This is a genomic window from Streptomyces sp. NPDC002845, assembly GCF_053591955.1.
In genome coordinates, this window is record NZ_JBSFUU010000019.1 from 1 (window position 1) to 57,671 (window position 57,671).

Sequence of the window (57,671 nt, forward strand, 5' to 3'; positions counted from 1 at the left end):
ACACCGCACTGTCCGGCCCACCCCCGGACACCGCACTGTCCGGCCCACCCCCGGACACCGCACTGTCCGGCCCACCCCCGGACACCGCACTGTCCCGCCCACCCCCGGAACACTCCCACTCGGGGGGTCTGGGGGCGCAGCCCCCAGCGGGGGTCCGGGGCGGAGCCCCGGGGATGGGACGGGTAGGGGCGGCGGGGGCGACACCAATGCGTACTGGTGCGCAAACCGTCACCTTTACGCTCCACGAACGGTGGCGACGCGAGGGTGTACGGCACAATGACCAGTGCCCCACGACCCCTTCGAAGCTACGGAAAAGACGTGATGAGCAAGACGACGGTCAGGGACGTCTCCACCGAGCCGGAACAGCCGGAGCAGCCGGAACACGCCGACACCCCACGCACGGTGGGCGGCAGCCGCGCCTTCGCGATCATGCTGCTGATCACCGGCGCGGCCGGCCTGCTGGCGTCCTGGGTCATCACGATCGACAAGTTCAAGCTGCTCGAAGACCCGGACTTCACCCCGGGCTGCAGCCTCAACCCGGTCGTGTCCTGCGGCAACATCATGAAGAGCGACCAGGCCTCCGTCTTCGGGTTCCCCAACCCGATGCTCGGCCTCGTCGCCTACGGCATCGTCATCTGCGTCGGCATGAGCCTGCTCGCCCGGGCCACGTTCCCGCGCTGGTACTGGCTCACCCTCAACGCGGGCATGCTCTTCGGCGTCGGATTCGTGACCTGGCTCCAGTACCAGTCGCTGTACAACATCAACTCGCTGTGCCTGTGGTGCTGCCTGGCCTGGGTCGCCACGATCATCATGTTCTGGTATGTGACGTCGTCCAACATCCGCAACGGCCTGCTGCCCGCGCCGGGCTGGCTGAAGGGCTTCTTCGGCGAGTTCACCTGGGTCCTGCCGGTCCTGCACATCGGCATCATCGGCATGCTGATCCTGACCCGCTGGTGGGACTTCTGGACCAGCTGACGGCCCCGCCGTCCCGGGCCACCCCCCAGGGCTGACGGCGTTGTCAGTGGGGTGACATAGGGTTTCGTACGTGGAGCCCGACCTGTTCACCGCAGCCGCAGAAGAACGCCAGGAGAAGGACCCCGCCGGCAGTCCCCTGGCGGTGCGCATGCGCCCGCGCACCCTCGACGAGGTCGTGGGCCAGCAGCATCTGCTGAAGCCCGGCTCACCCCTGCGCAGACTGGTCGGCGAGGGCTCCGGCGGTCCGGCCGGTCCCTCCTCGGTGATCCTCTGGGGCCCGCCGGGCACGGGCAAGACGACCCTGGCGTACGTCGTCTCCAAGGCCACCAACAAGCGCTTCGTGGAGCTCTCCGCGATCACCGCCGGCGTCAAGGAGGTCCGCGCGGTCATCGACGGCGCCCGCCGCGCCACCGGCGGCTTCGGCAAGGAGACCGTCCTCTTCCTCGACGAGATCCACCGCTTCAGCAAGGCCCAGCAGGACTCCCTGCTCCCGGCGGTCGAGAACCGCTGGGTGACGCTGATCGCGGCGACCACGGAGAACCCGTACTTCTCGGTGATCTCGCCCCTGCTGTCCCGCTCCCTGCTCCTCACCCTCGAACCGCTCACGGACGACGACCTGCGCGGCCTCCTGCGCCGCGCCCTGACCGACGAGCGCGGCCTCAAGGGCGCCGTCACCCTCCCCGAGGACACCGAGGAACACCTGCTGCGCATCGCCGGCGGCGACGCCCGCCGGGCCCTCACCGCCCTGGAGGCCGCGGCCGGGGCCGCCCTCGACAAGGGCGGGACGGAGGTCGGCCTGACGACGCTGGAGGAGACCGTCGACCGCGCCGCCGTCAAATACGACCGCGACGGCGACCAGCACTACGACGTGGCCAGCGCCCTGATCAAGTCCATCCGCGGCTCCGACGTCGACGCGGCGCTGCACTACCTGGCCCGGATGATCGAGGCCGGCGAGGACCCCCGCTTCATCGCCCGCCGCCTCATGATCTCCGCCAGCGAGGACATCGGCCTCGCCGATCCGAACGCGCTGCCGATAGCCGTCGCCGCCGCCCAGGCCGTCGCCATGATCGGTTTCCCCGAGGCAGCCCTCACTCTCAGCCACGCCACCATCGCCCTGGCCCTCGCCCCCAAGTCCAATGCCGCGACGACCGCGATCGGCGCCGCCATGGAAGACGTACGCAAGGGCCACGCGGGACCCGTACCGATGCACCTGCGCGACGGCCACTACAAGGGCGCGGCCAAGCTCGGCCACGCGCAGGGGTATGTCTACCCGCACGACCTGCCCGAGGGCATCGCCACCCAGCAGTACGCCCCGGACGCCCTCAAGGACCGGGAGTACTACACGCCGACCCGCCACGGCGCCGAGGCACGCTACGCGGACGCGGTGGAGTGGACCAGGAAGCACCTCGGTCGAGGGCGGTCCTGACCACCCTGTAGACTTCCTGCAGCGCTGCGTCCCGTGTCCGGCACCTCCGAGAAGGTGGAGCCGGCACCACCAGAACGGGACATCCAGCCGGAGCCCCCGCCCTCCAGCGGGGATTCCAGGAGCGTCGCGCACCGTCGAAGGTGTCGCGGGCAGCCCACCACCCTCCCGGCCTCCGGGACACGGTCGGTGGGCCACTCGCGTGCTGCACGTATGTGCCCAGACCAGGGAGCGGCTGCCCAGCAGGTCCGACCGACCGGACCCGCGGGGTTTCCCAGGCTGCGGATGCGACCTCCCCTAACCCTGGTGAAGCCGTATTCACATCAGAAACACGAGGTGTTTGGTTCATGGCGAACCAGTCCCGCCCCAAGGTCAAGAAGTCGCGTGCCCTCGGCATCGCGCTGACCCCGAAGGCCGTCAAGTACTTCGAGGCCCGCCCCTACCCGCCGGGTGAGCACGGCCGCGGCCGCAAGCAGAACTCGGACTACAAGGTCCGTCTGCTGGAGAAGCAGCGTCTGCGCGCGCAGTACGACGTGTCCGAGCGCCAGCTCGTCCGCGCCTACGAGCGTGCCTCCAAGGTCCAGGGCAAGACCGGTGAGGCCCTGATCATCGAGCTGGAGCGTCGTCTCGACGCCCTGGTCCTGCGTTCGGGCATCGCCCGCACGATCTACCAGGCCCGCCAGATGGTCGTCCACGGCCACATCGAGGTCAACGGCCACAAGGTCGACAAGCCCTCCTTCCGCGTCAAGCCCGACGACGTCGTGATGGTCCGCGAGCGCAGCCGCCAGAAGCCGCTGTTCGAGGTCTCCCGCGAGGGTGGCTTCGCCGCCGACGGCGAGACCCCGCGCTACCTCCAGGTGAACCTCAAGGCCCTGGCGTTCCGCCTGGACCGTGAGCCGAACCGCAAGGAGATCCCGGTGATCTGCGACGAGCAGCTCGTCGTCGAGTACTACGCCCGTTGATCCTTTAGTCACCGGGCGCGGTACTTCCCGCGCAGCAGCCCGTCGTCCCTCCCGTCCCTCGTGGCGGGCGGGACGGCGGGCTCTCGCGTTCCTGAGCGGCGCTGAGCAGCGCTGAGCGGGATCGGACGGGGAGCCGGTAATGCGGTACGGAGTGGCACCCCCGGCGCGATAGGCTCGGGGACACTGACTTTCCGGGTTTCCGAAGTCGCAGGCATGTTCCAGAGAGCGGGTGCACACAGTGTCCGGTGGAGAGGTGGCCGGGATCCTGGTGGCCGTCTTCTGGGCGATCCTGGTCTCCTTCCTCGCCGTGGCGCTGGCGAGGTTGGCCCAGACGCTCAGGGCGACCACCAAGCTCGTCGCGGACGTGACCGACCAGGCCGTCCCGCTCCTCGCCGACGCCTCCGCGGCCGTACGCTCCGCACAGAACCAGATCGACCGCGTGGACGCCATCGCATCCGACGTCCAGGAGGTCACCTCGAACGCGTCGGCGCTCTCCACGACTGTCGCGTCCACCTTCGGCGGCCCGCTGGTGAAGGTGGCGGCGTTCGGCTACGGCGTCCGCCGGGCCCTCGGCGGCCGCCGAGAGGACGTGCCCGCCAGGACGCCCCGACGTACCGTGATCGTGGGCCGCACCGTTCCGGCCAAGCGGCGCGAGAAGCGGAACAACCGGAACAAGAAGGACTGACGCAGCGATGTTCCGCCGTACCTTCTGGTTCACCACGGGCGTCGCCGCCGGTGTGTGGGCCACCACCAAGGTCAACCGCAAGCTCAGGCAGCTGACCCCCGAGCACCTCGCCACGCAGGCCGCGAACAAGACGATCGAGGCCGGCCACCGGTTCAAGGACCGCGCGGTGGGCTTCGCACTCGACGTCCGCGACGGCATGGCCCAGCGGGAATCCGAACTGGGGGAGGCGCTGGGCATCAACGAGAACCCCGAACTCCCCGCACCCCGGCGGTACGCCGCCATCGAGAACCGCAGCAACCCGAAGTACGTCGACAGGACGACGTACTCGTACAACCGGAATGAGGACCACTGATGGAGTCGGCTGAAATCCGCCGCCGCTGGCTGAGCTTCTTCGAGGAGCGCGGTCACACCGTCGTCCCTTCGGCGTCGCTCATCGCGGACGACCCGACTCTGCTGCTGGTCAACGCGGGCATGGTGCCGTTCAAGCCGTACTTCCTCGGTGAGGTCACGCCGCCCGCCCCGCGCGCCACCAGTGTGCAGAAGTGCGTCCGTACGCCCGACATCGAAGAGGTCGGCAAGACCACTCGGCACGGCACGTTCTTCCAGATGTGCGGCAATTTCTCCTTCGGCGACTACTTCAAGGAAGGCGCCATCAAGCTCGCCTGGGAGCTGCTCACCTCGCCCCAGGACAAGGGCGGTTACGGCCTGGAGCCGGAGAAGCTCTGGGTCACCGTGTACCTGGAGGACGACGAGGCCGAGCGCATCTGGCACGAGGTCGTCGGCGTGCCCAAGGAGCGCATCCAGCGCCTCGGCAAGGCGGACAACTACTGGTCGATGGGCGTCCCGGGCCCCTGCGGCCCGTGTTCCGAGATCAACTACGACCGGGGCCCGGAGTTCGGCGTAGAGGGCGGCCCTGCCGTCAACGACGAGCGGTACGTGGAGATCTGGAACCTGGTCTTCATGCAGTACGAGCGGGGCGAGGGCACCTCGAAGGAGGACTTCGAGATCCTCGGTGACCTGCCGAGCAAGAACATCGACACGGGCCTGGGCCTGGAGCGGCTTGCCATGATTCTGCAGGGCGTGCAGAACATGTACGAGATCGACACCTCCATGGCCGTCATCAACAAGGCCACCGAGCTCACCGGTGTCCGCTACGGCCAGGCCAAGGCCTCCGACGTCTCCCTTCGCGTCGTCACCGACCACATCCGCACCGCCGTGATGCTCATCGGTGACGGCGTCACCCCCGGCAACGAGGGCCGCGGCTATGTGCTGCGCCGCATCATGCGCCGCGCCATCCGCAACATGCGCCTCCTCGGCGCCACCGGCCCCGTCGTCAAGGACCTCATCGACGTCGTCATCGGGATGATGGGCCAGCAGTACCCCGAGCTCATCACCGACCGCGAGCGCATCGAGAAGGTCGCCCTCGCCGAGGAGAACGCCTTCCTCAAGACGCTGAAGGCCGGCACGAACATCCTCGACACCGCCGTGACCGAGACCAAGGCCGGCGGTGGCGCGGTCCTCGCCGGTGACAAGGCCTTCCTGCTCCACGACACCTGGGGCTTCCCGATCGACCTCACCCTCGAAATGGCCGCCGAGCAGGGCCTTTCGGTGGACGAGGACGGCTTCCGGCGCCTGATGAAGGAGCAGCGGGAGCGCGCCAAGGCCGATGCCCGGGCCAAGAAGACCGGCCACGCCGACCTCGGCGCCTACCGCGAGATCGCCGACAGCTCCGGCGAGACCGACTTCATCGGCTACTCGGACACCGAGGGCGAGTCCAGGGTCGTCGGCATCCTCGTCGACGGCGTCTCCTCCCCGGCCGCCACCGAGGGCGACGAGGTCGAGATCGTCCTCGACCGCACCCCGTTCTACGCCGAGGGCGGCGGCCAGATCGGCGACACCGGCCGGATCAAGGTCGACTCCGGTGCCGTCATCGAGGTCCGCGACTGCCAGAAGCCGGTTCCGGGCGTGTACGTCCACAAGGGCGTCGTCCAGGTCGGCGAGGTGACCGTGGGTGCCACGGCCCACGCCTCGATCGACTCCCGCCGCCGCACGGCCATCGCCCGCGCCCACTCGGCCACGCACCTCACCCACCAGGCCCTGCGCGACGCCCTCGGCCCCACGGCCGCCCAGGCCGGTTCCGAGAACCAGCCCGGCCGCTTCCGCTTCGACTTCGGCTCCCCGTCCGCCGTCCCGACGGCCGTGATGACCGACGTCGAACAGAAGATCAACGAGGTGCTCGCCCGCGATCTCGACGTCCGCGCCGACGTCATGGGCATCGACGAGGCCAAGAAGCAGGGCGCCATCGCCGAGTTCGGCGAGAAGTACGGCGAGCGCGTCCGCGTCGTCACCATCGGCGACTTCTCCAAGGAGCTGTGCGGCGGCACGCACGTCCACAACACCGCCCAGCTCGGCCTGGTCAAGCTGCTCGGAGAGTCGTCCATCGGCTCCGGCGTACGCCGGATCGAGGCCCTGGTAGGCGTCGACGCCTACAACTTCCTCGCCCGTGAGCACACGGTCGTCGCCCAGCTCCAGGAGCTGATCAAGGGACGCCCGGAGGAGCTCCCGGAGAAGGTCTCCGCCATGCTCGGCAAGCTGAAGGACGCCGAGAAGGAGATCGAGAAGTTCCGCGCCGAGAAGGTGCTCCAGGCCGCCGCCGGTCTCGCCGAGTCCGCCAAGGACGTGCGCGGCGTCGCTCTCGTGACCGGCCAGGTCCCGGACGGCACCACCGCCGACGACCTGCGCAAGCTGGTCCTCGACGTGCGCGGCCGCATCCAGGGCGGACGGGCCGCCGTGGTCGCCCTGTTCACCGTGGCGAACGGCAAGCCGCTGACGGTCATCGCCACCAACGAGGCCGCTCGCGAGCGCGGCCTCAAGGCCGGCGACCTGGTCCGCACCGCCGCCAAGACTCTCGGCGGCGGCGGTGGCGGCAAGCCGGACGTCGCCCAGGGCGGAGGCCAGAACCCGGCCGCCGTCGGCGATGCCGTGGACGCCGTCGAGCGGCTCGTGGCGGACACGGCCAAGTGAGCGCGGACAGTCGGGCGAACGACGACGGTCCGGTCATGCGCCGAGGCCGCCGGCTGGCGATCGACGTCGGGGACGCCCGTATCGGGGTCGCCTCGTGCGACCCCGACGGGATCCTCGCCACTCCCGTCGAGACGGTCCCGGGCCGCGACATCCCGGCGGCTCAGCGCCGGTTGAAGCAACTCGTCGAGGAGTACGAACCGATCGAGGTCGTGGTTGGCCTCCCTCGCTCCCTCAAGGGGGGCGAGGGCCCGGCCGCGGCCAAGGTTCGCGGCTTCGCCCAGCAACTGGCCCGCATGATCGCGCCCGTTCCGGTGAGACTCGTCGACGAGAGGATGACCACGGTGACGGCCAGTCAGGGCCTGCGTGCCTCGGGCGTGAAGTCCAAGAAGGGACGGTCCGTCATCGACCAGGCGGCCGCGGTCGTGATCCTGCAACAGGCCCTGGAATCCGAACGGGTGTCAGGTAAAGCTCCGGGCGAGGGCGTCGAAGTGGTCATCTGATCGCGATACGGTAACGTTCCGCGCGATTGCGGCGCTGTTCGAACAGCAGCCGCACAACAAGAGGCGGAACGGTAGCGGTGCTGTGAGCATCGCGTGGTTGGCCGCCTCGCGGCTCTAGGGGATCGATGACTGAGTATGGCCGGGGCCAGGGCTCCGAACCGTGGCATCCCGAGGACCCGTTGTACGGGGACGACGGATGGGGAGGACAGCAGGCCCACGCAGGCCGGCAGTCCCCCTACGGCGGCCAGCCGCAGCACTATCCAGAGCAGTCGCAGCAACAGTACGGCGACTGGGGCACCGGCCAGCAGGCCGGATACGGACAGGCGCAGCAGCAGTACCAGCAGTACCCCGAACAGGCCCAGCAGTACCCCGAACAGACTCAGCAGTACCCTGAACAGGTCCAGCAGTACCCCGAGCAGGCCCAGCAGCCGTACCACCACGGCGGCTGGGACACCGGCACACACACCCACGTCCCGTACGGCGCCGACCCGGCCGACCCCTACGCAGGCCAGAACGCCGCGTACGGAGGTGGACAGCACGACTACTACGGCACGCCCGACGCGTATCCGCCGCCGGAGCCCCCGGCGCGCCGCCGCGCCGCGCCGGAGCCGGAGCCGGAGCCGGAGCAGACCGACTGGGATCCCGGGCCCGACCAGGGCGAGCACGCGTTCTTCGCGGGTGGCGCCGACGACGAGGACGACCCCCGCGACCGCGGCGGACGCGGTGACCGGCGGGGCCGGGGCGGCAAGACCGGCAAGAAGCGCCGCAACGGCTGCGCCTGCCTGGTGGTGGCCCTCGTCTTCACCGGTGGCCTCGGCGGGGCCACCTATTTCGGCTACCAGTTCTACCAGGACCGTTTCGGCGAAGCCCCCGATTACGTGGGGGACGGCACGAGCGAGAAGGTGACCGTCACCATCGCCAAGGGCGCGGGCGGTTATGTGATCGGGCAGGAACTGAAGAAGGCCGGTGTGGTCAAGAGCGTCGACGCGTTCGTGGCCGCGCAGGCGCAGCACCCGGAGGGGGAGACGATCCAGGCGGGCGTCTACGTCCTCAGCATGGAAATGTCCGCCGAGAGCGCCCTCGCCCTCATGCTCGATCCCAAGAGCCGTAACAACATGATCGTCGCCGAGGGCCTGCGCAATTCCAAGATCTACGCGGAGATCGACAAGCGCCTCGACCTGAAGGCGGGCACGACCGCGGGGGTTGCCAAGAAGGAATGGCCGACCCTCGGCCTGCCGGAGTGGGCGAACGACAACGAGGACATCAAGGACCCGCTGGAAGGATTCCTCTACCCTTCCAGCTATCCCGTGTCCAAGGACATGAAGCCCAAGGAAGTCCTGCAGGAAATGGTCGACTTCTCCAAGCAGAAGTACGAGGAATTCGGCCTGGAGGAGAAGGCGAAGGAGCTGGACCTGGACACGCCGCTTCAGGTTCTCACCGTGGCGAGCCTGGTCCAGGCCGAGGGCAAGTACCAGAAGGACTTCGAAAAGGTAGCGAGGGTCGTCTACAACCGGCTGAAGACGGACAACACCGAGACGTACGGCCTGCTCGACTTCGACTCGACGGTGAACTACCTGAAGGGCGAGTCCAAGCTCGCCACGGGTTCGGTCGACGAATTGCGGCAGATCGACGACCCGTACAACACGTACAAGATCAAGGGGCTGCCGCCCGGACCGATCAACAACCCGGGCGAGCTGGCGATCGAGGCCTCCCTCGAGCCCGCCGAGGGAAACTGGTACTACTTCGTCTCGGTCAACGAGGACGAGACCCTCTTCGCCGAGACCAACGAAGAACACAACCGCAACCGCCAGAAGTACCTCGAAGAGCAGAACGGACAATGAGCGCCACGCACACCAAGCGCCGAGCCGCCGTCCTCGGTTCCCCCATCGCCCACTCCCTCTCCCCGGTGCTGCACCGGGCCGCCTACGCGGAACTGGGGCTCGGCGACTGGTCGTACGACCGTTTCGAGGTCGACGAGGGGACGCTGCCCGGGTTCGTCGAGCAGCTCGGCCCCGAGTGGGCGGGGCTGTCGCTGACCATGCCGCTCAAGCGGGCCGTCATCCCGCTGCTGGACGGGATCAGCGAGACGGCGACCTCGGTCGAGGCCGTCAACACGGTCGTGTTCACCGAGGACGGACGGCGCGTCGGCGACAACACCGACATCCCCGGGATGGTCGCCGCCCTCCGGGAGCGCGGCATCGAGCAGGTGGACTCCGCGGCGATCCTCGGCGCGGGCGCCACCGCGTCCTCCGCACTGGCCGCGCTCGCCCGGATCTGCACCGGCGAGGTCGTCGTGTACGTACGCAGCGAGGCGCGCGCCGCCGAGATGCGGCAGTGGGGCGAGCGGCTGGACGTCGAGGTGCGTACGGCGGACTGGGCGGACGCCGGGCGGGCCCTGCACGCGCCGCTCGTGATCGCCACGACCCCGGCGGGCGCCACGGACGCCCTGGCACCGGCCGTACCGGAGCGGCCCGCGACCCTCTTCGACGTGCTGTACGACCCGTGGCCGACCGACCTCGCGGCGCGCTGGTCGGCGTACGGCGGTGCCGTCGTCAGTGGCCTCGACCTGCTCGTGCACCAGGCTGTGCTGCAGGTCGAGCAGATGACGGGGCGCACGCCGGCACCGGTGGACGCCATGCGGAAGGCGGGGGAGCAGGCGCTGGCGGCCCGCCACGTCTGACGGGCCGCGCCCGACCTGACCCACCCGACCTGACCGAGTCGCGTCCGTCTGATGGACCTGCGACCGGCCCGGGGGCCCGGACGTGGGAGGATCGGAGGAGGCGGGCCAGGGCCGCGCACCCGGTCGCGCCGTCGCCGTACGCGAGGACGTGCGTACGCAGGGCAGTACCAGGGCGCGAGCATGAGGAGCACCGTTGAGCAGGTTGCGCTGGCTGACCGCGGGGGAGTCCCACGGTCCCGCACTTGTCGCGACGCTGGAGGGACTTCCCGCCGGCGTGCCGATCACCACGGACATGGTGGCGGACCATCTGGCCCGACGGCGTCTCGGCTACGGACGCGGTGCGCGGATGAAGTTCGAGCGCGACGAGGTCACCTTCCTCGGCGGCGTGCGCCACGGCCTCACCCTCGGCTCCCCGGTCGCCATCATGGTGGGCAACACCGAGTGGCCCAAGTGGGAGCAGGTCATGGCGGCCGACCCGGTCGACCCGGAGATCCTCGCCGGCCTCGCCCGCAACGCGCCGCTGACCCGTCCGCGTCCCGGCCACGCCGATCTGGCGGGCATGCAGAAGTACGGCTTCGACGAGGCCCGGCCGATCCTGGAGCGCGCCTCCGCCCGGGAGACGGCGGCCCGCGTGGCACTGGGCGCGGTGGCCCGGTCGTACCTGAAGGAGACGGCCGGTATCGAGGTCGTCAGCCACGTCGTCGAGCTGGCCGCCGCCAAGGCGCCGTACGGCGTCTACCCCAAGCCCTCGGACGTCGAGAAGCTGGACGCCGACCCGGTGCGCTGCCTGGACGCGGACGTGTCGAAGGCGATGGTCGCGGAGATCGACCAGGCCCACAAGGACGGCGACACCCTCGGCGGAGTGGTCGAGGTCCTGGCGTACGGCGTGCCGGTCGGCCTCGGCTCGCACGTGCACTGGGACCGGCGCCTCGACGCCCGGCTGGCGGCGGCGCTCATGGGCATCCAGGCCATCAAGGGCGTCGAGGTCGGCGACGGGTTCGACCTCGCGCGGGTGCCGGGCTCGAAGGCGCACGACGAGATCCTCACCACCGACGAGGGCATCAAGCGGGCGACCGGGCGCTCCGGCGGCACCGAGGGCGGCCTGACCACCGGTGAGCTGCTGCGGGTGCGGGCCGCGATGAAGCCGATCGCGACCGTGCCGCGCGCGCTGAGGACCGTCGACGTGGTCACGGGCGATCCCACACAGGCCCACCACCAGCGCTCCGACGTGTGCGCGGTCCCGGCGGCCGGCATCGTCGCCGAGGCGATGGTGGCGCTGGTGCTGGCCGACGCGGTGGCGGAGAAGTTCGGCGGCGACTCGGTGCCCGAGACCCGCCGCAACGTACGGTCGTACCTCGACAGCCTGGCGATCCGGTGAGCGCTGTGCCCCTGGTCGTCCTGGTCGGTCCGATGGGCGTCGGCAAGTCCACCGTCGGGCGGCTGCTCGCCGAGCGGCTCGGCGTCGGCTTCCGGGACACCGACGACGACATCGTGGCCGCCGAGGGCCGGACCATCGCCGAGATCTTCGTGGACGAGGGCGAGGGCGCCTTCCGCGCGATCGAGAAGCGGACGGTGCGCGAGGCACTCGCCGAGCACGACGGAGTGCTCGCCCTCGGCGGCGGCGCGGTCCTCGACGAGGACACGCGCGCGCTGCTCGCCGGCCGGAGTGTCGTCTACCTCTCGATGGACGTCGAGGAGGCGGTCAGGCGCACCGGCCTGAACGTGGCCCGGCCGCTGCTCGCCATCAACCCGCGCAAGCAGTGGCGCGAGCTGATGGAGGCCCGCCGGCACCTGTACACCGAGGTCGCCGACGCGGTCGTGGCCACCGACGGCCGTACGCCCGAAGAGGTCGCCCAAGCCGTCCTGGACGCACTGGAGTTGGCTGCATCTCCCGGGGGACGACCCCCGGACCCCCGGCAGGAGAACGCGATGGCGAACCAGGTGACAAGAATTCAGGTCGGCGGCACGGCGGGCACCGAGCCGTACGAGGTCCTGGTGGGCCGTCAGCTCCTGGGTGAGCTGGGCGGGTTGATCGGCGACCGGGTGAAGCGGGTCGCCGTGATCCACCCCGAGGCGCTCGCCGAGACCGGTGAGGCGCTCCGGGCCGACCTGGCGGAGCAGGGCTACGAGGCCGTCGCCATCCAGGTGCCCAACGCGGAGGAGGCCAAGACCGCCGAGGTCGCCGCCTACTGCTGGAAGGCGCTCGGACAGTCCGGGTTCACGCGTACCGACGTGATCGTCGGCGTCGGCGGCGGGGCCACCACGGACCTCGCCGGGTTCGTGGCCGCGACCTGGCTGCGCGGAGTGCGCTGGATCGCCGTCCCCACCACCGTGCTGGCCATGGTCGACGCGGCCGTGGGCGGCAAGACCGGCATCAACACCGCCGAGGGCAAGAACCTCGTGGGCGCCTTCCACCCGCCGGCGGGTGTGCTGTGCGACCTGGCCGCGCTGGACTCCCTCCCGGTCAACGACTACGTCTCCGGGCTCGCCGAGATCATCAAGGCCGGGTTCATCGCCGACCCGGTGATCCTGGAGCTGATCGAGGTCGACCCGCAGGCCGCCCGCAGCCCTCAGGGCCCGCACACCGCCGAGCTGATCGAGCGGTCCATCAAGGTCAAGGCCGAGGTGGTCTCCGGCGACCTGAAGGAGTCGGGCCTGCGGGAGATCCTCAACTACGGGCACACCCTGGCGCACGCCATCGAGAAGAACGAGCGCTACAAGTGGCGCCACGGAGCGGCCGTCTCGGTCGGCATGCACTTCGCCGCCGAACTCGGCCGTCTGGCGGGCCGGTTGGACGACGCGACCGCCGACCGCCACCGTACGGTCCTGGAGTCGGTGGGTCTGCCGCTGCACTACCGTCACGACCAGTGGCCCAAGCTGCTGGAGACGATGAAGGTCGACAAGAAGTCCCGCGGCGACCTGCTGCGCTTCATCGTCCTCGACGGACTGGCCAAGCCCACCGTGCTGGAGGGCCCCGACCCGGCCGTGCTGCTCGCCGCGTACGGCGAGGTGGGGCAGTAACGCCCGCGGCGGTAAGTCCCGCTCCGGCACCGTAGGCCCGATTCGCCTTGTGGCCAGGGGCACTTCGGGCCGCTCCCGGCCGCTCACCAAACTGCGGCCGGGGGCGGTACCGTTCGGATGGGGGTACCCCCACGCTCTTTTGGCTGTGGGGGAGAGCGGACTTTCCGCCTGCCAGCGCCAATGTGACTGTACGAGACGGAGTGGCACCGGATGCAGCACGCAGTGGGAGCTCCGCTGCCGCCGCCCCACCAGACGGGGCACGGGCCGGGGACCGGCTGGTCGTCGGCCGCACACCACCCGGGACACCCGGGGCCCGCGCCGACGACCCCGCCCACCCCGGGCTTCACCCCGGGGCCCGTCCCGCCCGGGGCTCCGCACATCCCGCAGCACCCTGTGCCGCCGCACCCGGCCTCCGCCCCGCACACCGCTTCCGCCCCGCCGTCGCGGGACACCACCGGCCATGTGCAGCTCCCGCCCGGCGGTCCCGTCGCCGTGCCGAGCACCCCGCCCGCCGACACCACGTCCACCACGCTCGCGGTGCTGCTCATCGGCCCCGCCGGCGCCGGCAAGACGAGCGTCGCCAAGTACTGGGCGGACCACCGCCGGGTGCCCACGGCGCACATCAGCCTCGACGACGTCCGCGAATGGGTGCGCTCGGGCTTCGCCGACCCGCAGTCCGGGTGGAACGACAACTCCGAGGCGCAGTATCGTCTCGCCCGCCGTACCTGCGGCTTCGCCGCCCGCAACTTCCTGGCCAACGGCATCTCCTGCATCCTCGACGACGCCGTCTTCCCCGACCGCCCTGTCGTCGGCCTCGGCGGCTGGAAGCGGCATGTGGGCCCCGGGCTGCTGCCCGTCGTCCTCCTGCCCGGCCTGGAGATAGTGCTGGAGCGCAACGCCGAGCGGTCGGGCAACCGCCGACTCTCGGATGAGGAGGTCGCCCGCATCCACGGCCGCATGGCGGGCTGGTACGGGTCGGGGTTGCCGATCATCGACAACTCCCAGCTTGATGTGCCGTCCACGGCCAGGGTTCTGGACGATGTCCTGGCAAGGTCGATCGCAAGCCCCCCGAAGTGGTAAACACAGGGGACTGAGCCAACCCCAAAGGGGCGCGGGGCTGTGTCAATATGCGGCTCCGCCGCGTGGGCGCGATCAACCCGCACCGCCCCGCAGACGGCAAACAACAGACAGCCGCACCCCCGTCCCCGATCGGCCCCCTTCCCAACCCGCACAATCCAGCTACCGCCCACTCGGTCGACCCCAACCGGCACAAACCCGGCGGAACCCATACGCTCGGCTCATGTCAGAGGTGTACGCGGCCCGGCGGGCGAGGCTACGGGAACGGTTCAACGCGGGCGGCAGTGCGACGGCACTGGTCACCCGGTCTGCCAACGTGCGCTATCTCACGGGGGCGGCCCCGCGCGGCGCGGTTCTGCTGCTGGGCAAGGGCGAGGACGTACTGCTCTGTGGGCGCCCGCCGAACGAGGAGACCGGGGAGGGGCGACCGGACGAGGCGCTGCGTGTGCAGGCGCTGCCCGGTCCCGGTGGTGATCCGGCGGTCGCCGCCGCCGATCTTGCCGCGGGGCAGAGGGCCGAGTCCCTCGCGGTCGAGGAGCACCATCTCACCGTGTCCCGGCACCGTGCGATCGGTTCGGTGGCGCCCCGGCTGCGGCTCGCGGACCTCGGTGGCGCGGTGGAGCAGCTGAGGGTCGTCAAGGACGAGGAGGAGATCTCTTGCCTGCGGATCGGTGCGGAGATCGCCGACCAGGCGCTGGGCGAGCTGCTCGAATCGATCCTCGTCGGCCGTACCGAACGCCATCTCGCCCTCGAACTGGAGCGGCGGCTCGTCGACCACGGCGCCGACGGCCCGGCCTTCACGACATCCGTCGCCACCGGTCCGAACTCCGGCCGCCGCGGTCACCGCCCGACCGACCGGCGGGTCGAGGAGGGCGACTTCCTCTCCGTCTGCCTCGGCGCCGCGTACCGCGGCTACCGCTGCGAGATCGGCCGTACGTTCGTCATCGGCACCTCGCCCGCCGACTGGCAGATCGAGCTGTACGACCGGGTCTTCGCCGCTCAGCGCGCGGGCCGCGAGAGCCTGGCACCCGGCGCCGCCTACCGGGACGTCGACCACGCGGCCCGCCAGGTCCTGGACTCGGCGGGGTACGCGGAAGGCCTCCCCGCGCTGATGGGGCACGGTGTCGGGCTCGAAATGGAAGAGGACCCGCAGTTGGCCCCCGCGGCCATGGGTAAACTGGACGCTTGCGTGCCGGTCACCGTCGAACCGGGGGTCCACCTCCCGGGACGGGGCGGTGTCCGGATCGATGACACGCTCGTCGTCCGCCCCGAGGCGGACGGCGGACCCGAGCTACTCACCATCACGACCAAGGAGCTGCTCGCGCTCTAGCCGAGCTGTGCGCGTGCCCCGGGGTCGTCCACGTCAGTCCAGGAGATTGAAGCAACCGTGGCTTCCACGAACGACCTCAAGAACGGCATGGTGCTCAAGCTTGACGGGGGCCAGCTCTGGTCCGTCGTCGAGTTCCAGCACGTCAAGCCCGGCAAGGGCCCGGCCTTCGTGCGCACCAAGCTCAAGAACGTGCTCTCCGGCAAGGTCGTCGACAAGACCTTCAACGCCGGCGTCAAGGTCGAAACGGCCACCGTCGACAAGCGCGACATGCAGTTCTCCTACATGGACGGCGAGTACTTCGTCTTCATGGACATGGAGACCTACGACCAGCTCATGGTCGACCGGAAGGCCGTCGGCGACGCCGCCAACTTCCTCGTCGAGGGCTTCACGGCCACCGTGGCGCAGCACGAGGGCGAGGTGCTCTTCGTCGAGCTCCCGGCCGCCGTCGAGCTGACCGTCCAGGAGACCGAGCCGGGCGTCCAGGGCGACCGCTCCACCGGCGGCACCAAGCCCGCCATCCTGGAGACCGGCCACCAGATCAACGTCCCGCTCTTCATCACCACCGGTGAGAAGATCAAGGTCGACACCCGCACCAGCGACTACCTCGGCCGGGTGAACAGCTAACCGTGGCTGCCCGCAACACGGCCCGCAAGCGCGCCTTCCAGATCCTCTTCGAGGGCGACCAGCGCGGCGCCGACGTCCTGACGGTCCTCGCGGACTGGATCCGGCACTCCCGGACCGACACCCGGCAGCCGCCGGTGAGCGAGTACACGATGCAGCTGGTCGAGGGGTACGCCAAGCACGCGACCCGGATCGACGAGCTCATCGCCCAGTACGCGGTCGGCTGGACGCTCGACAGGATGCCGGTCGTCGACCGGAACATCCTGCGCCTCGGTGCCTACGAGCTGATCTGGGTCGACGAGACTCCGGACGCCGTGGTGCTCGACGAGATGGTGCAGCTGGCGAAGGAGTTCTCCACGGACGAGTCGCCCTCGTTCGTGAACGGCCTGCTCGGACGACTCAAGGACCTCAAGCCGTCGCTCCGCCGCGAGTAGCAGCCGGGTTCGCCGCGCTCCCGGCCGACACTTCCGGCCGACAGGGCGCGCTGCCAGGTCGACGGTCCGACATCCGACACACGACGTCGTAGTCGCCACGTCACAGACGCCTCAGGGCCCGCAGCATTCACCGCTGCGGGCCCTGAGGCGTCTACGCGCGTCCCTGAGGCGCTCCGAGAGTCCCGGGTGCCCAGAGGGGCGCGCGTGCCACGAGAGGGGCGTAGAGGGGCAGGGGGAGCGCTTGGAGCGGCTTCCTGGCCCCACAGCCGCCCCCGGGAGCCCTGAGCGCCGTAGAAAAACCGCCGGGGTGACCGGAACCTCTCGGCTCCGGTCACCCCGGCGGCACGTTTCTGCTGGACTTCGCCGGATAACGCTCAGCTGTCCTCGTGGGAGACCGCGCGGCGTGCGTCCGCGTCGAGGACGCCCCAGCTGATCAGCTGCTCGGTGAGGACCGACGGCGACTGGTCGTAGATGACGGCCAGGGTGCGCAGGTCGTCCTGGCGGATCGACAGCACCTTGCCGTTGTAGTCACCGCGCTGGGACTGGATCGTCGCGGCGTACCGCTGCAGTGGGCCCGCCTTCTCGGCCGGCACGTGGGCCAGGCGCTCCAGGTCCAGGACGAGCTTCGGCGGCGGCTCGGCGGCCCCGCCCGGCGTGGTGCCCGGCAGCAGCTCCTGCACCGGAACCCCGTAGAAGTCCGCCAGCTCGGCAAGGCGCTGCACGGTGACGGCGCGGTCGCCGCGCTCGTACGAACCGACCACGACCGCCTTCCAGCGTCCCTGGGACTTCTCCTCGACACCGTGGAGGGAAAGGCCCTGCTGGGTGCGGATCGCGCGGAGCTTGGCCCCGAGCTGTTTGGCGTATTCGCTGGACATATAGCTCCCGGACACTGGTCAACATGCGGCTCCGCCGCGCGGTTGGTGACTCACTGTGAGGTTACGCAGCGTTACTCTGCCCCGTCAAGCGGAATGGTCCGGACCGACTCTTCCGTGGTAATCACCGACCGGTTGCTCCAAGGGGGTGAAGGGGGTGGCCGAGGGGGTGATGTGGGACCTCTCTCCGCCCTGGTAGCGTGTATGGCGCAAATCCGACGTCCTTTAAGGTCCGTCCCGTGAGGCGGAGAAGGAGGTCCGTTTCGTATGGACACTCAAGCGTCCGATGCGCGGCCCGTTCTCGAAGGCCCCGACATCGCGCGGGTACTGACCCGCATCGCCCACGAGATCGTCGAACGCGCCAAGGGCGCCGACGACGTGGTGCTCCTCGGCATTCCGACCCGGGGAGTCTTCCTCGCCCAGCGGCTCGCCGCCAAGCTCGAGGAGATCACCGACCGCAAGATCCCGGTCGGCTCGCTCGACATCACGATGTACCGCGACGACCTGCGCATGCACCCGCCGCGTGCGCTGGCCCGCACCGAGATCCCCGCCGACGGCATCGACGGCCGCCTGGTCGTCCTCGTCGACGACGTGCTCTTCTCCGGCCGCACCATCCGCGCCGCGCTCGACTCGCTGAACGACATCGGGCGTCCGCGCGCCGTGCAGCTCGCGGTCCTCGTCGACCGTGGCCACCGCGAACTGCCCATCCGCGCCGACTACGTCGGCAAGAACCTCCCCACGTCGCTGCGGGAGACGGTCAAGGTCCAGCTCATCGAGGAGGACGGCCGGGACACCGTGCTGCTCGGTGCCAAGCAGACCACCCCGGGCGCGCAGCAGTAGCACGTACGGCTCTTCCGTACGGCCCCGACTCCGCCTCCGCGGGCCCGCCTGCCCGAATTATCCCGTTCTCCCACTCTCCCGTTCTCCCGATGAACTGCCTTACGGAGCCTGAAAGATGCAGCGTCATCTCATCTCGGCCGCCGACCTCACCCGCGACGACGCCGTCCTGATCCTCGACACCGCCGAGGAGATGGCCCGGGTCGCCGACCGGCCGATCAAGAAGCTGCCGACCCTGCGCGGCCGCACCGTCGTCAACCTTTTCTTCGAGGACTCCACCCGCACCCGGATCTCCTTCGAAGCCGCCGAGAAGCGCCTCTCCGCGGACGTCATCAACTTCTCCGCCAAGGGGTCGAGCGTGTCGAAGGGCGAGTCCCTGAAGGACACCGCCCAGACCCTCGAAGCCATGGGCGTCGACGCCGTCGTCATCCGGCACGGTGCCTCCGGAGCCCCGTACCGCCTGGCCAACTCCGGCTGGATCGACGCCGCCGTCATCAACGCGGGCGACGGCACCCACCAGCACCCCACGCAGGCCCTGCTGGACGCCTTCACCATGCGGCGCCGCCTGGTCGGCCGGGACGCCGGGATGGGCCAGGACCTCGCCGGCAAGCGCATCACGATCGTCGGCGACATCCTGCACGGCCGGGTCGCCCGCTCCAATGTCGATCTGCTGCACACCCTCGGCGCCGAGGTCACCCTCGTCGCCCCGCCCACCCTGCTGCCGGTCGGCATCGAGACCTGGCCCTGCGAGGTCTCGTACGACCTCGACAGCACGCTCCCGAAGTCCGACGCGGTGATGATGCTGCGGGTCCAGCGCGAGCGCATGAACGCCGCGTTCTTCCCGACCGAGCGCGAGTACTCGCGGCGCTACGGCCTCGACGGCGACCGCATGGCGCGGATGCCCGAGCACGCCATCGTGATGCACCCGGGCCCAATGGTCCGCGGCATGGAGATCACCGCCGAGGTCGCCGACTCGGCGCGCTGCACCGCGATCGAGCAGGTCGCCAACGGTGTGTCGGCCCGGATGGCCGTGCTGTACCTGCTGCTCGGCGGCGCGGTGTTCGACTCGAAGAACGTGCCCGCCGTCACCTCGAAGAACGTGCCTGCCGTCACCTATCCCCGTACCGAGGAGAAGTAAGAACGATGAGCAAGATTCTGATCCGTGGTGCGAAGGTGCTCGGCGGCGAGGCGCAGGACGTCCTGATCGACGGTTCGGTCATCGAGGCCGTGGGCAGCGGTCTGCCGGCCGACGGTGCCGAGGTCGTCGAGGCCGACGGCAAGGTGCTCCTCCCGGGCCTCGTCGACCTGCACACTCATCTGCGCGAGCCCGGCCGCGAGGACTCCGAGACCGTGCTGACCGGTACGCGGGCGGCGGCGAGCGGCGGCTACACGGCCGTGTTCGCCATGGCCAACACCTTCCCGGTCGCCGACACGGCCGGTGTCGTCGAGCAGGTCTACCGGCTGGGCCGGGAGCACGGGTACTGCGACGTGCAGCCGATCGGTGCCGTCACCGTCGGCCTGGAGGGCAAGAAGCTCGCCGAGCTGGGCGCGATGCACGAGTCGGCCGCCGGGGTCACCGTCTTCTCGGACGACGGCAAGTGCGTGGACGACGCCGTGATCATGCGCCGGGCGCTGGAGTACGTGAAGGCCTTCGGCGGCGTCGTCGCCCAGCACGCGCAGGAGCCGCGGCTGACCGAGGGCGCCCAGATGAACGAGGGTGTCGTCTCCGCCGAGCTGGGACTCGGGGGATGGCCCGCGGTGGCCGAAGAATCGATCATCGCCCGGGATGTACTGCTCGCCGAGCACGTCGGCTCCCGCGTCCACATCTGCCACCTGTCGACGGCGGGCTCGGTGGAGATCGTGCGCTGGGCCAAGTCCCGCGGCATGGACGTCACCGCCGAGGTCACCCCGCACCACCTGCTCCTCACCGACGAGCTCGTGCGGACGTACAACCCGGTCTTCAAGGTCAACCCGCCGCTGCGCACCGAGCGGGACGTGCTGGCCCTGCGCGAGGCGCTCGCCGACGGCACCATCGACATCGTGGCCACCGACCACGCACCGCACCCGCAGGAGGACAAGGACTGCGAGTGGGCCGCGGCCGCCATGGGCATGGTGGGGCTCGAAACCGCGCTGTCGGTGGTCCAGGAGACGATGGTGGACACCGGGCTGCTCGACTGGGCCGGGGTCGCCGAGCGCATGTCCTTCAAGCCCGCCGTGATCGGGCGGGCCAAGGGCCACGGCCGTCCCGTCTCGGCAGGTGAGCCCGCCAACCTCACCCTCGTCGACACGGCATACCGTGGGTCCGTGGACCCCGCGGGCTTCGCCTCGCGCAGCCGCAACACCCCGTACGAGGGCCGCGAGCTGCCGGGCCGTGTCACGCACACGTGGCTGCGGGGCAAGGCCACGCTCGTCGACGGGAAGCTCGCGTGACACCTCTGATCTCGATCGCCGCCGAACAGAAGTCGGCCGCAGTGACCGACTGGGCCGCTCGTGTCGGCTGGCTCGTCGGACTCGCCCTCTTCGTCGCGCTCGTCTACTGGCTGATGCGCGAGGGCTGGAAGTGGCGCGGCACGCTCCAGGGCGACCTGCCCGAGCTGCCCAGCGCGCCGGACGGGACCGGTCCGGCGAAACTGAGGATGAGCGGCCGCTACCACGGCTCCACCACCGCCGGGCAGTGGCTGGACCGGATCGTGGCCCGTGGCCTGGGCAACCGCAGCCGGGCCGAGCTCACGCTGACGGACGCGGGCCTGGACGTCGTACGCCCCTCAGCGGCGGACTTCTTCGTCCCCGTGGCCGCCCTGCGCGAGGCCCGCCTCGACAAGGGCATCGCCGGCAAGGTCCTCACCGAGGGCGGACTGCTGGTCGTGACCTGGGAACACGGCGACCGGCTGATCGACTCCGGGTTCCGCTCCGACCACGCGGCCGAGCACAACGAGTGGGTCGAGGCACTCAACCAGATGATCGACAAGACGGAAATCGACAAGACGGAAACGGAAGGCGCACGATGACGACCTCCACCAGGGGAGCCACCAGGGTTCCCGCCGTACTCGTCCTGGAGGACGGCCGGATCTTCCGCGGCCGTGCCTACGGGGCCGTGGGGGTGACCTTCGGCGAAGCGGTGTTCTCCACCGGGATGACCGGCTACCAGGAGACCCTGACCGACCCGTCGTACCACCGCCAGGTCGTCGTGATGACCGCCCCGCACGTCGGCAACACCGGCGTCAACGACGAGGACCCCGAGTCGCAGCGCATCTGGGTCTCGGGATACGTCGTACGCGACCCCGCGCGCGTGCCGTCCAACTGGCGCTCCCGGCGCTCGCTGGACGAGGAGCTGGCCCAGCAGGGCGTCGTCGGCATCAGCGGCATCGACACCCGAGCGCTCACCCGCCATCTGCGTGAGCGCGGCGCCATGCGCGTCGGCATCTTCTCCGGCAACGCGCTGCCCGACGACGGCACCATGCTCGCCGAGGTGCGCCAGGCGCCCGAGATGAAGGGCGCCAGCCTCTACGAGGAGGTGGCCACCAAGGAGTCGTACGTCGTCCCCGCCGTCGGTGAGAAGAAGTTCACCGTCGCGGCCGTGGACCTCGGCATCAAGGGCATGACCCCGCACCGCATGGCCGAGCGCGGCATCGAGGTGCATGTGCTGCCCGCGACCGCGACGGCGGACGACATCTACGCGGTCGCCCCCGACGGCGTGTTCTTCTCGAACGGTCCCGGTGACCCGGAGAAGGCCGATCACCCCGTCTCCGTGATGCGTGCCGTGCTCGAACGCAAGACGCCCCTCTTCGGCATCTGCTTCGGCAACCAGATCCTCGGCCGCGCCCTCGGCTTCGGCACGTTCAAGCTGAAGTACGGCCACCGGGGCATCAACCAGCCCGTGCAGGACCGTACGACCGGCAAGGTCGAGGTCACCGCGCACAACCACGGCTTCGCCGTCGACGCGCCGCTCGACCGCGTCTCCGATACCCCCTACGGGCGTGCCGAGGTCTCGCACGTCTGCCTGAACGACCAGGTCGTCGAAGGGCTCCAGCTCCTCGACCGGCCTGCCTTCAGCGTCCAGTACCACCCCGAAGCGGCAGCGGGCCCGCACGACGCCGCCTACCTGTTCGACCGCTTCGTATCCCTGATGGAGGGCCAGCGTGCCTAAGCGCACCGATATCCAGTCCGTCCTGGTCATCGGCTCCGGCCCGATCGTCATCGGCCAGGCCGCCGAGTTCGACTACTCCGGCACCCAGGCGTGCCGGATCCTGCGCGCCGAGGGCCTGCGGGTGATCCTGGTCAACTCCAACCCGGCGACGATCATGACCGACCCGGAGATCGCCGACGCCACGTACGTCGAGCCGATCACCCCGGAGTTCGTCGAGAAGATCATCGCCAAGGAGCGCCCCGACGCGCTGCTGCCGACCCTGGGCGGTCAGACGGCGCTGAACACGGCGATCTCGCTGCACGAGAACGGTGTCCTCGGCAAGTATGGCGTCGAACTCATCGGCGCCAACGTCGAGGCGATCCACAAGGGCGAGGACCGCGACCAGTTCAAGCTGGTCGTCGACGCGGTGCACAGCAAGATCGGGCACGGTGAGAGCGCGCGGTCGGTGATCTGCCACTCCATGGACGACGTGCTGAAGGGCGTCGACGAGCTCGGCGGGTACCCCGTCGTCGTCCGGCCATCCTTCACCATGGGCGGCGCCGGCTCCGGCTTCGCGCACGACGAGGAGGAGCTGCGCCGTATCGCCGGCCAGGGCCTGACGCTCTCGCCGACCACCGAGGTGCTCCTGGAGGAGTCCATCCTCGGCTGGAAGGAGTACGAGCTGGAGCTGATGCGCGACAAGCACGACAACGTGGTGGTCGTCTGCTCCATCGAGAACTTCGACCCCATGGGCGTGCACACCGGTGACTCGATCACGGTCGCGCCCGCGATGACCCTCACCGACCGCGAGTACCAGATCCTGAGGGACATCGGCATCGCCGTCATCCGCGAGGTCGGCGTCGACACCGGCGGCTGCAACATCCAGTTCGCCGTGAATCCTGTGGACGGCCGTGTCATCGTCATCGAGATGAACCCGCGCGTGTCGCGTTCCTCGGCGCTGGCCTCCAAGGCGACCGGTTTCCCGATCGCGAAGATCGCCGCCAAGCTGGCCGTCGGCTACACGCTCGACGAGATCCCGAACGACATCACCGAGCAGACCCCGGCCTCCTTCGAGCCGACGCTCGACTACGTGGTGGTGAAGGCGCCGCGGTTCGCCTTCGAGAAGTTCCCGAGCGCCGACTCCACGCTGACGACCACCATGAAGTCGGTCGGCGAGGCCATGGCCATCGGCCGCAACTTCACCGAGGCCTTCCAGAAGGCGCTGCGCTCGCTGGAGAAGAAGGGCAGCCAGTTCACGTTCGTGGGCGAGCCCGGCGACAAGGCGCTTCTCCTGGCAGAGGCGGTGCGGCCGACGGACGGGCGCGTCAACGCCGTCATGCAGGCCATCCGCGCGGGCGCCACGCCCGAGGAGGTCTTCGAGGCCACGAAGATCGACCCGTGGTTCGTCGACCAGCTCTTCCTGATCAAGGAGGTCGCGGACGAGCTGGCCGAGGCGGACAAGCTCGGTCCCGAGCTGCTGGCCGAGGCCAAGCGGCACGGGTTCTCCGACTCCCAGATCGGCGAGATCCGCGGGCTGCGCGAGGACGTCGTGCGCGAGGTGCGGCACGCGCTGGGCGTGCGCCCGGTGTACAAGACGGTCGACACGTGCGCCGCCGAGTTCGCGGCGAGGACGCCGTACTTCTACTCCTCGTACGACGAGGAGACCGAGGTGGCCCCGCGCGAGAAGCCGGCCGTCATCATCCTGGGCTCCGGCCCGAACCGCATCGGCCAGGGCATCGAGTTCGACTACTCCTGCGTCCACGCCTCCTTCGCGCTGAGCGACGCGGGCTACGAGACCGTGATGGTCAACTGCAACCCGGAGACCGTCTCCACGGACTACGACACCTCCGACCGCCTGTACTTCGAGCCGCTCACCCTCGAAGACGTACTGGAGATCGTCCATGCCGAGTCGCAGGCCGGCCCCGTCGCGGGCGTCGTCGTGCAGCTCGGCGGCCAGACCCCGCTGGGCCTGTCGCAGGCGCTCAAGGACGCCGGTGTGCCGATCGTGGGCACTCCTCCGGAGGCCATCCACGCCGCCGAGGACCGCGGCGCCTTCGGCCGTGTCCTCCAGGAGGCGGGGCTCCCGGCTCCCAAGCACGGCACGGCCACGACCTTCGCCGAGGCCAAGGCCATCGCCGACGAGATCGGCTACCCCGTCCTCGTACGGCCGTCGTACGTCCTCGGCGGGCGCGGCATGGAGATCGTGTACGACGAGACCCGGCTGTCGGCGTACATCGCCGAGTCGACCGAGATCAGCCCCTCCCGGCCGGTGCTGGTCGACCGCTTCCTCGACGACGCGATCGAGATCGACGTCGACGCCCTCTACGACGGCCGGGAGCTGTACCTCGGCGGCGTGATGGAGCACATCGAGGAGGCCGGCATCCACTCCGGCGACTCGGCGTGCGCCCTGCCCCCGATCACGCTCGGCGGCTTCGACATCAAGCGGCTGCGGGCCTCGACGGAGGCCATCGCGCGGGGCGTCGGCGTACGCGGTCTGATCAACATCCAGTTCGCGATGGCGGGCGACATCCTGTACGTCCTCGAAGCGAACCCGCGCGCCTCGCGCACGGTCCCGTTCACCTCGAAGGCGACTGCCGTGCCGCTGGCCAAGGCCGCCGCCCGCATCTCGCTGGGCTCGACCATCGCCGAACTGCGCACGGAGGGGCTGCTTCCGGCGACCGGCGACGGGGGCGAGCTGCCGCTCGACGCGCCGATCTCCGTCAAGGAGGCCGTCATGCCGTGGTCCCGCTTCCGCGACACCTCCGGGCGCGGCGTCGACACCGTCCTCGGCCCCGAGATGCGCTCCACGGGCGAGGTCATGGGCATCGACTCGGTCTTCGGCACGGCCTACGCCAAGTCGCAGGCCGGGGCGTACGGGCCGCTGCCGACCAAGGGGCGCGCCTTCATCTCGGTCGCCAACCGCGACAAGCGTTCGATGATCTTCCCGGCGCGTGAACTGGTCGCCCACGGCTTCGAGTTGCTCGCCACGTCCGGCACGGCCGAGGTGCTCAGGCGCAACGGCATCAACGCCACCGTCGTCCGCAAGCAGAGCGAGGGCGCCGGCCCGAACGGCGAGAAGACCATCGTCCAGCTCATCCACGACGGCGAGGTCGACCTCATCGTCAACACCCCGTACGGCACCGGCGGCCGCCTCGACGGCTACGACATCCGTACGGCGGCCGTGGCCCGGTCCGTGCCGTGCCTGACGACGGTCCAGGCGCTCGCCGCGGCCGTCCAGGGCATCGACGCCCTCAACCACGGTGACGTGGGTGTCCGCTCGCTCCAGGAACACGCGGAGCATCTGACCGCGGCCCGCGACTGATCGCTGAGGGGGACACCGGAAACGGTGTCCCCCTCTTCATGAGGTTCATGAGGACACATATGTACAAGCTCTTCTTCCGTCTGGTTTTCTCACGGATGGACCCGGAGAAGGCCCATCACCTGGCCTTCCGCTGGATCCGGCTCGCCGTTCGCATCCCCGTGCTGCGCACGTTCGTCGCGGCCGCGCTCGCCCCCCGCCACAAGGAACTGCGGACCGAGGCCTTCGGGCTGCGGATGCACGGCCCGTTCGGGCTGGCGGCCGGGTTCGACAAGAACGCCGTCGCCGTCGACGGGATGTCGATGCTCGGCTTCGACCACGTCGAGATCGGCACGGTCACCGGTGAGCCGCAGCCCGGCAACCCGAAGAAGCGGCTGTTCCGGCTCGTGCCGGACCGGGGGCTGATCAACCGCATGGGGTTCAACAACGAGGGCTCCGCGGCTGTGGCGGCCCGCCTGGCCGCTCGCGAGGCGGTTTTCCGGACCGTCGTGGGCGTCAACATCGGCAAGACCAAAGTCGTCCCCGAGGCCGAGGCCGTGGGCGACTATGTGAAGTCCACCGAGCGGCTCGCCCCGTACGCCGACTACCTCGTCGTGAACGTCAGCTCCCCGAACACCCCCGGGCTGCGCAACCTCCAGGCCACGGAGGCGCTGCGCCCCCTGCTGACCGCCGTCCGCGAGGCCGCCGACCGTACGGTCACCGGCCGCCGCGTCCCCCTGCTGGTGAAGATCGCGCCGGACCTGGCCGACGAGGACATCGACGCCGTCGCCGACCTCGCGGTCGAACTGGGCCTGGACGGGATCATCGCCACGAACACCACCATCGCGCGCGCGGGACTCGGTCTGACGTCCGAGCCCTCCGTGGTGAAGGAGACCGGCGGACTCTCCGGCGCACCGCTGAAAACGCGCTCCCTGGAGGTGCTGCGCCGCCTCTACGCGCGCGTGGGCGACCGGATCACCCTGGTGGGCGTCGGGGGCATCGAGAACGCCGAGGACGCCTGGCAGCGCGTCCTGGCGGGCGCCACGCTGGTCCAGGGCTACAGCGCCTTCGTCTACGAGGGCCCCTTCTGGGCCCGCGCCATCCACAAGGGCCTGGCCGCCCGCCTCCGCACGAGCCCCTACGCCACCCTTGCCGACGCGGTCGGCGCCGACGTGAGGAAGACGGTATGACCGAGCCCTTCGGCGCACGACTGCGCCGGGCCATGGACGAGCGCGGCCCGCTGTGCGTCGGCATCGACCCGCACGCCTCCCTGCTCGCCGACTGGGGCCTGAACGACGACGTCACGGGCCTGGAGCGGTTCAGCCGTACCGTCGTCGAGGCCATGGCCGACCGCGTGGCCGTGCTGAAGCCGCAGAGCGCGTTCTTCGAGCGCTTCGGGTCGCGCGGCATCGCCGTACTGGAGAAGTCGGTCGAGGAGGCGCGGGCCGCCGGCGCGCTGGTCGTCATGGACGCCAAGCGCGGGGACATCGGCTCGACCATGGCCGCGTACGCGGAGAGCTTCCTGCACAAGGACGCACCCCTGTTCTCGGATGCGCTGACGGTGTCGCCGTACCTCGGCTACGGGTCCCTGAAGCCCGCCGTGGAGCTGGCACGCGAGAGCGGGGCGGGACTGTTCGTGCTGGCGCTGACCTCCAACCCGGAGGGCGGCGAGGTGCAGCACGCGGTGCGTGGGGACGGCCGGAACGTCGGAGCGACCATGCTGGCCCACCTCGCGGCCGAGAACGCGGGGGAGGAGCCGATGGGTTCCTTCGGCGCGGTCGTCGGGGCCACGCTGGGCGACCTTTCGTCGTACGACCTGGACATCAACGGGCCGCTGCTGGCACCCGGCATCGGTGCCCAGGGGGCCGCCCCGGCCGACCTTCCGGACGTCTTCGGGGCCGCCGTGCGCCGGGTGGTCCCGAACGTCAGCCGGGGTGTTCTGCGTCACGGTCCCGATGTCGTCGCGCTGCGTGACGCCGCGGAACGTTTCGCGGAGGAGATCAGGGCAGTGGTGGACACCGCCTGAGTCCTCCGATGAGTGCCTCCCGGACGGCTTGAGTCTGAATACATCCTCAAATCCAGGGCAGTATGCCTGATATGTCCGACTCCAGGGAGGCTGACCAGGACTTTTCCGCTGTTCTCGCTGACTCTGGCGGAGTTGGCCGCTAGTCTCCGACGAGTGGGGGCACCTCCCACGCTTTTAAGGCAGTGGGGGAGAACGGGCAAGCGTGTTGCTCGTAGCTCCCCAGGTGTGGGGCGACTAGGTTCCTCACCGGTCCGTATCCGACAGTTCGACATCCGAGGTGACGTAGGCGTGGCTCTTCCGCCCCTTACCCCTGAACAGCGCGCAGCCGCGCTCGAAAAGGCCGCCGCGGCTCGCCGGGAGCGGGCCGAGGTCAAGAATCGACTCAAGCACTCCGGCGCCTCCCTTCACGAGGTCATCAAGCAGGGCCAGGAGAACGACGTCATCGGCAAGATGAAGGTCTCCGCTCTCCTGGAGTCCCTGCCGGGCGTGGGCAAGGTCCGCGCCAAGCAGATCATGGAGCGACTCGGGATCTCCGAGAGCCGCCGTGTGCGTGGCCTCGGCTCCAACCAGATCGCCTCCTTGGAGCGCGAGTTCGGCAGCACGGGTTCCTGATCCCGGACGGTCCGGGAATGCGTCCCGGGCACTGCGGGAATGCTGGAATAATCGCTGCATGAGTGAACGTCCGCGGCTGACCGTGCTCTCCGGCCCCTCCGGGGTCGGCAAGAGCACGGTCGTCGCCCATATGCGCAAGGAACACCCCGAGGTCTGGCTCTCGGTGTCGGCGACGACCCGGGGGCCCCGCCCCGGTGAGAAGCACGGAGTCCAGTACTTCTTCGTCACCGACGAGGAAATGGACAAGCTGATCGCCAACGGTGAGCTGCTGGAGTGGGCCGAGTTCGCCGGCAACCGCTACGGCACTCCGCGGGCCGCTGTGCTGGAGCGCCTGGAGGCCGGTGAACCCGTACTCCTGGAGATCGATCTGCAGGGTGCCCGTCTGGTCCGGGAATCCATGCCGGAGGCACAGCTCGTGTTCCTGGCTCCCCCCTCCTGGGAGGAGCTGGTGCGCAGACTCACCGGGCGGGGCACCGAGCCGCCCGAGGTGATCGAGCGCCGCCTGGCCGCGGCCAGAGTCGAGCTGGCGGCCGAGCCGGAGTTCGACACCACCCTGGTCAACACCTCCGTCGAGGACGTGGCGCGTGAGCTGCTAGCCTTGATGGACGTTGTGTGATCGTTTTCGATCTCATTCCCTCTTTCGGAAGGTAGAGCGTGTCCTCTTCGATGACCGCGCCCGAGGGCATCATCAACCCGCCGATCGACGAGCTCCTCGAGGCCACCGACTCGAAGTACAGCCTCGTGATCTACGCGGCGAAGCGTGCCCGTCAGATCAACGCGTACTACTCGCAGCTCGGCGAGGGCCTTCTTGAGTACGTCGGTCCGCTCGTCGACACCCACGTCCACGAGAAGCCGCTCTCGATCGCTCTGCGCGAGATCAACGCGGGGCTGCTGACGTCCGAGGCCATTGAGGGTCCGGCGCAGTAGTATTTTCAGCTTGCAGTTGACTTTTCCACAGGCCCGGCAGCCGCGACTGCCGGGCCTGTGGTCTGCTCGGGGGCGTGGGAGTCGTCCCCCGCAGTGATGCAGCATGGGACGCATACGTTTCCGAGCCCGGGGAGAGACGGTGGACAAACCCAAGGTCGTTCTGGGGGTCAGTGGCGGCATCGCCGCGTACAAGGCGTGCGAGCTGCTGCGTCGGCTGACCGAGTCCGGGCATGACGTACGGGTCGTGCCGACCGCCTCCGCGCTGCACTTCGTGGGCGCCGCCACCTGGTCCGCTCTCTCCGGGAACCCGGTCTCGACCGAGGTGTGGGACGACGTCCACGAGGTGCCGCACGTCCGGATCGGCCAGCACGCCGACCTGGTGGTGGTGGCCCCCGCGACGGCCGACACGCTGGCGAAGGCGGCGCACGGCCTGGCCGACGACCTCCTCACGAACACCCTGCTCACCGCCCGCTGCCCGGTGGTCTTCGCCCCCGCCATGCACACCGAGATGTGGGAGCACCCGGCCACACAGGAGAACGTGGCGACGCTGCGCCGCCGGGGCGCGGTCGTCATCGAGCCGGCCGTCGGCCGCCTCACCGGCGTCGACACGGGCAAGGGCCGCCTGCCCGACCCGGCCGAGATCTTCGAGCTCTGCCGCAGAGTGCTCGCGCGCGGGGTGGTGGAGCCCGATCTCGCGGGTCGACATGTCGTCGTCAGCGCCGGCGGCACCCGAGAGCCGCTCGACCCCGTCCGCTTCCTCGGCAACCGCTCCTCGGGCAAGCAGGGGTACGCCCTGGCCAGGACGGCCGCCGCACGGGGCGCCCGGGTCACGCTGATCGCCGCGAACACCGGGCTGCCGGACCCCGCGGGCGTGGACGTCCTACAGGTCGGTACGGCGGTCCAGCTGCGCGAGGCGGTGCTGAAGGCGGCCGCGGACGCCGACGCGGTCGTCATGGCGGCGGCGGTGGCGGACTTCCGCCCGGAGACATACGCGGCCGGAAAGATCAAGAAGCGGGACGGCCAGGAGCCCGACCCCATCGTCCTGGTTCGCAATCCGGACATCCTCGCGGAGATTTCGGCCGATCGTCCCCGCCCCGGCCAAGTGATAGTCGGCTTCGCCGCCGAGACGGACGACGTCCTCGCCAACGGGCGGACGAAGCTGAAGCGCAAAGGCTGTGACCTGCTGGTCGTGAACGAGGTGGGGGAGCGCAAGACCTTCGGTTCCGAGGAGAACGAGGCCGTGGTGCTGGGCGCCGACGGAAGCGAGATTCCGGTGCCGTACGGCCCGAAAGAAGCCCTGGCCGAAACGGTGTGGGACCTGGTTGCGGGCCGCCTGGGCTGACTGCTTCATTCGCCCCACGGCTCTCCGGGGTCCCGCACATTGGGGTGTGGCACCCTGGCGGAGACCGTGTGCCATTGGGCAGAATGCGGGTGCCGCAGGTCACAGCACTCCCGAGAGGCGAGACAGGAGGGCCGGTGGCCGAACGCGACCGATAAACTGTTCTCGGACGACGCCGGGCGCAGCCCCCGTCCCGTCCACCAATGATCAGCCAGCAGCCGCTGCAACCCCAGGGAGCGTTGTGTCCCGTCGTCTGTTCACCTCGGAGTCTGTCACCGAGGGCCACCCCGACAAGATCGCTGACCAGATCAGCGACACCATTCTCGACGCGCTTCTGCGCGAGGACCCGACCTCCCGGGTCGCCGTCGAGACCCTGATCACGACCGGCCTGGTGCACGTGGCCGGAGAGGTTACGACGAAGACGTACGCGGACATCGCGACGCTGGTCCGCAACAAGGTCCTCGAGATCGGCTACGACTCGTCGAAGAAGGGCTTCGACGGCGCGTCCTGTGGAGTGTCGGTGTCGATCGGCTCCCAGTCGCCGGACATCGCGCAGGGCGTCGACGCGGCGTACGAGGCCCGGGTCGAGGGTGCCGCCGCAGGTGGAGTAGCTGATGAACTCGACAAGCAGGGCGCGGGCGACCAGGGCCTGATGTTCGGCTACGCGACGGACGAGACGCCGACGCTGATGCCGCTGCCGATCTTCCTGGCCCACCGTCTGTCGAAGCGCCTCTCCGAGGTCCGCAAGAACGGCACGATCCCCTACCTGCGCCCCGACGGCAAGACGCAGGTCACCATCGAGTACGACGGCGACAAGGCGGTCCGCCTGGACACGGTGGTCGTCTCCTCCCAGCACGCGTCCGACATCGACCTGGACTCGCTCCTGGCGCCCGACATCCGCGAGTTCGTCGTCGAGCCGGAGCTGAAGGCACTCCTGGACGACGGCATCAAGCTGGACACCGAGGGCTACCGCCTCCTGGTCAACCCCACCGGCCGCTTCGAGATCGGCGGCCCGATGGGCGACGCAGGCCTCACCGGCCGCAAGATCATCATCGACACGTACGGCGGCATGGCCCGCCACGGCGGCGGCGCCTTCTCCGGCAAGGACCCCTCCAAGGTCGACCGCTCCGCCGCGTACGCCATGCGCTGGGTCGCCAAGAACGTCGTCGCCGCGGGCCTCGCCTCCCGCTGCGAGGTCCAGGTCGCCTACGCCATCGGCAAGGCCGAGCCCGTCGGCCTGTTCGTCGAGACCTTCGGCACCAACAAGGTCGACACCGAGAAGATCGAGAAGGCCATCAGCGAGGTCTTCGACCTCCGCCCGGCCGCCATCATCCGCGACCTCGACCTCCTCCGCCCCATCTACTCCCAGACCGCCGCGTACGGCCACTTCGGCCGCGAGCTGCCGGACTTCACGTGGGAGCGCACGGACCGGGTGGACGCGCTGCGGGAGGCGGCGGGGCTGTAGGTCCGCGCCAGTCCCCGTAGGCTCTACGGTTTTTCACGAGGCCCGGTGCCCCTGAGGGGGTGCCGGGCCTCCTCCGTACGTCAGAAGGTCGGGGAACTCGGGCGCGCGGCGGTGTCAGTGCGGTTTGGTAAGAATGCAAGCGTGAGCAGCGAGAACGGGCGCGGTGGCGGTGGCGACGGCACTGAGGGTGCGGCGCCGGAGCAGCTTGCGCTGATTCGGGAGGCTGTGCGCAAGGCGAAGGTGCCGCGGGCGAAGCCGCGGACCTGGCGGGGGGCGGCGGTGGCGAAGGAGCTGCCGGTTGCGCGGGTGCTGGTCGACAAGGGGGTGCTGCATCTTGACCGGTACTTCGACTATGCCGTGCCCGAGGAACTGGACGCCGTCGCCCAGCCCGGCGTGCGGGTGCGGGTGCGGTTCGGGGCCGGGGGGCGGAATGTGCGGGAGGGGCGGCGTGAGGGGGGCTCGCTGATCGACGGGTTCATCGTCGAGCGGGTCGCCGAGTCGGACTACGCGGGGCCGCTGGCCGCGTTGGCGCAGGTCGTCTCGCCCGAGCCGGTGCTGGGGCCCGAGCTGTTGGGGTTGGCCCGGGCTGTTGCCGATCGGTATGCCGGGAGCCTGGCGGATGTGTTGCAGTTGGCCGTTCCGCCCCGGCATGCCAGGGCCGAAGCGGTGGAGATGCCGCCTGCCCCCGCGCCTCCGACCGCGCCCGACGCCGGGTCCTGGCGGCGGTATGGGCGCGGGGCGGAGTTTCTGGGTGCCCTCGCCGCCGGTGGGGCGCCTCGGGCCGTGTGGACCGCGCTGCCCGGGCCCGGGTGGGCCGAGGAGATCGGGCGGGCCGTGCAGGCGACGCTCTCGTCGGGTCGGGGGGCGCTCGTCGTCGTACCGGCCGGGCGGCCCGCGGCGCGCGTGGACGCCGCGCTGCGGGGGCTGTTGGGGGAAGGGCAGCATGCGGTGCTGACCGCCGACGCGGGGCAGGAGCGGCGGTATCGGGAATGGCTGGCCGTGCGGCGGGGGGCCGTGCGGGCGGTGGTCGGGACACGGGCCGCGATGTTCGCTCCGGTGCGTGATCTCGGGCTGGTCGTCGTGTGGGACGACGGCGACGGCAGCCACAGTGACGACAACGCTCCGTTCCCGCATGTGCGGGAGGTGCTGGAACTGCGCGCCGCTCGGGACAAGTGCGGATTTCTGCTGGGGAGTTGGAGCTGCACGGTCGAGGCCGCGCAGCTCGTCGAGAGCGGCTGGGCCGCGCCGCTCGTCGCGGACCGGGAGCAGGTGCGGGCCGCCGCCCCGCTGGTGCGGACCGTGGGGGACGGGGATCTCGCCCGGGACGAGGCCGCGCGCGCGGCGCGGTTGCCGAGTCCGGCGTGGCAGATCGCGCGGGACGGATTGCGGCAGGGCCCTGTGCTGGTGCAGGTGCCCCGGCGGGGGTACGTACCGCGGATGGCCTGCGCACAGTGCCGTGAACCCGCTCGGTGTCGGCGGTGCGCCGGGCCCCTGGAGGCACAGCAGGGGACCGAGGCCCTGCGGTGCGGGTGGTGCGGTCAGGAGGAGGGCGCCTGGCGCTGCCCCGAGTGCGGAGGGCTGCGGTTGCGGGCCCAGGTCGTGGGGGCGCGGCGGACCGCCGAGGAACTCGGGCGGGCCTTTCCCGCCGTGCCCGTGCGGACCTCCGGGCGGGAGCAGGTGCTGGACACCGTGTCGGGGGCGCCCGCGCTGGTCGTGAGCACACCGGGGGCCGAGCCGGTCGCCGAGGGCGGGTACGCGGCCGCCCTGCTGCTCGACGGATGGGCCATGCTCGGGCGGCCCGACCTGCGGGCCGGGGAGGACGCGTTGCGGCGATGGATCGGGGCCGCCGCGCTGGTACGGGATCAGGGCGCCGGGGGGACGGTCGTGGTCGTCGCCGAGCCGACGCTCCGGCCCGTGCAGGCGCTGGTGCGGTGGGATCCCGTGGGGCACGCGGTGCGGGAGCTCGCCGAGCGGGCCGAGCTGGGGTTTCCGCCGGTCTCGCGCATGGCCTCGGTGGCCGGTCCGGTCGAGGCGGTGGTCGAGTTCTTCGCCGGGGTCGAACTGCCTCGGGACGCGGAAGTGCTGGGGCCCGTGCCGCTGTCGGTCACGGAGGCCGGGGGGCCCCGGCGGGTCGGGGGGCCACCGCCGGGGGAGCGGTGGGAGCGGGCGCTGATTCGGGTGCCGCCGGGGAGCGGGGCCGCGTTGGCTGCCGCGTTGAAGCATGCGCAGGCGGCTCGGGTGGCGCGTGGGGGGAGCGGGAGTGGGAGTGAGGCGGTGCGGATTCGGATCGATCCGCTGGACATCGGGTGACGAGGGCGTGTGCGTGGCCCCGGGGCCGTGCGTGGCGTCGGGCGGTGCGCCGACTTTCGTACGTACGCCGTGACGTGCGCGCATGCGACTGCCTCCCGGTCGGGTACCGGGAGGCAGTCAGGAAGAGTGGGTCAGCCGTTGCGGGGACCCGGGAAGGCCGTGGGCCTCACCTCGTCGCGGAGTGTCGGGCTGCCCGCCGTCGGTTGGGTCGGCATGGAGCGGGCCGCCGGGACCGTGGGCATGCCGGCGTTGACACTGACCGTGCGGGTGCCCTGCGGCTCCGTGCCGCGCTCGGCTTCCGCGGCGGCCTGGGCGGTGGCGCGGCGGGCGCCGTAACGGCGGTGCACCGCCTGCTTGGTGACCCCGAGCGCGGAGCCCACCGCGTCCCACGAGAAGCCTAGTGAGCGGTCGAAGTCCACGGCCGCCGTGACCAGGGTCTCGACGCTGTCCCGCAGCTCCTGGGCGAGGCGGACGGTCGGGGCGGGAGCGCGTCCGTAGACGACGAAGCCCGTGGAAGGGCCGGAGCGGCGCGGGCGGTAGACGTTGCCCAACTGGGCGGTCAGGGTGCGTAGTGCGTCCACCTGCCGGCGGACCCGCTCGATGTCCCGCACCAGCAAGTGCAGGCTGGCCCGAGCCTGGGCGTCGTGGGTTGCGTGGTCGGCCATGAACAAGCCTCTCGAACCGGCGTTGAAAAGGAGTGGGCCGCGATCGCGGCCCGTTGTGGTCAACTCTTTCTTGACCAACGCGATTTCGCTCCGCTGGTCACGGTGTGGGGGCGTACGGGCATATGCGTACGCCCTCGGGGGTCGGGTGCGAGGTTCGGCTCCGCCGGGGTGGGGGCGCCGAACCGCCTCGGCTTCGCCTTCGGCGGGATGGCGTTTCCCACACGCACCGCCCGTGCGGGTCCGATGTCGGGTGCGGGTCTTCTTGTGGGGGTGCGGCGCCGTCGGCGGCTGCGGATTGTGAGGCGGGTTCGGGCCGGAGTGCCGTGCTTCGGCCCTGGCACCCCCGCTCCCATAGACTGGTGCGCTGCCCCGCCCCCGTGCGGGTCCCCCTCCGTAACTCCCGCCCGAGAGGCCGACAGTCACCCATGAAGCTGGTCTTCGCAGGTACGCCCGAGGTTGCCGTTCCCGCTCTGGACGCGCTGATCGCGTCGGAGCGGCATGAGGTGGCCGCCGTGGTCACACGGCCGGACGCGCCGGCGGGGCGGGGGCGGCGGCTGGTCGCGAGTCCGGTGGCGCAGCGGGCGGAGGAGGCGGGCATCGAGGTGCTGAAGCCGGGCAAGCCGCGGGACGAGGAGTTCCTGGCGCGGTTGCGGGAGGTCGCGCCCGACTGCTGTCCTGTCGTCGCCTACGGGGCGCTGCTGCCGCGCGTCGCCCTCGACGTGCCCGCCCACGGATGGGTCAATCTGCACTTCTCGTTGCTGCCCGCCTGGCGCGGGGCCGCCCCCGTGCAGCACTCGATCATGGCGGGGGACGAGATCACCGGGGCCTCCACCTTCCTCATCGAGGAGGGGCTCGACTCCGGGCCCGTCTACGGGACCGTCACCGAGGAGATCCGGCCCACCGACACCAGCGGTGACCTCCTGACCCGGCTCGCCTTCGCCGGTGCGGGGCTGCTGGCCGCGACCATGGACGGGATCGAGGACGGGACCCTGAAGGCCGTGCCGCAGTCCGCCGACGGGATCAGTCTCGCGCCGAAGATCACCGTCGAGGACGCGCACGTCGACTGGTCCGCCCCGGCCCTGCGTGTCGACCGGGTCGTGCGCGGGTGCACGCCCGCGCCCGGGGCGTGGACGACGTTCCGCGGCGAGCGGCTGAAGCTCGTCCATGTCGCGCCCGTGCCCGAGCGCACGGATCTCGCGCCGGGCGCGCTGGACGTCGGCAAGAACAACGTGTACGTCGGGACCGGCTCGTACGCCGTCGAGCTGCTGTGGGTCCAGGCGCAGGGCAAGAAGCCGATGCGTGCCGCCGACTGGGCGCGCGGGGTCCGGATCGCCTCCGGTGAGGCCCTCGGGACGGCCTGATCCACGCCCACCCCGACGACGTACGCTGGAAACCGCACCCCCTTTCCCACATCCGGAGCACCTTTTCGTGAGCGAGCAGTCCCGTCGGCCCCGTAAGCCGGGCAAGCCCCACCGTCGTCCCCAGAAGGACCCCGTCCGCATCCTCGCCTTCGAGGCGCTGCGGGCCGTCGACGAGCGGGACGCCTACGCGAACCTCGTCCTGCCGCCGCTGCTGCGGAAGGCGAGGGAGAAGGGCGACTTCGACGGGCGGGACGCGGCGCTGGCGACCGAGCTGGTGTACGGGACGCTGCGGCGGCAGGGGACGTACGACGCCGTCATCGCCGAGTGCGTCGACCGGCCCCTCGGGGAAGTGGACCCGCCGGTGCTCGACGTACTCAGCCTCGGTGCGCACCAGCTGCTCGGCACACGCATCCCGACCCACGCCGCCGTCTCCGCCACCGTCGAGCTCGCCCGGGTCGTGCTGGGCGACGGGCGGGCCAAGTTCGTCAACGCCGTGCTGAGGAAGGTCGCCCAGGACGACCTCGACACGTGGATCGAGCGGGTCGCACCGCCGTACGACGAAGACCCCGAGGACCATCTGGCCGTCGTGCACTCGCACCCCCGGTGGGTCGTCTCGGCCCTGTGGGACTCGCTGGGCGGCGGCCGGGCCGGGATCGAGGATCTGCTCGAAGCCGACAACGAGCGGCCCGAGGTGACGCTCGTCGCCCGGCCGGGGCGTGCCACCACCGAGGAACTCCTCCAGGAGGAGGCGGCACAGCCGGGACGCTGGTCGCCGTATGCCGTGCGGCTCACCGAGGGCGGCGAACCGGGCGCCGTCGACGCCGTACGGGAAGGCCGTGCGGGGGTGCAGGACGAGGGCAGCCAGCTCGTCGCGCTGGCCCTCGCGGGCGCGCCCCTGGAGGGGCCGGACAAGGCGTGGCTCGACGGGTGTGCCGGGCCCGGGGGCAAGGCCGCCCTGCTCGCCGCTCTCGCCGCCGAGCGCGGGGCCGTGCTGCTCGCGAGCGAGAAGCAGCCCCATCGGGCGGGGCTCGTCGCCAGGGCGCTGGACGGCAATCCGGGGCCGTATCAGGTCATCGCCGCCGACGGGACGCGTCCGCCGTGGCGGCCCGGCACCTTCGACCGGGTGCTGATGGACGTTCCCTGTACGGGGCTCGGAGCACTGCGGCGTCGGCCCGAGGCCCGGTGGCGGCGTCGGCCCGAGGACCTGGACGGGTTCGCGCCGCTCCAGCGCGAGCTGCTGCGGACCGCCCTCGACTCCGTACGCGCCGGCGGTGTCGTTGGGTACGCGACCTGTTCGCCGCACCTCGCCGAGACCCGCGCGGTCGTCGACGACGTGCTCAAGCAGTACGGCGATGCGGCCGAACTCCTCGACGCCCGGCCGCTGCTGGAGGGCGTACCGGCCCTGGGCGAGGGCCCCGACGTACAGCTGTGGCCGCATCTGCACGGGACGGACGCCATGTATCTGGCGCTCATCCGCCGGACTGCGTGACCCTCTCGGTGGTTCCGTCGCTGGGCCCCGCCGTCCTCCCGCGCCGGCGGGTGCGGCCACTACACCTTCGGGCCGATGTCCAGGAACACGGACGAAGCCGATCCCCGCGAAGGCGACCATGGGGGGCGTGCCGAGGGCGGCGAAGGTGCCGGCCAGGACCAGGCCCGCGGAGGTGATCACAGAGCCTGTCGCGGCCAGGCCGGTCACCACGCCCCGGCGGGTGCCCTGACGGGCGGCCTCCTCGCGGATGCGGGTGGTCAGGAAGATGTGTAGTCGATGCCGAGAACTACCACGAAGACGAAGACAAAGACGAAGACGAAGACGACGAGCGGGAAGTCCGTCGACTCGCCCGCGTAGTCGAACAGGTGGCGGAAGGCCAGGGCGCTGATGCCGAGCGCGGCCGCGAACGACGGGATCACCGTCGCGATGAGCGGCAACGGCGCGATCAGGGCGCGGAGCAGGACACAGAGGATCAGCATCACGACGACCAGGACCAGCGGGATGATCAGTACGTTGTCGTGGGTCGTGGCGTCGTCCATGTCCAGCAGGGCCGCCGTGCTGCCGCCCACCTGGGCGTCGGCGTCCGGTACCGGGTGGACGGCGTCCCGCACGCGTTCCACGGTCTGCTTCGCGGCCTCGCTGTCCGCGGGCTCCGTCATGGTGGCCTCGAACAGGACCTTGCCCTCGAACTCGGGTTTCGTGTTCGGCGGCAGGCCGAGCGATTCGGGTACGACGCCCTCCGTCGTGATCGGCACGAGGACCTGGGCCGCCCGCGGGCCGGTCTCCCGGTCGAAGATCGGTCCCCGGGTCTCCGCGTCGCGGATGCCGTGGTCGCGCAGCTCGCTGACCTGCCGTACGTCCTCCTCGATCCGCGCCCGGTCGGTCCTCGGCGGTGAGGCCGCTCTCGCGGGCGTACACGACGATCGCGGGGATCTGCTCGGGCCTGAAGTCCTCGGTGATCTCCAGGACTTGAGTGGACTCGGCCGAGCCCGGCAGCCACGAGGCTGTGTGGTTGTCCTGGGCATCGGTGAGCTTCTGCGCGAACGGCGCAGCCACAAAGAGCACCACCAGCCACAACACCAGCTACTTGGCACGACGCCCGCAGACGAGGTGCGCGACCGCGCGACTGCCCGTCCCGGTCTCCTTGGTCTCCGTCATGGCCACCCCCGCAGCCGTACGCGGGCCTGTCTGCCATGGGGCGCAGTTCCCCGCGCCCCTTAAGGGGCGCGGGGAACTGCGCGAGCAACCAGTGGCGACCCGCAGATTGCCCACAACCCTCGCCAGGCAGGACCCACCCGCGCAACCCCCGGAGGGCATGGCAGGCTTGGAGCATGGCAGTGCAGATCAACCCCAGCATCCTGTCCGCCGATTTCGCCCGACTCGCCGAGGAGGCGAAGTCGGTCGAAGGGGCCGACTGGCTTCACGTCGACGTGATGGACAACCATTTCGTACCGAACCTCACGCTCGGTGTGCCGGTCGTAGAGTCCCTGGCCCGTGCGACGGATACGCCGTTGGACTGCCATCTGATGATCGAGGCCCCTGATCGGTGGGCGCCCCAGTACGTGGAAGCGGGTGCCGGTTCCGTCACCTTCCATGTCGAGGCGGCAGCCGCGCCGGTGCGGCTCGCCCGCGAGATCCGGGCCAAGGGAGCCAGGGCCTCCATGGCGCTGAAGCCGGCGACTCCCGTCGAGCCGTACGAGGATCTGCTGCCCGAGCTCGACATGGTGCTGATCATGACGGTCGAGCCGGGATTCGGCGGCCAGGCCTTTCTCGACATCATGCTGCCGAAGATCCGCCGGACCCGAGAGCTGATCAACAAGCACGGCCTGGAGATGTGGCTGCAGGTCGACGGCGGTGTCTCGGCCTCCACCATCGAGCGCTGCGCCGAGGCGGGCGCGGACGTCTTCGTCGCCGGTTCGGCGGTGTACGGGGCGGACGACCCCGCCGAGGCGGTCCGCGCACTGCGGGTTCAGGCGGAGTCGACTACCGCCACGGCAGCCTGGGCATGCGACCACTGAGCCAAGGGAACATGAACGCCGCCCGTTCGGGGCTGATCGAATACGCCGGATCTGCAAGGATGAACGGCGTATCCAGAGTGTGAACAGCAGTGAGGAGAAGGCCGTGTCGGGTATGTCGGCGGGCCGGTCAGCCATGCGGATGGGACCCGCTGAGCTGGTGCAGGCGGCGGCCATGGCACGTCGCTTCTACCTGGAGGGCAAATCCAAGATCCAGATCGCGGAGGAGTTCGGCGTCAGCCGCTTCAAGGTGGCCCGGGTCCTGGAGACCGCTCTCGAACGGGACCTTGTACGCATCGAGATCCGCGTCCCGGCCGAGCTGGACGCCGAGCGCTCCGACGCGCTGCGCGCCCGCTACGGCCTCAGGCACGCCGTGGTGGTCGAGTCCCCGGCCGATGCGGAGGAGTCGCCCGACCCCGAGAACCTCGGCGAGGTCGCCGCGGATCTGCTCGGTGAACTGGTGAACGAGGGCGATGTCCTCGGCCTCGCCTGGGGCCGCTCCACCATCCACATGGCGGCCGCCCTCGACCGGCTGCCGCCCTGCACGGTGGTGCAGCTGACGGGCGTGTACGACGCCGGGACCGCCGAGCGCGGCTCGGTGGAGGCGGTCAGGCGCGCGGCCCAGGTGTCGGGCGGGGACGCCCACCCGATCTACGCGCCGATGCTGCTGCCCGACGCGGCCACCGCCGCCGCGCTGCGCAACCAGACCGGGATCGCCCGCGCCTTCGAGTACTTCGACAAGGTCACGGTCGCCTGCGTCTCCATCGGATCCTGGGAGGCGGGCATCTCGACGGTGCACGACATGCTCACCGACGAGGAACGCGCCCACTACTCCTCCCTCGGTGTCGCCGCCGAGATGTCCGCGCACCTCTTCGACGCCGACGGCCGCCGGGTCGGACGGGACCTTGGGGAGCGGTGCATCACCGTCAAGGCCGACCAGCTCCGCCGTGTCCCCGAGGTCGTCGCGATCGCGGGCGGGCAGCGGAAGGCGGCCGCGATCGACGCGGTGCTCCGGTCGGGGCTGGTGACGAGCCTGGTGACGGACACGTCCGCGGCGGACTACCTGCTGACGGCGGGGCCGGCGCCGAGGCCCGCGCTCAACCGGGCGGACCCCGACGGACACTGACGGGCCCCGACGGCGCGCCCCACGGGGGCGGCCGTGACAGCATCGGTGCCATGCTGCTGCGGTCCGTCCCCCGGGTGCTCGTCGCGGGGCTGCTCGTCTGTCTTGCCGTACTCGTCGCGGGCTGTTCCTCCACGGAAACGGCAGGAAGACCTTCCTGGGCCGGCGACATGGCGACCGTCACCGAGGTCCGACTCCCCGCCCAGGCGCGGGAGACACTCACCCTCATCGACGACGGCGGCCCCTTCCCGTACGCCAAGGACGGCAGCGTCTTCGGGAACTTCGAGGGCCTGCTGCCCTGGCATCCGCGGGGCTATTACCGCGAGTACACGGTGCGGACGCCCGGCGAGAGCGACCGAGGGGCTCGGCGCGTCGTCACGGGCGACGGCGGCGAGGTCTACTACACCGGTGATCACTACGACTCGTTCAGGGCGGTACTGAGATGAGCGACGGGACGCTGGCCGAGGTACTGGCCGCCGGAGGCTGGGCCCATGTCGAGCTGGACCTCGCCGGAGCCGCCGACAAGCCCGCCTTCATGGACCGCGCCGCCCGCGCCTTCGACCTGCCCGACTACTTCGGCCGGAACTGGGACGCGCTCGCCGACTGCCTCACCGACCTGTCGTGGGCCCCGCCCGTGCGGGGGCGGCTCGTCGTGGTCACCGGCTGGCAGGACTTCGCCGGGGCGGTGCCGCACGACTGGGACATCGCGCGGGAGGTCTTCGCACAGGCCGCCGACCACTGGAGCGGCACGGACAGCGAACTCCGGGTGGTGCTGGACCTCGGAGGATCCTCCCAATCCGCCCCCGACCTGCCTGGATGATCTGTCCGGGCAGGCCGTACCGGTCGACATGGGACAATGAAGTACGTGCTCTTCCCCCTGGCTGACCTGTCCGGGGGCCACCTCTGATCGACTGGGATGTGCAGCACGTGCGTTTCCTCAATGACATCCAGCCCGCGTACGACCTGACGTACGACGACGTCTTCATGGTCCCGAACCGCAGCGCCGTCGGTTCGCGGCAGGGCGTCGACCTGTCCGCCCCGGACGGCACGGGCACGACCATCCCGCTCGTCGTCGCCAACATGACCGCGATCGCCGGGCGCCGCATGGCCGAGACCGTGGCCCGGCGCGGCGGCCTCGTGGTCATCCCGCAGGACATCCCGATCGAGGTCGTCACCGAGGTCATCTCCTGGGTCAAGCAGCGTCACCTGGTGCTCGACACCCCGATCGTGCTCACCCCGCACCAGACCGTCGCCGACGCGCTGGCCCTGCTGCCGAAGCGGTCGCACAACGCGGGCGTCGTCGTCGACGAGGAGGGCAGGCCGGTCGGTGTGGTCACCGACGCCGACCTGTCCGGCGTGGACCGCTTCACCCAGCTGGAAGTGGTCATGTCCAGGGACCTGCTGCTGCTCGACGCGGACATCGACCCGCGCGAGGCCTTCAACCGCCTCGACACCGCCAACCGCCGCTACGCGCCCGCCGTGGACGCCGACGGCAAGCTCGCGGGCATCCTCACCCGCAAGGGCGCCCTGCGCGCCACGCTCTACACCCCGGCCGTCGACGCCAAGGGCAGGCTGCGCATCGCCGCCGCCGTCGGCATCAACGGCGATGTCGCGGGCAAGGCGAAGCAACTGCTCGACGCGGGCGTCGACACGCTGGTCATCGACACCGCGCACGGCCACCAGGAGTCGATGCTCAGCGCCATCAAGCTGGTGCGCGACCTCGACCCGGGGGTGCCGATCGTGGCGGGCAACATCGTCGCCGCCGAGGGCGTACGGGACCTCGTCGAGGCCGGGGCGGACATCATCAAGGTCGGTGTCGGACCGGGCGCCATGTGCACCACCCGCATGATGACCGGCGTGGGCCGGCCGCAGTTCTCGGCCGTGCTGGAGTGCGCCGCCGAGGCGAGGAAGTACGGCAAGCACGTGTGGGCCGACGGCGGGGTCCGGCACCCGCGCGACGTGGCCATGGCGCTGGCGGCGGGTGCGTCGAACGTCATGATCGGGTCGTGGTTCGCGGGCACGTACGAGTCCCCGGGCGACCTCCAGCAGGACGCGAGCGGCCGCCTCTACAAGGAGTCGTTCGGCATGGCCTCCGCGCGCGCCGTCCGCAACCGTACGAGCGAGGAGTCCGCGTACGACCGCGCCCGCAAGGCCCTGTTCGAGGAGGGCATCTCCACCTCGCGCATGTTCCTCGACCCGGCCCGCCCGGGCGTCGAGGACCTGATCGACTCGATCATCGCGGGTGTCCGCTCCTCCTGCACCTACGCAGGCGCCGCCTCCCTGGAGGAGTTCGTGGAGAAGGCCGTCGTCGGCATCCAGAGCGCGGCCGGCTACGCGGAGGGCAAGCCGCTGCACGCCAGCTGGTGAACCCGAGTCGACTCTCTTCTGTACGGCCCCTGTTGTCGCGTCCGGACGCGACAACAGGGGCCGTCAGCGTGCGCGCTGATCCGCCGGAACATTCGTCAAGCGCTCTTGACGTCAAGCCTGCCTGACGAGACGCTGGTCGGTATGACGACACCGCAGAGCATCGAACCGCAGCACACCCTGCTGACCGCCGTGGCCCGGCTGGACGAGCTGCGGAACCGGGAGTCGCTGGCCGGCTTCGGGAGCGACGGGGAGGCCCTCGGCCGGGCGGAACTGCTGGAACTGCTGGCGCTGAGCGAGGTCGTGGCCCGCAAGGCGGCGTACGGGCGACAGCTCACCGTGCGCGCGGCCCGCGAGGCGGGTGCCTCCTGGTCCCAGATCGGCGCGGCCCTCGGCACCAGCAAACAGGCCGCTTGGGAGGCCCACACCCGGTGGATCGACGGCCAGGCGGCGGCATACGGCAGGCCGGGGCAGATGGGGATCGACGAGGACGACGCGGCGGAGGCCCGGGCGATCGCGGGGGAGCCGGACGAGGGCTGAGAGCGGCGGCCCGCCTGCCTCGTCGCCCCCTGCCTGGAAAGCGCTTGCGCGCAACACTTGAAAGCCCCCGCGCAACGAACCTGCATGCTGCTGCGATAAACGAAACGATCTTGTGGAGATGCGCAAGGTTGCTGCACTACGCCCGTGAAGCCCTGGCTCATAGGGTCATGCGCTGTACGTGGCATGGCGGGAACCCCTTGCTCGGTGGCCCCCTTCCCTCGGGTTGCCGTCGGTCCTCACCGGCCCAGACCGGCAGCGATGAAGGAGCCGACGCGTGCTCGACCACGGCGCACCACCGAAGACCAGCAGTCACCCCACCCCGTAGTCCTCCGGCGCAGCCGCGCGCCTGATGCGCCGCAAGCTCGTGGAAGCGCTGGTCTCGGTGGGCGGACGGGGCGAGGGAGGCTCGCCCCGGCGGTTCCTGGGGCTGTGGCAGCTCACCATGATCAGCATCGGCGCCACGCTCGGCATTGGCATCTTCGTGGTGCTCGGCGAGGCCGTCCCCGACGCCGGGCCGCTGTCACTCCCGGACATGCGCCGTACGTTCTGTGTGCCGCTGTCCCCGCTGTTTCCCGCGCTCGGCTTCGCCTCTGGATGATGGGCAGCGTCTCTGGAACTCTGTGTGTGCCTGAGTGAATCGGGCTTTTCGGGTGCGGCGTGGTCGTGTGCGGTTGCCGTCGGGGTCCGAACCTCGGGGTGAGGGGGAGGACTTCGGTGGCGTGCGCGTGGTGGAAGCCGGTCCGCTCGGCGGCGCGGGTGCGCCGCCGACAGGTTCCGTGGGAGAGCCGCGCCCGGTAGCCGGTGGGAAGGTGGTCTTCCGGCCGGTTGCGGGGTGTGGGTACTCCATGACCTGGCACCGGCCCGTGAGGGGTGGGTGCCTGGGTGTCACACCCCGCCGGACGCTTGACCACCCCGGTGGGGGTGGTGGCGGGGACCGTACGCACATCGGGCATACGGCGGGAAGTCTTCGACCGGCGGGCCGGGCCGGTGTGGGGCGGGTCTTGCCGGGGGTGGTCTTCGGCCCGTGCGGGCGGGATGGTGCGGCCGCTTGGCGGCGGGCGCGCCGCAGGCGGCGGGTGGTCTTCTTGGGGCGGCGCACCGCGTGGACGGTGCCCTCGACGGTGGTGCGGATGGCGCGGGCCGATTCACGCAGGAAAACACAGCAAAACTGCCAGGAGTTGAAGACCTTCGACACCGTCACCTGGGGGTCTTCGGAGTCTGGATGGCGGTCGGGCTCGTGTTCTACTTCGGGTACGGCGCTTGCCGTTCTCGTCTTGCGACACCAGAAGTGAAGTGAACCACCCGCAGTGCTGAACGATCTCGACGAACGCATCGTGCACGCCCTCGCCGAGGACGCCCGCCGCTCGTATGCCGACATCGGCCAACTGGTCGGCCTGTCCGCACCCGCCGTCAAACGGCGCGTGGACCGGCTGCGCGCCACCGGAGCCATCACCGGCTTCACCGTCCGCGTCGACCCGGCGGCCCTCGGCTGGGAGACCGAAGGGTTCGTCGAGATCTACTGCCGGCGCAACACCTCGCCGGAGACCATCCAGCGCGGCCTGGAGCGCTACCAGGAGATCGTGGCCGCCTCCACCGTCACCGGTGAGGCCGACGCGGTCGTCCAGGTCTTCGCCTCCGACATGCGGCACTTCGAGCGGGTGCTGGAGCGGATCGCGGGGGAGCCGTTCGTGGAGCGGACGAAGTCGGTGCTGGTGTTGTCGCCGTTGTTCCGGAGGTTCTCGTCGGGGTCACCGACGTAGGCGCTCCGCTTGGGGCGGCGTTCTGGCCCTCCGACCACGCGGCGGTGATCACCACATTCTCCCTGCGCGGCGGAACCGAACCCGGCTAAGATCGGTTCCATGACCTGGCGACATTGATCCACCAGCCGTGCCTCCCGAGGGCCACCTCGGACGCCGTCACTCCGGCATCCGAACTGTCCCTGCGGGAAGGCCTCATGACACTCTCACCTGCGCGTGTGCCCACCACCGGCGTCCGACGACTGACGGCCACGCTGTACGGCTACGCGTTCCTCGACGACTTCGTCCTGCTCTACCCGGTGTACGCGCTGCTGTTCAGTGACACCGGACTCTCGGTCTGGCAGATCTCCTCCCTGTTCGCCCTCTGGTCGGTCACCGCTGTCGCGCTGGAGGTCCCGTCCGGTGCCTGGGCCGACGCCGTCTCCCGACGGCTGCTGCTCTGGCTCGGCCCCCTGCTCACCGCCGTCGGCTTCGCCCTCTGGGTGCTCGCCCCCTCCTACTGGGCGTTCGCCCTCGGCTTCGTGCTCTGGGGCGTCAAGGGAGCGCTGGGCTCAGGCGCGCTCGAAGCACTGGTCTACGAGGAGCTCGAACGGCTCGGCGCCGCCCACCGCTACGCCCGTGTGATGGGCCGCGCCCAGGCCGCCGGGCTCGTGGCCGTGATGGCGGCCATGGGCCTGGCCGGCCCCGTGCTCGACCTGGGCGGCTATCCGGCCGTCGGCCTGGCCAGCGTCCTGGTCTGCCTGCTGACCTCGGCGGTCGCGTACCGATTCCCGGAACACCGGGCACCGGCCGTTGACGGCGACGGCCGACCCTCGATGCTCATGTCGCTGAAGACCGGCCTCGGCGAGGCACGCCGTGACCGACGGGTGCGCGGGGCGCTGCTGCTCGTCCCGGCCGTCAGCGCCGTGTGGGGCGCGCTCGACGAGTACACACCGCTGCTGGCACGCGGCACCGGCGTCGCGGACGAGACGGTCCCGTATCTGCTCCTCCTCATCTGGACGGGAGCCACGGCCGGAAGTCTGCTGGCGGGTCCGGCCGAACGCCTCGGCGCGTCCGGACTGGCCGGCGTGCTCGCGGGCTCCGCACTGGCCCTGGCGTGGGGCGCGGCCACCGGGACACCGGCTGGCATCGCCCTGGTGGCCCTCGCCTTCGGTGGGTTTCAGCTGGCGACCGTCCTCGCCGACGCCCGGCTCCAGATGCGCATCGAGGGCGAGGCCCGGGCCACGCTGACCTCGGTCGCGGGCGTGGGCACCGAACTGGCCACAGTGGGGGTGTTCGGGGCGTACGCGACGATCGGCTCGGCCACCACCCACGGCACGACCTTCGCGGTGTTCGCGGTGCCGTATCTGGTGACGGCACTGCTGCTGGCGGCCAGGCGCTCCGGGGGGAGTGCGGCATGAAAGCCGCAGGCTGTCCGTGGCCGGCCGCGCCCACGTGGTCCACGTGGTCCACGTAGTCCACGCGGTCAACGCGGTCAACGCGGTGGAGCCGTACGATGACACAGCCCCGTGCCTCTGACGGGGCGCGGTGACGCACCGGTCCTCTTCGGCAAGGCGGCTCATGGCCTCGGCCGCCACGGCACGACCGTGCAGCGGCCGAGGCCCCGCTCGACCGAGGCCAAGCTCGCCGAGCCGGCGCACCCGGGCAGGCCCTCGGGGTCCAAGCCGTCCGTGACCGTCCGGCTGTGGCCGGGCAGGGCGTGGCCGGGCCGGGTGTTGGCCTCCGCCGGGCCGTCGCTGTCCTGCGCCGCCAAGTGTCCTTCGCGAGGGCAACGCGACGCCGTTCCTGGCCGACCGGTACAGCCTGGCGGTGCCAGCCACCGCGGTCACGGTGGCGAGCAGCGCGGCGAGCGCGGTGATCGTGCCGAGCGCGGTGATCTTCGTACGACGGTCCATGACAGCCCCTTCGACAGGCGGTGCGGGCAGTGGCCCCGGACGCATTCCACTGTCCCGGCACCGAGCCCTCATCCACATCCCTCTGCGGAGCTCACCCCGCCTCCCTTTCAGGGGGGGGCGCACGGCTCTGACCTGCGCCCCCAGGCCGAGAACCTCTCACCCACAGGGCGTGCAACGAATCGACGCAGGACCCCTGTCGCACGCAATGAATCGTCCACCGGCGCGCAACGGCTCCCGCTTGTCGGGCCGAGCGCGCCGACCGTACCGTCTATCTGGCCCCCAACCCCCTGGCCCCCAACCCCCTGGCCCCCAACCCCCTGGCCCCCAACCCCCTGTTCCGGTGAGGATCACGCATGCGCACCGCCCTGCTCCAGAGCTCCGGCCGCCCCGGCTCGGTCGTCGAGAACCTCAAGGTTCTCGACGAGGCCGCGGGCCGTGCCGCCGCAGCGGGCGCCGGGCTCCTGGTGGCACCGGAGATGTTCCTGACCGGGTACGCGATCGGCGACGACATCGCCCGGCTCGCCGAGCCCGCCGACGGGGAGTCCGCCGACGCGGTCGCGGAGATCGCCGGACATCACGGCCTCGCGGTCGTCTACGGCTACCCCGAACGCGACGGCGAGCGGGTCTTCAACTCCGCCCAGCTCATCACCGCCGACGGCATCCGCCTCGCCGCCTACCGCAAGACCCACCTCTTCGGCCGCTTCGAGCGCGACCACTTCACACCGGGCGAGCAGCCGGTCGTCCAGGCCGAGCTGAACGGGCTCCGGATCGGGATCATGATCTGCTACGACGTGGAGTTCCCGGAGAACGTCCGCGCGCACGCCCTCGCCGGCACCGACCTCCTCGTGGTGCCCACGGCCCAGATGCACCCGTTCCAGTTCGTCGCCGAGTCCGTCGTCCCGGTGCGGGCCTTCGAGAACCAGATGTATGTGGCGTACGTCAACCGGGTCGGTCGGGAAGGGGAGTTCGAGTTCGTCGGGCTCTCCACACTGGCCGGCCCCGACGGGGTGCCCCGGACCCGCGCCGGGCGCGGTGAGGAACTCCTCCTCGCTGACACCGACCCCGCCTTCCTCGCGGCCTCACGCGAGGCGAACCCGTACCTGAAGGACCGTCGCCCCGGCCTCTACGGGTCCCTCATCTGACCCCCACGCCTCAGCCCCACCCCCGAGCTTTCGTGCAAGGAGTCCGTACCCCATGACGTCCACGGTGCCCAACGCCGTCGAGCACGCAGACGAGCAGCAGCCGCCGATCACCATGTTCGGCCCGGACTTCCCGTACGCGTACGACGACTTCCTCGCCCACCCGGCGGGCCTCGGCCGGATACCCGCGACCGAGCACGGCACCGAGGTCGCGGTGATCGGCGGCGGGCTGTCGGGCATCGTGGCCGCGTACGAGCTGATGCAGATGGGCCTCAAGCCGGTCGTGTACGAGGCGGATCGGATCGGCGGACGGCTGCGGACCGTCGGCTTCGAGGGCTGTGACCCGTCGCTGACCGCCGAGATGGGCGCGATGCGCTTCCCGCCGTCCTCCACGGCCCTCCAGCACTACATCGACCTGGTCGGCCTGGAGACCCGCCCGTTCCCCAACCCCCTTGCCGAAGCGACGCCTTCGACGGTCGTCGACCTCAAGGGTGAGAGCCACTGCGCCGAGACGCCCGACGACCTTCCGCAGGTCTACCGGGACGTGGCGAACGCCTGGAACAAGTGCCTGGAAGAGGGCGCCGACTTCTCCGGCATGAACCGGGCCATGCGTGAGCGCGACGTGCCGCGCATCCGCGAGATCTGGGCGAGGCTCGTCGAGAAGCTCGACAACCAGACCTTCTACGGATTCCTCTGCACGTCCGAGGTCTTCACGTCCTTCCGGTGCCGGGAGATCTTCGGTCAGGTCGGCTTCGGGACGGGAGGCTGGGACACGGACTTCCCCAACTCCATCCTCGAAATCCTGCGCGTCGTCTACACCGAGGCCGACGACCACCACCGCGGCATCGTCGGCGGTTCCCAGCAACTGCCGCTGCGGCGTGGGAGCGCGAGCCGGAGAAGGTCGCGCACTGGCCGTACGGGACGTCGCTCAAGTCCCTGCACGCGAACGGTGAGCCGTGTGCCGACCGGGACCCGGCTGCCCGCGGTGCGGTGCAGCCGGGTCACGGTGACGGACGCGCAGGGTGACATCTACCTCTCGTGCACCTGGTGCGACGACAGCGTCTCTGATTGGCTTAGGGATCCACCGTGTTGCTCAGGGATGTGAGCCAATCGCCTTCGTGCCCTGGTACTGAACGGCGGAAGCCGTCAGCCCGCGTGGCACGCCCCTCCGGACGCTGGTCGGTCAGGTCGGGTGACCCCACCGAGGAGGGTGCCCGACGTCGCCTGGGCGCCGGGCGTGCACGTCACACTCTGTCACAGGGGTGCCACGTTGCGCTAACTCGGGTGGGGTGAGCCTGAAGTGGCTGCCGCTGTCCGCGAACGAGCGGATGGAGGTCATGCTGAAGTCGCTCGGCGAGATCTACCCGAAGGTCGACATCAGGAAGCACATCATCGGCAGTCCGGTGACGGTGTCCTGGGAGAACGAGCCCTACTTCATGGGTGCGTTCAAGGCCAACCTGCCGGGCCACTACCGCTACCAGCGGCGCCTGTTCACGCACTTCATGCAGGACCGGCTGCCCGCGGACAAGCGGGGGGTCTTCCTTGCCGGTGACGACATCTCCTGGACGGCCGGCTGGGCCGAGGGCGCCGTGCAGACCGCGCTGAACGCCGTGTGGGGCGTCATGCACCACTTCGGCGGGGAGACCGACCCGGCCAACCCCGGGCCCGGCGACGTCTACGACGAGATCGCGCCGGTGGAACTGCCCGAGGGCTGAGGCCTGAGGCCTGAGGACTGAGCGCCTGGGGCCGGGCCGGTCGCCCGGGATCACACGCCGGCCGCCCGCGCCGCCTCGTACACCTCGGCGGCCACCTCCTTGAGCTCCTGGGCGTCCCGCGCGCCGCCCTGGAGGTCGAGGAAGAACTCGTCGAGGCCGATCTCGGCATGGGCCTTGAGGTCCGTCACGATCTGCTCGACGTTCCCCTGGAACGGGGCGCGGTCCGTGCCGTCGTACGCCTTCGCCGTGTACCGCGGGTTCACCCGCACCACCGACTCGATCGGCCTCGTACGGCCGCGCTCGGCCGCCAGGTCCTGCAACTGCCGCCACTGTGTGGCGAGTTGCTCGGCCGGTCCCATGGCGATCGGCATCCAGCCGTCGGCGCGGTCGACGAGCCGGGTGAGCGCCTTCCTGCTGTTGGCGGGCAGCAGGATCGGGATCGGCCGGGCGGGCTTGGGCCCGATCACGGACGGCGCGATCTTGGTGAGGCGGCCCTCGTACACCACCGGGTCCGGGCCCCACACCGCCTGGCACACGTCGAGAACCTCGTCCAGGACCCGGCCGCGCTCCTCGAACGGGGCGACCCCCGCGGCCGCGTACTCGTCGAGCGACCAGCCCGTGCCGAGGCCCGCCACCACCCGGCCGCCGCTCGCCGAGTCCAGCGTGCCGAGGGCCTTGGCCAGCTGGAACGGGTTGTGGAGCGGGGCTACCAGGACGCTCGTGCCGAGCCGGACCCGCTCGGTGGCCGTGGCGGCCAGTGTGAGGGTGACCAGGGGTTCGGGGACGCTGCGGTACATGTCGGGCCAGGGCAGGCCCGGGATGCCGTAGAGGCCCTGCGTCGCGGGCTCCGGGAACAGGGCGCGCTCGTACACCCACAGGCTCTCGTAGCCGATCTGCTCGGCGGTGCGCGCCACATCGGGTACGTCCTTGCCGATGTCGTACTGCCGCGCCTGCGGAAGACTGAGGCCCAACCGAATGGCCATGCGTACGCTCCTTTGCGTCGTTCGCGTCAAACGGTTCAACCGTCAACCTAACGCGCCCTGAAGCGGAATCGACGGTATGCGGGGCGGGTGTGGCCGGATCAGTCCGGCAGGGGAGTGAGCAGCATCCGGCCCGCCAGCCCCACCGCCGCGTCCAGGCGGTCGCCGAACTCCTCGGCGAGATCGGGGAGCGGGCGCAGGGCCCACAGGGCGCGGGCGGTCGCCCAGGTGGCGTCACGCGCCCGCTCCAGGCTCCACGCGCCGAGGAGATGGGTGAGCGGATCGGCGACCTGGAGGAGGTCGGGACCCGGCATCAGATCTTCGCGGATGCGCTCCTCCAGCGAGACGAGGAGATCACCCACCCGGTCGAACTCGTCCTCCAGATCGGCGGGTTCGCAGTCGAGCGTACGACAGGCGTCCACGACGGCGAGCGCCAGATCGTGGCCGATGTGCGCGTTGATGCCCGCGAGCGCGAACTGCAGCGGTCGTACGCCGGGATGGCGGCGGAACTGCAGCAGGGGCCGCCAGCAGGCGGGCGCGGGTCCTCCTTCGGCGACTCTCAGGTACCGCTCGGCGAACCGCACGTCCAGCGTGACCGCGGCCGCGGTGTCGGGGAACTCCCCGGCGTCCAGCTGCCGGTCGACGGCCTCCGTGACGGTGAGGTAGACGCGGTTGAAGACCGCGATCCCGTCCCGCTCGGGCAGGGCCGAGTCGAGAGCGCGCATCCGGGAGACGACCGTGTCCAGCGAGTCGACGGGAGGGGTGAAGTGTTCCAACTGCGCCATATGGGCAGGGTCCCAGGCCTAGGCTGAGCCGCGTACCGCCGGGCGGGGGCTTCCTCAGAACGGGGGAACCCGCCGGGGCGGAAGGCGGAAGGCGGAAAGAGGGGGGAGCAGTACGTGTCAGGCTTACGTGCCCAGGGCCTGGCCGCACGCAGGGCCGAGCGCAGGCGCGCCGCCCGGCGCGGCGCGATGGTGGCCGTGGCGTCGGTCGTAGCCGTCGTCGGTACCGTCACCGGAATGGTGTCCGCGCTGGACGACGACGGGGGAGCCGACGAGGCGCGGCCCCCGGCGACCCGTTCGCCCAACCTCCAGGCGCTGCCCGTCGTGCCGACCCCGAGCCCGAGCCCGTCGCCCTCCGCGTCGCACACTCCGGCCTCGCCGTCCCCGGCCGCGTCTTCTCCGTCCCCGGCCCCGTCGACGTCGTCCGAGGCGCCGAGCCCGACGCCCTCCCGTACTCGGAGGACGGATACCGTGGCCGCCCCGTCCGCCCGGCTCTACCGCCACCCCGCCTCCCAGGTCCTCGACTGGGTGCGCGCCAACCCGGACGACCCCCGGCGTCCGGTCATCGAGTCCCGTATCGCCGACCGCCCGGCCGCGGTGTGGTTCACCGACAACACGGCGTCCACCATCACGTCCCGGGTCAGGGAGGTCACTGCGGGCGGGGCTGCCGAGGGCCGCGTGCCGGTCGTCGTGGTGTACGCGATCCCGGACCGCGACTGCGGCGGAGCCTCGCAGGGCGGGGCGCGCGGTCTCGCCGCGTACGACGCGTGGATCGGCGCGTTCGCCGCCGGGCTCGGCTCCGACGACGTCATCGTGATCCTGGAGCCCGACGCGATCGCCCAGGCCGACTGCCTCTCGGCGGGGCAACGGGCCGGCCGCTTCGCCTCGTTGGCCCGCGCGGGGCGCGTCCTGAAGGCGGCGAACCCGAAGGCCCGGGTCTACTACGACGCCGGGCACTCCGAGTGGAACCCGGCCGCCGAACAGGCCGCGCTGCTCCGCCAGGCGGGCGCCGCCTCGGCCGCCTCCTCCGACGGGGTCTTCAGCAACGTGTCCAACTTCAACCGGACGAGCGCCGAAGCGGCGTACGTACGGCAGGTGCTGGACGCCCTCGGTGGTCCGGCGGGCCTGGGCGGGGTGATCGACACGAGCCGCAACGGCAACGGCGCCCCGGCCGACGGCGAGTGGTGCGACCCGGCGGGCCGCAAGCTCGGGCAGCCGCCGACCACGAACACCGGCGAGGCACGGATCGACGCCTACCTGTGGGTCAAGCTGCCGGGCGAGGCCGACGGCTGCAAGGGCGCGGCGGGGACGTTCTCGCCGGGGTACGCCTACGACCTGGCGCGCTGACTCCTGAGGCGGGCGACCGGCACCGGGCTCAGCGGATTGCCCGGGTCCGCCTCGGCGTTGATCCGCGTTCCGGGTGCTGCGCGGCGGGTCGCGCGGGCCGCCGACCGCCGTGGACAGCGTCGAGGCGGCGCCGCTCACGGAGACAGCCGTGCCCAGTCTGTGGTCCAGGCTGTTGCCGGTCATCTCGCCGTCCGCCTCGACGTGCCCGGTGTTTCTCGCAAGCGACTTTCTTTGCAAGCGACGAGATCACCACGGCCCTGGCGTGGGGCGTTCGCCGTGGCGGTCAGGACCTCGGGCCGGGAACCGCCGCGTCCGGAGCGATCGGCTTCGGCCGGTCGCTCTCGCCCGTACGCAGTACGCCCGCGAAGACGACGAGCCCGCAGGCCAGAGCCGTCACCAGGCCGAACGAGACCATCAGGCTCGTCGCCTCGGCCAGCGTGCCGATGGCCGAGGGGGCGATCAGGCCCGAGGTGTACGTGATGGTGGCGACGCCGGCGATGGCCTGACTGGGGTTCGGGCCGCTGCGCCCGGCCGCCGCGAAGCACAGCGGTACGACGACCGCGATGCCCAGGCCCAACAGGGCGAAGCCGGACATCGCGACCGCCGGGTGGTCCGCGATGACGACGAGCAGTCCGCCGAGGGCGGCCAGGACACCCCCGGTGCGTACGGTGCGTACCGCGCCGAAGCGGTTCACGATGGCGTCGCCCGTGATCCGGGCCAGGGCCATGGTCAGCATGAAGCCGGTCGTGGACGCCGCCGCGAGCCCGGCCGAGGTGCCCAGCTGGTCCCGCAGGTAGACCGCCGACCAGTCCAGGCTCGCGCCCTCCGCGAACACCGCGCAGAACCCGACCGCGCCGATGAGCAGCGCCGACCTGGGCGGCAGCGCGAAGCGGGGCGGCGGCTCCTCGTCCTCGGTGGGCCTCAGATCCAGTACCCACTGGCAGGCGAGCAGGCCGAGGAGGGTGAGCGCCGCGGCGGCCAGCGTGTGGTGCAGGCGCGCGTCCGAGCCCAGGTGGGCGGCGAGGGTGCCGGCGGCCGAGCCGACCAGGGCGCCCGCGCTCCACATGCCGTGCAGCCCGGACATGATCGACCTGCCGAGACGGTTCTCGATCTCGACGCCCAGCGCGTTCATCGCCACGTCGGCCATGCCCGCCGTGGCGCCGTACACGAAGAGTGCCAGGCACAGCGTCCACAGGTTCGGTGCGAGGGCCGGCAGGATCAGGGAGAGCGTCCACAGCGAGATCAGCCCGCGCAGCGCCGTGCGGGCGCCGAAGCGGTGGGTGATCCGGCCCGCGAGCGGCATCGCCGCGGACGCGCCGAGCGCGGGGAAGGCAAGGGCGAGACCCAGTTGGCCCGCGCTGACCGAGGCGTGGTCCTGGATCCACGGGACGCGGGTCGCGAACGAGCCCGTGACCGCGCCGTGCACCGCGAACACGGCGGCCACGGCGTACCGGGCGTGCCGCACCACACGCTTGTCGTGGACCAATTCGCTCATGCTCCCGCCCGCCCTCCCCGTTGTGTCCCCGCCCCTGTCGGTGCCGTCGCGTAAACTATCAGGAACCTTGCCTGATAGATAGGCGATAAGCAGCCGCGGGGCCCGCTCCGGGCGTACCCCGCCGATCTGGGAGGATCCCGGCATGGCCGCATCACCGAGCACCGCCCGGGCCATCAACGACCGGCTCGCCCTGCGGCTGCTGCAGCAGGAAGGCCCGTTGACGGCAGGGCAGTTGAAGCAGCTCACCGGACTGTCCCGGCCCACGGTCGCCGACCTCGTGGAACGCCTGGCGGCCGCCGGCCTGATCGCGGTCGTGGGGGAGTCCGGCGAGCAGCGGCGCGGCCCGAACGCGCGCCTGTACGGCATCGTCGCCGACCGCGCCCACCTCGCGGCGCTCGACGTGCGCACCGAGGGCGTCACCGTCGTCGTCTCCGACCTGCTCGGCGCGGAGCTGGTACGGGCGTCGCTGCCGATCGCGGACGACACCGGCACCGGGCCCGCGGTGGAACAGGCGGTCGCCCTGGTCGAGGGCGCGGCCAAGGAAGCGGGTGCCGTACGGCTGCATACGGTGGCCGTCGGTGCCCCCGGCCTGATCGACCCCGCCACCGGCGAACTCCGTGACTCCTCCGGCCTCCCCGAATGGCACCGTCGCCTGGTCGCGGCCCTCGCCGAACGCCTCCCCGCCCGTGTCCTCGTCGAGAACGAGACCAACCTCGCCGCCCTGGCCGAACAACGCGAGGGCGCCGCCCACGACCGCGACACGTTCGTGCTGCTCTGGCTCGGCGTCGGCACCGGCGCCGCCGTCGTCCTCGACGGCACCCTGCGCCGCGGCGCCTCCGGCGGCACGGGCGAGATCGGTTTCCTCCCGGTCCCGGGCACGACAACGCTGCCCTCGGCGACGGACTGCGCCGGTGGGTTCCACTCGCTGGCCGGCGCGGGCGCCGTTGTCGAACTGGCGGGGGAGTGCGGGCTCGCGACCGAGACCGCTGCACGGGAGCCGTCGGCTGCCGACATCGTGCGTGCCGCTGTGGCGGCGATCACGGCACCGGGCAGCGCAGCGGCGACCGCTGCCGGCACAGGCGCAGCCCGGAGGCCGGGGGCGGGTCCGTCGGTGGTTGGTCTGGGGGGCGGTGAGGCTCCGGGCGGCCTGGGTCCGCAGGGTGTGGGGTCTGCTGCGGGCGGTCGGGGCAGGCGCGAGGCTGTTGATGTTCGGGCTTCGGATGCCTCGGTTTCAGGTGCCGTGGCTCCGGGTGCCTCGGCACCGCAGGGTGCGGAGTCTGTTGTCTCGGATGTCCCGGTCCCGGGTGCTCTGGCTTCGGGTGTTGTGGAGTCGGTGGTGGCTGGTCCGGCGGGTGGTGAGGCTTCTGGTGTCCGGGGTTCGGATGCCCCGGTATCGGGCGCCCCGGCTCCGGGCGCCGTGAAGGCCGGGGTGGAGGCTCCGGCAGGTGGTGAGGCTTCGGGCGCCTCGGCTCCGCAGGGTGCGGAGTCTGTTGTGGCCGGTCCGGCTGGTGGGGACGCCCTCGATGGCCAGGTCTCGGACGTCCTGGTCTCGGGTGCCCCGGCTCCGGGCGCCGTGAAGCCCGGTGCGGTCGGTGCGGCCGGTGATGAGGCTTCGGGGGACCCGGTCGACCACGTCAGAGAGTCTGTGGTGGGCCATCCGGCCGGTGCTGAGGTCTCGGACGCCCCGGCCCCGGATGCCTCAGCTGTGGACACCCCGGCCCCGGACGCCCCGCCCCCGCACCCCACCGCAGCGGCCCGCTTCCTCGGCGCCCTTGCCGACCGGCTCGCCATCGGTGCCGCCTCCGTCATCGCTGTCCTCGACCCCGGCTGTGTCGTGCTCGGCGGTGAGGTCGGGCAGGCGGGCGGTGAGGTGTTGGCGGCCCTGGTCGAGGAGCGGCTTGTGCGGATGTCGCCGCTTCCCACCGAGGTGCGGGCCAGCGCGCTGGGCGGGGGTGCCGTGGTGCGCGGGGCCCTGCTGATGGCGCGGGACACGGCTCAGGACGAGCTCTTCGCACCGCCCGCACGCTGAGCCGAAGCCCCGCCGAACCGTTCCGCCAAGTACTCCTCGAAGGTCCCCTTGCCGACGGCACGCTCCGGAGCGAGGTGGCCGCCGGAGCGGAAGGCGCGGTAGGCCTTGCCGGCCAGGGGGACATTGATCAGCGGCCGGCGCTTCCCCGTGGCGGCCAGGTAGGCGCGGGCCAGCTCCGGGAACGTACGGATCCCGGGGCCGCCCATGTCCTCGACGCGTCCCGCGGGGGCGCCCACGGCCAGCTCGGCCAGCCGGTCGGCGACCTCGGCCACAGAGACAGGTTGGTCGGAGACTCCGGCCGGGAGGAGCAGGACCGGCGGCTTGGACAGGGCCTGGAGGACCTGAACGACGAGGTCGTGGAACTGGGTGGTGCGCAGGATCGTCCAGCCCAGCCCCGATTCCTCGATCTGCCGCTCCACGGCCAGCTTGGA

48 protein-coding genes and 6 pseudogenes (1 of these 54 running past the window's edge) are annotated in these 57,671 nt (G+C 71.0%); 46 read left to right on the top strand and 8 right to left on the bottom strand.

Annotation, left to right across the window (positions count from 1 at the left end; translation table 11 throughout):
- The first annotated feature begins 321 nt into the window (after positions 1-321).
- The 15 genes from ACWD3C_RS15910 (at position 322) to nusB (ending at position 16,732) form a co-directional block, all read left to right on the top strand.
- The gene (locus tag ACWD3C_RS15910) at positions 322-975 is read left to right on the top strand and encodes a vitamin K epoxide reductase family protein (protein WP_451144202.1); all 654 of its coding nucleotides are present in this window, start codon (positions 322-324) and stop codon (positions 973-975) included.
- 70 nt (positions 976-1,045) lie between these two features.
- Positions 1,046-2,401, top strand: coding sequence for a replication-associated recombination protein A (locus ACWD3C_RS15915; RefSeq protein WP_451144204.1), 1,356 nt, complete (start codon positions 1,046-1,048; stop codon positions 2,399-2,401).
- Between the two features lie 344 nt (positions 2,402-2,745).
- Positions 2,746-3,360 (top strand): 30S ribosomal protein S4, encoded by a 615-nt coding sequence (gene rpsD / locus ACWD3C_RS15920; RefSeq protein WP_451144206.1) that lies wholly within the window; start codon positions 2,746-2,748, stop codon positions 3,358-3,360.
- A gap of 229 nt (positions 3,361-3,589) precedes the next feature.
- Positions 3,590-4,045, top strand: a complete 456-nt coding sequence (locus ACWD3C_RS15925) for a DUF948 domain-containing protein (RefSeq protein WP_451144208.1) — start codon at positions 3,590-3,592, stop codon at positions 4,043-4,045.
- Between the two features lie 7 nt (positions 4,046-4,052).
- Positions 4,053-4,397, top strand: coding sequence for a hypothetical protein (locus tag ACWD3C_RS15930; protein WP_451144210.1), 345 nt, complete (start codon positions 4,053-4,055; stop codon positions 4,395-4,397).
- A complete protein-coding gene (gene alaS / locus ACWD3C_RS15935; RefSeq protein WP_451144212.1) occupies positions 4,397-7,069 on the top strand; it encodes an alanine--tRNA ligase in 2,673 nt (890 codons plus the stop codon). The genes ACWD3C_RS15930 and alaS overlap by 1 nt, the downstream gene beginning before the upstream one ends.
- Positions 7,070-7,104: 35 nt before the next feature.
- Positions 7,105-7,569, top strand: a complete 465-nt coding sequence (gene ruvX, locus ACWD3C_RS15940; RefSeq protein ID WP_451144214.1) for a Holliday junction resolvase RuvX — start codon at positions 7,105-7,107, stop codon at positions 7,567-7,569.
- Between the two features lie 125 nt (positions 7,570-7,694).
- Positions 7,695-9,410 carry an endolytic transglycosylase MltG gene (mltG, locus tag ACWD3C_RS15945; RefSeq protein WP_451144216.1) on the top strand — a complete coding sequence of 572 codons (1,716 nt, stop codon included), beginning with the start codon at positions 7,695-7,697 and terminating at the stop codon, positions 9,408-9,410.
- On the top strand, positions 9,407-10,249 hold the full coding sequence (locus ACWD3C_RS15950) for a shikimate dehydrogenase (RefSeq protein ID WP_451144218.1): 843 nt from the start codon (positions 9,407-9,409) through the stop codon (positions 10,247-10,249). The genes mltG and ACWD3C_RS15950 overlap by 4 nt, the downstream gene beginning before the upstream one ends.
- A gap of 193 nt (positions 10,250-10,442) precedes the next feature.
- Positions 10,443-11,627, top strand: coding sequence for a chorismate synthase (gene aroC, locus ACWD3C_RS15955; protein ID WP_451144220.1), 1,185 nt, complete (start codon positions 10,443-10,445; stop codon positions 11,625-11,627).
- A gap of 32 nt (positions 11,628-11,659) precedes the next feature.
- A complete protein-coding gene (aroB, locus tag ACWD3C_RS15960) occupies positions 11,660-13,270 on the top strand; it encodes a 3-dehydroquinate synthase (RefSeq protein ID WP_451144410.1) in 1,611 nt (536 codons plus the stop codon).
- Positions 13,271-13,480: 210 nt separating this feature from the next.
- Positions 13,481-14,350, top strand: a complete 870-nt coding sequence (locus ACWD3C_RS15965; RefSeq protein ID WP_451144222.1) for a Pro-rich N-terminal domain-containing protein — start codon at positions 13,481-13,483, stop codon at positions 14,348-14,350.
- Positions 14,351-14,570: 220 nt separating this feature from the next.
- Positions 14,571-15,677, top strand: a complete 1,107-nt coding sequence (locus tag ACWD3C_RS15970; RefSeq protein ID WP_451144224.1) for an aminopeptidase P family protein — start codon at positions 14,571-14,573, stop codon at positions 15,675-15,677.
- Between the two features lie 57 nt (positions 15,678-15,734).
- Complete coding sequence (gene efp, locus ACWD3C_RS15975) at positions 15,735-16,301, top strand: elongation factor P (protein ID WP_451144226.1); 567 nt, start codon at positions 15,735-15,737, stop codon at positions 16,299-16,301.
- A 2-nt stretch (positions 16,302-16,303) separates the two neighbouring features.
- Positions 16,304-16,732 carry a transcription antitermination factor NusB gene (nusB, locus tag ACWD3C_RS15980; protein ID WP_451144228.1) on the top strand — a complete coding sequence of 143 codons (429 nt, stop codon included), beginning with the start codon at positions 16,304-16,306 and terminating at the stop codon, positions 16,730-16,732.
- Positions 16,733-17,106: 374 nt separating this feature from the next.
- Here nusB and bldD read toward each other — a convergent pair whose 3' ends face one another.
- Complete coding sequence (gene bldD, locus ACWD3C_RS15985; RefSeq protein WP_007380685.1) at positions 17,107-17,607, bottom strand: transcriptional regulator BldD; 501 nt, start codon at positions 17,605-17,607, stop codon at positions 17,107-17,109.
- 264 nt (positions 17,608-17,871) lie between these two features.
- Between bldD and pyrR the strand changes: the two genes are divergently transcribed.
- The 14 genes from pyrR to ACWD3C_RS16055 all read left to right on the top strand — a co-directional run bounded on the left by pyrR (position 17,872) and on the right by ACWD3C_RS16055 (position 34,544).
- Positions 17,872-18,444 carry a bifunctional pyr operon transcriptional regulator/uracil phosphoribosyltransferase PyrR gene (pyrR, locus tag ACWD3C_RS15990; RefSeq protein ID WP_451144230.1) on the top strand — a complete coding sequence of 191 codons (573 nt, stop codon included), beginning with the start codon at positions 17,872-17,874 and terminating at the stop codon, positions 18,442-18,444.
- A gap of 115 nt (positions 18,445-18,559) precedes the next feature.
- The gene (locus ACWD3C_RS15995) at positions 18,560-19,579 is read left to right on the top strand and encodes an aspartate carbamoyltransferase catalytic subunit (RefSeq protein WP_451144232.1); all 1,020 of its coding nucleotides are present in this window, start codon (positions 18,560-18,562) and stop codon (positions 19,577-19,579) included.
- A gap of 5 nt (positions 19,580-19,584) precedes the next feature.
- On the top strand, positions 19,585-20,871 hold the full coding sequence (locus ACWD3C_RS16000; RefSeq protein ID WP_451144234.1) for a dihydroorotase: 1,287 nt from the start codon (positions 19,585-19,587) through the stop codon (positions 20,869-20,871).
- Positions 20,868-21,449, top strand: coding sequence for a PH-like domain-containing protein (locus tag ACWD3C_RS16005; RefSeq protein ID WP_451144236.1), 582 nt, complete (start codon positions 20,868-20,870; stop codon positions 21,447-21,449). Before ACWD3C_RS16000 ends, ACWD3C_RS16005 begins: the two co-directional genes overlap by 4 nt.
- On the top strand, positions 21,446-22,588 hold the full coding sequence (gene carA / locus ACWD3C_RS16010; protein WP_451144238.1) for a glutamine-hydrolyzing carbamoyl-phosphate synthase small subunit: 1,143 nt from the start codon (positions 21,446-21,448) through the stop codon (positions 22,586-22,588). The genes ACWD3C_RS16005 and carA overlap by 4 nt, the downstream gene beginning before the upstream one ends.
- Positions 22,581-25,889 (top strand): carbamoyl-phosphate synthase large subunit, encoded by a 3,309-nt coding sequence (carB, locus tag ACWD3C_RS16015; RefSeq protein ID WP_451144240.1) that lies wholly within the window; start codon positions 22,581-22,583, stop codon positions 25,887-25,889. Before carA ends, carB begins: the two co-directional genes overlap by 8 nt.
- Positions 25,890-25,948: 59 nt before the next feature.
- On the top strand, positions 25,949-27,055 hold the full coding sequence (locus ACWD3C_RS16020) for a quinone-dependent dihydroorotate dehydrogenase (protein WP_451144412.1): 1,107 nt from the start codon (positions 25,949-25,951) through the stop codon (positions 27,053-27,055).
- The gene (pyrF, locus tag ACWD3C_RS16025) at positions 27,052-27,891 is read left to right on the top strand and encodes an orotidine-5'-phosphate decarboxylase (protein ID WP_451144242.1); all 840 of its coding nucleotides are present in this window, start codon (positions 27,052-27,054) and stop codon (positions 27,889-27,891) included. The genes ACWD3C_RS16020 and pyrF overlap by 4 nt, the downstream gene beginning before the upstream one ends.
- Positions 27,892-28,179: 288 nt before the next feature.
- Positions 28,180-28,503, top strand: a complete 324-nt coding sequence (locus tag ACWD3C_RS16030; RefSeq protein WP_003977346.1) for an integration host factor — start codon at positions 28,180-28,182, stop codon at positions 28,501-28,503.
- A 58-nt stretch (positions 28,504-28,561) separates the two neighbouring features.
- On the top strand, positions 28,562-29,119 hold the full coding sequence (gene gmk / locus ACWD3C_RS16035; RefSeq protein ID WP_451144244.1) for a guanylate kinase: 558 nt from the start codon (positions 28,562-28,564) through the stop codon (positions 29,117-29,119).
- Between the two features lie 38 nt (positions 29,120-29,157).
- A complete protein-coding gene (gene rpoZ / locus ACWD3C_RS16040; protein ID WP_017242218.1) occupies positions 29,158-29,430 on the top strand; it encodes a DNA-directed RNA polymerase subunit omega in 273 nt (90 codons plus the stop codon).
- 139 nt (positions 29,431-29,569) lie between these two features.
- Positions 29,570-30,772, top strand: a complete 1,203-nt coding sequence (coaBC, locus tag ACWD3C_RS16045; protein WP_451144246.1) for a bifunctional phosphopantothenoylcysteine decarboxylase/phosphopantothenate--cysteine ligase CoaBC — start codon at positions 29,570-29,572, stop codon at positions 30,770-30,772.
- Between the two features lie 238 nt (positions 30,773-31,010).
- Positions 31,011-32,234, top strand: coding sequence for a methionine adenosyltransferase (gene metK / locus ACWD3C_RS16050; RefSeq protein ID WP_451144248.1), 1,224 nt, complete (start codon positions 31,011-31,013; stop codon positions 32,232-32,234).
- A 141-nt stretch (positions 32,235-32,375) separates the two neighbouring features.
- On the top strand, positions 32,376-34,544 hold the full coding sequence (locus ACWD3C_RS16055; protein WP_451144250.1) for a primosomal protein N': 2,169 nt from the start codon (positions 32,376-32,378) through the stop codon (positions 34,542-34,544).
- Between the two features lie 131 nt (positions 34,545-34,675).
- On the opposite strand, the gene ACWD3C_RS16060 is transcribed toward ACWD3C_RS16055, so the two are convergent.
- The gene (locus tag ACWD3C_RS16060; RefSeq protein ID WP_451144252.1) at positions 34,676-35,209 is read right to left on the bottom strand and encodes a hypothetical protein; all 534 of its coding nucleotides are present in this window, start codon (positions 35,207-35,209) and stop codon (positions 34,676-34,678) included.
- Positions 35,210-35,634: 425 nt separating this feature from the next.
- Between ACWD3C_RS16060 and fmt the strand changes: the two genes are divergently transcribed.
- A complete protein-coding gene (gene fmt, locus ACWD3C_RS16065; protein ID WP_451144254.1) occupies positions 35,635-36,570 on the top strand; it encodes a methionyl-tRNA formyltransferase in 936 nt (311 codons plus the stop codon).
- 67 nt (positions 36,571-36,637) lie between these two features.
- Positions 36,638-38,059 carry an RsmB/NOP family class I SAM-dependent RNA methyltransferase gene (locus ACWD3C_RS16070; protein WP_451144256.1) on the top strand — a complete coding sequence of 474 codons (1,422 nt, stop codon included), beginning with the start codon at positions 36,638-36,640 and terminating at the stop codon, positions 38,057-38,059.
- A gap of 59 nt (positions 38,060-38,118) precedes the next feature.
- On the opposite strand, the pseudogene ACWD3C_RS16075 reads toward ACWD3C_RS16070, so the two are convergent.
- Positions 38,119-39,142 (bottom strand): annotated as a pseudogene (locus ACWD3C_RS16075) (MMPL family transporter).
- A 248-nt stretch (positions 39,143-39,390) separates the two neighbouring features.
- Between ACWD3C_RS16075 and rpe the strand changes: the two are divergent.
- From rpe to ACWD3C_RS16125, 10 genes and pseudogenes are all read left to right on the top strand, one after another.
- A complete protein-coding gene (gene rpe, locus ACWD3C_RS16080; protein ID WP_451144258.1) occupies positions 39,391-40,077 on the top strand; it encodes a ribulose-phosphate 3-epimerase in 687 nt (228 codons plus the stop codon).
- A gap of 79 nt (positions 40,078-40,156) precedes the next feature.
- Positions 40,157-41,200: a sugar-binding transcriptional regulator gene (locus tag ACWD3C_RS16085; protein WP_451144260.1), complete on the top strand. Its 1,044-nt coding sequence runs from the start codon at positions 40,157-40,159 to the stop codon at positions 41,198-41,200.
- A gap of 50 nt (positions 41,201-41,250) precedes the next feature.
- Positions 41,251-41,643: a ribonuclease domain-containing protein gene (locus tag ACWD3C_RS16090; RefSeq protein WP_451144262.1), complete on the top strand. Its 393-nt coding sequence runs from the start codon at positions 41,251-41,253 to the stop codon at positions 41,641-41,643.
- Entirely contained in the window at positions 41,640-42,017 is a 378-nt protein-coding gene (locus ACWD3C_RS16095) for a barstar family protein (RefSeq protein ID WP_451144264.1), read from the top strand. Before ACWD3C_RS16090 ends, ACWD3C_RS16095 begins: the two co-directional genes overlap by 4 nt.
- 107 nt (positions 42,018-42,124) lie before the next feature.
- On the top strand, positions 42,125-43,564 hold the full coding sequence (locus tag ACWD3C_RS16100; protein WP_451144266.1) for a GuaB1 family IMP dehydrogenase-related protein: 1,440 nt from the start codon (positions 42,125-42,127) through the stop codon (positions 43,562-43,564).
- Positions 43,565-43,705: 141 nt separating this feature from the next.
- Positions 43,706-44,101, top strand: a complete 396-nt coding sequence (locus tag ACWD3C_RS16105) for a hypothetical protein (protein WP_451144268.1) — start codon at positions 43,706-43,708, stop codon at positions 44,099-44,101.
- Positions 44,102-44,375: 274 nt separating this feature from the next.
- Positions 44,376-44,690 (top strand): annotated as a pseudogene (locus ACWD3C_RS16110) (amino acid permease); the annotation flags it as partial.
- Positions 44,691-45,285: 595 nt separating this feature from the next.
- Positions 45,286-45,398: pseudogene (locus tag ACWD3C_RS16115) on the top strand (amino acid permease C-terminal domain-containing protein); the annotation flags it as partial.
- Positions 45,399-45,408: 10 nt separating this feature from the next.
- Positions 45,409-45,861: an Lrp/AsnC family transcriptional regulator gene (locus tag ACWD3C_RS16120; protein ID WP_451144270.1), complete on the top strand. Its 453-nt coding sequence runs from the start codon at positions 45,409-45,411 to the stop codon at positions 45,859-45,861.
- Positions 45,862-46,055: 194 nt separating this feature from the next.
- Positions 46,056-47,258, top strand: coding sequence for an MFS transporter (locus ACWD3C_RS16125; RefSeq protein ID WP_451144272.1), 1,203 nt, complete (start codon positions 46,056-46,058; stop codon positions 47,256-47,258).
- A 158-nt stretch (positions 47,259-47,416) separates the two neighbouring features.
- Here the strand turns inward: ACWD3C_RS16125 and ACWD3C_RS16130 are convergent, their stop codons facing one another.
- Positions 47,417-47,611: a hypothetical protein gene (locus ACWD3C_RS16130; RefSeq protein WP_451144274.1), complete on the bottom strand. Its 195-nt coding sequence runs from the start codon at positions 47,609-47,611 to the stop codon at positions 47,417-47,419.
- Positions 47,612-48,106: 495 nt separating this feature from the next.
- On the opposite strand from ACWD3C_RS16130, the gene ACWD3C_RS16135 reads away from it, so the two are divergent.
- Both ACWD3C_RS16135 and ACWD3C_RS16140 read left to right on the top strand, forming a co-directional pair.
- Entirely contained in the window at positions 48,107-48,895 is a 789-nt protein-coding gene (locus ACWD3C_RS16135; protein WP_451144276.1) for a carbon-nitrogen hydrolase family protein, read from the top strand.
- 52 nt (positions 48,896-48,947) lie between these two features.
- Positions 48,948-50,607: pseudogene (locus ACWD3C_RS16140) on the top strand (flavin monoamine oxidase family protein).
- A 50-nt stretch (positions 50,608-50,657) separates the two neighbouring features.
- Here ACWD3C_RS16140 and ACWD3C_RS16145 read toward each other — a convergent pair.
- A complete protein-coding gene (locus ACWD3C_RS16145) occupies positions 50,658-51,590 on the bottom strand; it encodes an LLM class F420-dependent oxidoreductase (RefSeq protein WP_451144278.1) in 933 nt (310 codons plus the stop codon).
- 98 nt (positions 51,591-51,688) lie between these two features.
- On the bottom strand, positions 51,689-52,372 hold the full coding sequence (locus ACWD3C_RS16150; protein WP_451144280.1) for a DUF5995 family protein: 684 nt from the start codon (positions 52,370-52,372) through the stop codon (positions 51,689-51,691).
- A 186-nt stretch (positions 52,373-52,558) separates the two neighbouring features.
- On the opposite strand from ACWD3C_RS16150, the gene ACWD3C_RS16155 reads away from it, so the two are divergent.
- Positions 52,559-53,716, top strand: a complete 1,158-nt coding sequence (locus ACWD3C_RS16155; protein WP_451144414.1) for a glycoside hydrolase family 6 protein — start codon at positions 52,559-52,561, stop codon at positions 53,714-53,716.
- Positions 53,717-53,999: 283 nt separating this feature from the next.
- Here ACWD3C_RS16155 and ACWD3C_RS16160 read toward each other — a convergent pair whose 3' ends face one another.
- Complete coding sequence (locus ACWD3C_RS16160) at positions 54,000-55,211, bottom strand: MFS transporter (protein WP_451144282.1); 1,212 nt, start codon at positions 55,209-55,211, stop codon at positions 54,000-54,002.
- A gap of 142 nt (positions 55,212-55,353) precedes the next feature.
- Between ACWD3C_RS16160 and ACWD3C_RS16165 the strand changes: the two are divergent.
- Together ACWD3C_RS16165 and ACWD3C_RS16170 are read left to right on the top strand one after the other, a co-directional pair.
- Positions 55,354-56,244: pseudogene (locus ACWD3C_RS16165) on the top strand (ROK family transcriptional regulator); the annotation flags it as partial.
- Positions 56,245-56,958: 714 nt separating this feature from the next.
- A pseudogene (locus tag ACWD3C_RS16170) lies at positions 56,959-57,240 on the top strand (ROK family protein); the annotation flags it as partial.
- Here the strand turns inward: ACWD3C_RS16170 and ACWD3C_RS16175 are convergent.
- Positions 57,207-57,671: the 3' portion of an SDR family oxidoreductase gene (locus ACWD3C_RS16175; RefSeq protein ID WP_451144284.1), read on the bottom strand. Its footprint extends 318 nt past the window's final position; the window shows 465 of its 783 coding nt (coding positions 319-783); its start codon lies beyond the right edge, outside the window; it ends in the stop codon at positions 57,207-57,209. The pseudogene ACWD3C_RS16170 and the gene ACWD3C_RS16175 overlap by 34 nt on opposite strands.

Excerpts from the sequence above, each read along its gene's own strand:
- ACWD3C_RS16155 (WP_451144414.1), top strand. The coding sequence starts at position 52,559 with ATGGTGGCCGTGGCGTCGGTCGTAGCCGTCGTCGGTACCGTCACCGGA.
- aroB (WP_451144410.1), top strand. The coding sequence starts at position 11,660 with ATGGGCGTCGGCAAGTCCACCGTCGGGCGGCTGCTCGCCGAGCGGCTC.
- ACWD3C_RS16020 (WP_451144412.1), top strand. The coding sequence starts at position 25,949 with ATGTACAAGCTCTTCTTCCGTCTGGTTTTCTCACGGATGGACCCGGAG.
- ACWD3C_RS16160 (WP_451144282.1), bottom strand. The coding sequence starts at position 55,211 with ATGAGCGAATTGGTCCACGACAAGCGTGTGGTGCGGCACGCCCGGTAC.
- pyrF (WP_451144242.1), top strand. The coding sequence starts at position 27,052 with ATGACCGAGCCCTTCGGCGCACGACTGCGCCGGGCCATGGACGAGCGC.
- ACWD3C_RS16000 (WP_451144234.1), top strand. The coding sequence starts at position 19,585 with ATGAGCAAGATTCTGATCCGTGGTGCGAAGGTGCTCGGCGGCGAGGCG.
- ACWD3C_RS16145 (WP_451144278.1), bottom strand. The coding sequence starts at position 51,590 with ATGGCCATTCGGTTGGGCCTCAGTCTTCCGCAGGCGCGGCAGTACGAC.
- ACWD3C_RS16105 (WP_451144268.1), top strand. The coding sequence starts at position 43,706 with ATGACGACACCGCAGAGCATCGAACCGCAGCACACCCTGCTGACCGCC.
- ACWD3C_RS16090 (WP_451144262.1), top strand. The coding sequence starts at position 41,251 with ATGCTGCTGCGGTCCGTCCCCCGGGTGCTCGTCGCGGGGCTGCTCGTC.
- ACWD3C_RS15965 (WP_451144222.1), top strand. The coding sequence starts at position 13,481 with ATGCAGCACGCAGTGGGAGCTCCGCTGCCGCCGCCCCACCAGACGGGG.
- ACWD3C_RS16125 (WP_451144272.1), top strand. The coding sequence starts at position 46,056 with ATGACACTCTCACCTGCGCGTGTGCCCACCACCGGCGTCCGACGACTG.
- ACWD3C_RS15995 (WP_451144232.1), top strand. The coding sequence starts at position 18,560 with ATGCAGCGTCATCTCATCTCGGCCGCCGACCTCACCCGCGACGACGCC.
- carA (WP_451144238.1), top strand. The coding sequence starts at position 21,446 with ATGACGACCTCCACCAGGGGAGCCACCAGGGTTCCCGCCGTACTCGTC.
- ACWD3C_RS15930 (WP_451144210.1), top strand. The coding sequence starts at position 4,053 with ATGTTCCGCCGTACCTTCTGGTTCACCACGGGCGTCGCCGCCGGTGTG.
- ruvX (WP_451144214.1), top strand. The coding sequence starts at position 7,105 with ATGCGCCGAGGCCGCCGGCTGGCGATCGACGTCGGGGACGCCCGTATC.
- bldD (WP_007380685.1), bottom strand. The coding sequence starts at position 17,607 with ATGTCCAGCGAATACGCCAAACAGCTCGGGGCCAAGCTCCGCGCGATC.
- ACWD3C_RS16095 (WP_451144264.1), top strand. The coding sequence starts at position 41,640 with ATGAGCGACGGGACGCTGGCCGAGGTACTGGCCGCCGGAGGCTGGGCC.
- ACWD3C_RS16060 (WP_451144252.1), bottom strand. The coding sequence starts at position 35,209 with ATGGCCGACCACGCAACCCACGACGCCCAGGCTCGGGCCAGCCTGCAC.
- rpsD (WP_451144206.1), top strand. The coding sequence starts at position 2,746 with ATGGCGAACCAGTCCCGCCCCAAGGTCAAGAAGTCGCGTGCCCTCGGC.
- mltG (WP_451144216.1), top strand. The coding sequence starts at position 7,695 with ATGACTGAGTATGGCCGGGGCCAGGGCTCCGAACCGTGGCATCCCGAG.
- gmk (WP_451144244.1), top strand. The coding sequence starts at position 28,562 with ATGAGTGAACGTCCGCGGCTGACCGTGCTCTCCGGCCCCTCCGGGGTC.
- alaS (WP_451144212.1), top strand. The coding sequence starts at position 4,397 with ATGGAGTCGGCTGAAATCCGCCGCCGCTGGCTGAGCTTCTTCGAGGAG.
- pyrR (WP_451144230.1), top strand. The coding sequence starts at position 17,872 with ATGGACACTCAAGCGTCCGATGCGCGGCCCGTTCTCGAAGGCCCCGAC.
- rpe (WP_451144258.1), top strand. The coding sequence starts at position 39,391 with ATGGCAGTGCAGATCAACCCCAGCATCCTGTCCGCCGATTTCGCCCGA.
- ACWD3C_RS16135 (WP_451144276.1), top strand. The coding sequence starts at position 48,107 with ATGCGCACCGCCCTGCTCCAGAGCTCCGGCCGCCCCGGCTCGGTCGTC.
- ACWD3C_RS15970 (WP_451144224.1), top strand. The coding sequence starts at position 14,571 with ATGTCAGAGGTGTACGCGGCCCGGCGGGCGAGGCTACGGGAACGGTTC.
- fmt (WP_451144254.1), top strand. The coding sequence starts at position 35,635 with ATGAAGCTGGTCTTCGCAGGTACGCCCGAGGTTGCCGTTCCCGCTCTG.
- ACWD3C_RS15950 (WP_451144218.1), top strand. The coding sequence starts at position 9,407 with ATGAGCGCCACGCACACCAAGCGCCGAGCCGCCGTCCTCGGTTCCCCC.
- ACWD3C_RS16150 (WP_451144280.1), bottom strand. The coding sequence starts at position 52,372 with ATGGCGCAGTTGGAACACTTCACCCCTCCCGTCGACTCGCTGGACACG.
- ACWD3C_RS15910 (WP_451144202.1), top strand. The coding sequence starts at position 322 with ATGAGCAAGACGACGGTCAGGGACGTCTCCACCGAGCCGGAACAGCCG.